The organism is Limnohabitans sp., assembly GCF_040400975.1.
Taxonomy (GTDB): domain Bacteria; phylum Pseudomonadota; class Gammaproteobacteria; order Burkholderiales; family Burkholderiaceae_C; genus Limnohabitans_A.
The window spans coordinates 1-54253 of sequence record NZ_JBBAPF010000016.1 but is presented as its reverse complement, the minus strand read 5'-3'; the positions used below and the strand labels follow the sequence as shown (position 1 = coordinate 54253).

Here is a 54253-nt window from a genome sequence, read left to right as displayed (position 1 = left end):
AAACCCGTTGGACACCAAGACCTTGTTCAACACCTGGGCCAGTGCCGCGGTGGCCATGGCACTGGGCATGACCTTGATCTTGCAGGCGCTGCATACCGGGCAGGCCAATTTGGTGGGGATTTTTTCGTCCCTCACCCCGATCCTGCTGTTGCCGCTGCTGTGGGTGGTGTACCGCCGCCGTCCAGCTTGGGGGGCTTGGGGCGGGGCGGTTCTGGCCGTGGCCGGGGCTGCGCTGATCTTGCAGGCCTGAGCGCCTTCACAGCCCGTCCACCAGGCCCTAAAGCGCATCAGCCCGCCAGCGCTGCCTTGACCGCTGCCGACACCTGACCCATGTCGGCCTTGCCAGCCAACTGGGCTTTGACCGCACCCATCACTTTGCCCATGTCTCCCGGCCCCTTGGCACCCAACTCGGCCACGATGGCCTGCACGGCCGCAGTGACTTCTTCGGCCGACATGCGTGCAGGCAGGTAAGCCAGCAAAACAGCCATCTCGGCTTTTTCCTTGTCGGCCAAATCTTGACGGGCGGCTTGTTCAAAGGCGGCGATCGAGTCTTTGCGTTGCTTGATCAGCTTGTCCACGATGGCGACCACGGCCACGTCGTCGAGCTCGATGCGCTCGTCCACTTCTTTTTGTTTCATGGCCGACAGCAGCAAGCGGATGGTGCCCAGACGTTCCGCATCTTTGGCCCGCATGGCGGTTTTCATGTCTTCGGTGATTTGTTCTTTCAGGCTCATGAGCGGCTCCAAGAATGGGGAATTTAAACAAGGAAATCAGAAACAACAAAGCCCGCCTGAGCGTCCTCCAGCGGGCTTGTTTGCAGACCTTGGCAGGTCATACAAAATGGAAGATCAATACATCTTCTTGGGCAACTGCATGCTGCGCACACGCTTGTAGTGGCGCTTGACGGCAGCCGACTTCTTGCGCTTGCGCTCAGTGGTGGGCTTTTCGTAGAACTCGCGGGCACGCAGATCGGTCAGCAGGCCGAGTTTTTCGATGGTGCGCTTGAAGCGACGCAGGGCAACGTCAAACGGCTCGTTTTCTTTCACGCGGATGGTGGTCATTGAATCAAAGTTTCCAAAAATGTGCCGGCTGAGCAAGCAAGGGAGATCGGGCCCTTGAAAGCCAGTTACGGCGGATCCCCGTCACGAACTAGTATTTGGCAGACGGGGGTTTGCCAGCAAAGCCTGAGATTATAGCCAGGAAATCAAAAAATTCAGGTGGCACTGGCCTGTGAATGGGGTGCTTGTCGGGCAGCCAAGGCCTCGGCGCAGGCATGGCCGCTGGCCCAGGCCCACTGAAAGTTGTAACCGCCTAGCCAACCGGTCACATCCATCACCTCGCCAATGAAGTACAGGCCGGGTTGTTTGGACTCCATGGTTTGGGAGGACACATCGCGCGTGTCCACCCCGCCCAGCGTGACCTCGGCCTTTTTGTAGCCTTCGCTGCCGGTGGGGGTGAGCTGCCAGTTTGACAGGGCTTCGGCCAGTTTGTTCAAAGCCTTGTCGGGTACATCGGCAACGGTGCGTTGCAAGGCCGGTTCTTGGCTCACCCAGGCTTCGGCCAATCGGCTGGGCACCAGGGTGGCCAGCTCGTTGCCCAGCAGTTTTTTGGAGCGCAATTTGGCCTCTTGCAGGCGCTCGGGCAGGTTCATGTCTGGCGCGAGGTTCAGGCGAATCGGCGTACCTTCTTGCCAGTAGCTTGAGATTTGCAAGACGCCCGGCCCGGACAGGCCCCGGTGTGTGAACAGTAGGTCTTCGTCAAAGTGCATGCGGGCTTTTTTTTCACCCGTCTCGATGCCCACGGGCAGCGCGAGACCGGCCAACTGGGCATAAGCTGCCCAGGCCTCGCCGTCAAAAGTCAAGGGCACCAAGCCGGGGCGTTGCGCCACCAGGCGCAGGCCAAACTGGCTGGCGATGCGGTAGCCCCAGTCGGTGGCGCCGATTTTGGGGATGGACAAGCCACCCGTGGCCACCACCAATGACGTGGTCTGCAGGGGGCCATCGCTGGTGACCAGCGTGTAACGGGTGCTTTCGCCCGAGGGTGCAGGTTCACCAGATACCGCTTGTACCGATTTCACGCTGCAGCCTGAGCGGATGTCTACGCCACCAGCGGCACACTCGGCCAGCAACATGCGGATGATGTCTTCCGCAGAGTGATCGCAAAACAGCTGGCCTTTGTGTTTTTCATGGAAAGCGATGCCGTGTTTTTGCACCAGGTCGATGAAGTCTTGCGGCGTGTAGCGCGACAGGGCCGAGCGGCAAAAATGCGGGTTCTGGCTGATGAAGTGCTTTTGCGGGGACGACGCGTCGAGCAAACGGTTGGTGAAGTTGCAGCGCCCCCCGCCCGAGATGCGGATTTTCTCGGCGATTTTGTCGCTGTGGTCGATCAACAGCACCTTCAGGCCGCGCTGGCCCGCCACGCCCGCGCAAAAAAGGCCGGCAGCCCCGGCCCCCACAATCACCACATCCCATGTACTCATGGCGATGGAGTGTAAGGGGGCAAGCGCCTACACCCCAAGAGGTTGGCAGTATCAGGCGGCCCGCTGCACCGACGGCTTGGGATCAGCCCGTTGCCAGGCCCTTGCACCCTGCACCACATCCCCCACCACGATGATGCTGGGGCTTTCCAGTTGTTCGCGTTGTACGGTGTGCACCAGTTCACCCAGCGTGGTCAAGACTTCGCGCTGACTGGGCAAGCTGGCGTTTTGCACCACGGCCACGGGCGTTTGGGCAGGCAAGCCGCTGAGCAAGCCTTGGCCGATATGCTCCAGGCTGCTCACGCCCATGTAAATGACCAGCGTGAGTTTGGCCTGGTGGGCGGTGTGGGCCAGTTGCACCCAGTCGGTACCGCTGTCGCCAGGTTTGGCATGGCCGGTGACGAACACCACGCCGTGTGCGTGCTCACGGTGCGTCAGCGGTGCGCCCAGGCTGCTCAGGCCCGCCAGGCCCGAGGTGATGCCGTTGACCACTTCCACATCGATGCCGGCGGCACGCAGGTGCTCCACCTCTTCGCCGCCTCGGCCAAAAATGAAAGGGTCGCCACCTTTGAGGCGCACCACCTGTTCACCCGCTTGCACGGCCGTGATCATCAGTTTGTCGATGAAGGCCTGCGGCGTGCTTTGGCAACCGCCGCGTTTGCCCACATGGACAATGCGTGCGGTGGGTGAGGCATGGGCCAGCACGGCGTCGTTGACCAAGTCGTCCACCAGCAACAAGCTGGCGCTGGCAATCGCTTTGACGGCTTTGAGGGTCAGCAGTTCCGGGTCGCCGGGACCGGCTCCGACCAAAGTGCAGCGGTAGGCAAAGTGAGGGCTCATGGGCGTTCAAAAATCAGATCAGAAAATCAATCGATCCAATTTTCTGATCTAACAATGCAGAATCCAAATACTTTATCGGCATAAAGCAAATGACGCACGTCCGGTGCGTGCCCAGCGGTGTCGAGCTTCAGGCGGCTTGCATGCCGTGTTCCTCCTTCAAGGTCTGGCACGCTGGCGATGCCCAAAACGCCAACAAAGCCCGCATGGCTTCGGTCTGGGTGCTGCTGGTCGCCACGGAACCCGAAAACGTGGTGGTGATTTGTACCGCCTCGGGTAGGGGCCCCAGCACGGTGATGCCCGCCACGCCCCGCATCTCGCTGAGTTGTTGAAAGCCCAGTGCCACTTCGCCTTGTGCCAACAGGGCGCCCACGGGCACGCCCGGTTTGGCTTGAACGATGCGGTCTTTGATCTGTTCGGTAATGCCCCAAGCCTCAAATTGCTTGGCCAATTGAACGCCACTGGGGCCCGTCGAATACCCCAAAGATGGCGCAGCCAAAATGGCCGCCTTGAGCGCCGCTTCGGTCGAAATGTCAGGCAGCGCTTGGCCTGCTGGCACGGCGACGGCCACACCCGACAGCACCAGATCAACCCGGCTGCCAGTCAGCACGTGGCCGCTGGCTAGTAGACGGTCGATGGCGTCGATGGCCAGCACCACGCCGTCAAAAGCCTCACCCGCCTGAACGCGTTTGGCGGCATCGACCCCACCCACCGATTCAAGCAGAACGTGAACATCCGGATTGTGCTTTTGGTACAGCGCCACCAAGTCGGCCAGCAGTGGTTTGGTGGCCATGGAGGATATCAGTCGGAGTGTGGTCATGGGGGTATGAGAGGAGAGGAGTGGCGTGTTCAAAGAAGGGAGGAGGATGCGCTGAGCCATGGATTATGGCCAAGCGGCAAGCCATCTGGGGTGCCCCGCTTAAACTACCCTGCATGCAAATTTTGGGTATCGAATCTTCCTGCGACGAAACCGGTGTGGCCTTGGTCAAGACCACAGGCGATGCTTTGCCGCGCCTCTTGTCTCACGCGCTGTACAGCCAGATCGAGATGCACCAGGCCTATGGCGGCGTGGTGCCCGAGCTGGCCAGCCGCGACCACATTCGCCGGGTGCTGCCGCTCACCCGTCAGGTCTTGGCCGAGGCAGGCACCAGCTTGGCCGACATCGATGTGGTGGCCTACACCCGCGGGCCGGGCCTTGCCGGGGCGCTCTTGGTGGGCTCGGGTGTGGCCTGTGCGCTGGCCGCGTCTTTGAGCAAACCTGTGTTGGGCGTGCACCATTTGGAGGGGCATTTGCTCTCGCCGTTTTTGAGCGCCGATCCACCCGAATTCCCCTTCATCGCCTTGCTCGTCTCGGGTGGTCACACGCAGCTCATGCGCGTAGACGGCGTGGGCCGCTATGCATTGCTGGGCGAGACGATCGATGACGCCGCGGGGGAGGCTTTTGACAAGTCGGCCAAGCTCATGGGCTTGCCTTATCCCGGCGGCCCTGGCTTGTCGCGCCTGGCCGAGCAGGGCAACCCGGCAGCTTACAAACTCCCCAGGCCTTTGCTGCACAGCGGCGACTTGGACTTTTCTTTTGCGGGCCTGAAAACCGCGGTGCTCACCCAAAGCCAAAAAATCGGTCCCGCAGCCCACACCGAAGGCGCGCCCGAGCGGGCCGATTTGGCAGCTTCCACGCAGGCGGCGATTGTCGAAGTGCTGGTCAAAAAATCGATGAGCGCGCTCAAAACCAGCGGCATGAAGCGCTTGGTGGTGGCCGGCGGCGTGGGCGCCAACCGCGAACTGCGTGCACAGCTCAACGCCGCTTGCGCCAAAGCCAAGGTGCGGGTGCACTACCCCGAGCTGCACTTGTGCACCGACAACGGCGCCATGATCGCCATGGCCGCCGCCATGCGCCTGCAAGCCGGAGCGCAGACTGCCGAGGCGCGTTACAGCTTCGATGTGAAGCCGCGCTGGCCTTTGCACGAGTTGGTCGGCCCTTGAGGCCTCAGAACGCGCACTGATCAAGACCCGTCTGAATGCGGGTTAACCCTAGTTTGCGCAACGCCACTGGTTACACTCCCATTCTTTTTTTGTGTGGGCCGGTTCAAGGTCCTTTTTGTTATGCAGTCGTTGAGCTTTTTTTCGCGTCGCACTTGGATGGCCTGTTTGGCGGCCTTGTGTTTTGTTTCCGTTCACGTCTGTGCCCAAGCCCAGTCCCCCGCGCCCATCAAACTGGCCCTGATCGAGGGCATGAGCGGTCCCTTTGCCAACACCGGTGAAGCCGTGGTGCGCAACATGGCATGGGCGGTCGAGCGGGTGAATGCGCGCGGCGGCGTCAAAACGGCTCAGGGGATGCGCACGATGGTGCTCGAGCGCTACGACAGCAAAGGGCAAAGTGAAGAGGCTTTGTCGGCCCTCAAGTCGGCGATTGACGATGGTGCCCAAGTCGTGTTGCAGGGCAACTCATCGGCCAACGCGGCGGCCTTGATCGACGCGATCAACAAACACAATGAGCGCGAACCTGCCAAGCGCGTCTTGTTCTTGAACTACTCGGCGGTGGACCCGATTTTGACCAACGAAAAGTGCAGCTTTTGGCATTTTCGATTTGACGCCCATGCCGACATGCGCATGTTGGCCTTGATGGAGGTGCTCAAAGGCGACGCCACGGTCAAGTCGGCCTACTTGATCGGGCAGGACTACAGCTTTGGCCAAGCGGTGCTGCGAGAAGCACGCAGGCAACTGGGGCTGCAGCGGCCGGACGTGAAAATTGTGGGCGACGAACTTCACCCCTTGGGCCGTGTCAAAGACTTCTTGCCGTATGCGGCCAAGATCAAAGCCAGTGGGGCCCAAGCGGTCATCACCGGCAACTGGGGCAATGACCTGACGCTCTTGGTCAAGGCCGCGCGTGAAGCTGGATACGACGGCAAGTTCTACACCTTTTATGGTAATGCTTTGGGTGCGCCGGCCGCCATTGGCGAGTCCGGTATCGACCGGGTGATCGCGGTGGCCGATTGGCTGCCCAATGTGCCGGGTGCCGCCAGCGAGCAGTTTTATCAGTCGTTTCGCCAGCGCTTTCCCAAGCCGTCTGAGGACTACGTGCATCTGCGCATGCAGCTCATGATCGAAGCCTTGGCCCAAGCGGTTGAGCGGGCAGGGGGTACCGATCCTGTGGCCATGGCCGTGCAACTCGAAAAAGCCCGCGTCTCCATCGCCGGGCAAACCGGCACGATGCGCGCCGAAGACCACCAATTCCAGCAGCCCTTGGTCGTGGGGGTCATGGCCCGGCAGGGCACGCCCGGGGTGCCCTTTGATGTCGAAGGTTCGGGTTATGGCTTCAAGGTCGTGCGCCAGATCAAGGCCGAGCAGGCCCGCATGCCCAGCACCTGCAAGATGGTGCGCCCCAGCGGCGCTTGATTCTGGCCCAGCCGACATGACCTAGAATTCACCGTCCCTGTCATAGGGACATCGCATCATTTTTATCAACCCGTCGCCAGGGGAGTTCCGAAAGGAGCTGAGATTGCGTCTGACTCGACGCTGACCCTGGAACCTGATCCGGCTCATACCGGCGGAGGAAGCGCGACATGCTGTACGCCACCGCGGCCGCTATTTTTGCGGCACTTGTTTTTTTCATCTGGGTCGCCCTGCGCGAGCGCACACCCGTGGCCAGTCTTGACTACTACCTCACCGCCAGGGGCTCACAAAATTCAACCGCCTTGGGTTTGTCATTTTTGGCATCCGGCATGGGCGCGTGGATTTTGTTTGTACCGCCTGAGATCGGTGCGTTTGTGGGGCCTGTCGCTTTGGTGGGTTACGCCTTGTCGGCGGCGCTGCCATTTTTGCTCTTGGCTTGGTTGGGTCCTGCCATACGCCAGCAGATGCCCCAAGGCCGCACCATTGCCGAATTTGCCCAAGAACGTTTTGGCCAAGGCCTGCGTTTGTGGGTCAGCGCTTTGTCGGTCTTGTACATGCTGTGTTTCATCACGGCCGAGTTGACCGCCATTGGGGCCATCACCGGCTTGTTGTCCGAGTTGCCAGGCAGCGTGGTCATTGTGGCTGTGGCGGTCACCACCTTGGTGTACACCACCTGGGGTGGCTTGCGGGCGAGCATGGTCACCGACCGTTGGCAGGCTTGGTTGCTGTTGGCCTTGTTGGCCATCGTGATTGGCGTGACACTGATCAGTTTGCCCCAAAACGCCGTCACCCAAGCCTGGCCTGCGGCACCGATCGAGGTGTCCCTGAATGTGGCGCTGACGCTCTTGATTGCGGTGACCGCCGCCAATATTTTTCACCAAGGTTATTGGCAGCGGGTGTGGTCGGCACGCAGCGACACCGAGTTGCGCAAAGGCGCTTTGCTGGGCGGGGCGCTCACGGTGCCGGTGATGTTGGCCATGGGCGCTTTGGGCATGCTGTGCATGGCCATGGGTAAGAACCCAGGGTCGCCCCCCATTCCCTTCTTTGCCTTGTTGTCCGATGCGCCAGCTTGGCTGGCTGTGCCCGTGTTGGTGCTGGCGGTGGCTTTGGTGGCTTCGTCGGTGGACACGCTGCAAAGCGGCATTGCTTCCTTGGTGGTCACGGCCCGGCCGCAAGTGTCGCTGGGCGCTGCCCGCTGGATTACGGTGCTGCTGATGCTGCCGGTGGTGTGGGTGTCGCTGCAAGGCTTGTCGGTGCTGCGCCTGTTCTTGATTGCCGATTTGTTGTGCGCCACGGCGGTGGTGCCGGTCTTGTTGGGCCTTTGGCAACGCATGACACCCACTGCGGCGGTCGCAGGCGCAGTGGCGGGTTTGTTGGGCGCGGTGTTGCCCGGCTGGGTCAGCGGGGGCAGTTTGTCCGCAGGCCTGTTGGCGGCCAGTTTCCCCACCAGCGTGCCCACGCTTGCCCCGTTTGCCGGGGCCTTGTTGGCCTCCACCGGTGTGAGTCTGCTGTTGGTTGGGCTTAAACCACAGTCGCACAAGCGCTTGGCTTGAAACCGGCCCACTTGATCAGGGTTTAACCCTAGTCAAGCTGTCTCGCGGGTCGCTGGTGTTTGCCCGGTAATTTGATTAGCATGCTAACCATTGCCGGAGCCGCTGGGGTGCCGGATGATCAAAACCGACCCGCATGGCCACACGTTCAGGGGGTGCCGGTCTCCACATGGAAAGCCTTGCGCCATGCAAACTGCTGAAAACTACATAGCTGGCCAATGGGTCAAGGGCTACGACGCCCACAGGCGGGGTGACTCGATCGATCCGGCCACCGGTGAGGTGGCCGCGCATTTTGTGGACGCCACCTTGACCGAAGTGGATGCGGCGATGGCCAGCGCCCGTGCTGCTTTTGAGCGCACCACCTGGGCCCAGCAAGCCAAACTGCACTCGGATGTGCTGCGTTTGTTCGCCGACCGTTTGGAGCAGAACAAGGCGCAAGTGGTGCAGACCTTGGTGCAACTCAATGGCAAGCTGCAGCGCGAGGCCGAGGGCGAAGTCATGGCCGGCATTTCGGAGTTGCGCTACTACGCAGGGCTGGCGCGCAATCTGTTTGGGCGTGTCATCGAGATGGAGCCGAATGTGTATTCGCACATCGAGCGTGAAGCCATTGGTGTGGCGGCGATCATCGTGCCTTGGAACGCGCCTGTGACTTTGCTGGTGCGCTCTTTGGCGCCAGCACTCGCTGCTGGGTGTACGGTGGTCATCAAGGCGGCACACCAAACGGCGCTGGTCCATGCCCAGGTGATGGCTTGTTTGGTGGTCGACGAGCGCATTCCGGCGGGCGTGATCAACTCCTTTGTGGAGCAGGGCAGCGAGGCCACGCAGCACCTGTGTGCGCACCCCGAGGTGGACGTCATCAGCTTCACCGGTTCGACCCATGTGGGCAAACAAATTGCTTTGTCCACCGCCAAGAACCTGACCCGCCTCTCGCTGGAGTTGGGCGGCAAGGCACCGGCCATTGTGCGCTCGGATGCCCACCTTGAAGCGGCTGTGCGCGGCATTGTGGGCGGCGCATGCGTCATGGCGGGGCAAATGTGCACGGCGATCAGCCGGGTGCTGGTGCACGAATCGGTGGCCGCTGACTTTTCTCAGCAGCTGACCCAGGCTTTGGCCCAGGTCAAAGTGGGGCCAGGCAAGCTGCCCACGTCGGCCATGGGTCCGCTGATCGATCAGCGCAACCAGGCCCGCTTGCTGGAAGAGGTGCGCGCGGCTGCGACGGATTGCCGTGTGCTGTTGGCCGGGCATGTGCCCGATGACACGCCTCGCGGCGGTGCATTCATCACGCCATCACTCGTGGCCACGCAAGACCTGAGCAGCCATTTTGTTCAGGACGAAATTTTTGGCCCGATGATCACACTGGAGACCTTCACTTCAGACGAGGAAGCGGTGCAGCGCGCCAACGCGACACGTTACGGCCTGGCCGCCTCAGTCTGGACCGCCGACTACCGCGCTGCCCGCCAAATCACCCGGCGCGTCAAATTTGGCAATGTGTGGGTGAACGCCCACAACCGCTTGTTTGCCGAAATCGAAACCGGTGGTTATCGCCAAAGCGGGTTTGGGCGTTTGCATGGCGTCGAAGGCCTGAACGACTTCATGGAAACCAAGCATGTGTTCATGCCTTGCAACGATGCATGACCCGCTGGCAGCCCCGACCCAAGCTTCGCTCACGGGGTCATGGGTTGCCGAGGGTGCGGTGATCACTCCAGCTTGATGTTGGCCTTCTTGATCAGGTCACCAAAACGATCGAATTCCTGACGGTTCATTTGAGCAAACTGCTCGGGCGTCATGGTGCTGGGTTCGCCGCCCAGGCCTTTGAGTTTGGTTTGGATGTCGGGCATCCTCACAATTTTGGCCAACTCGCTTTGCAGTCGGGCCACCACATCGGGCGGCGTGCCGGTGGTCACGAACATGCCGTACCAAGTGCTCATTTCAAAACCGCGCACACCGGCTTCGGCCAACGTGGGCACTTGCGGCAACTCGCTGCTGCGGGTGGCCGTGGTCAAGGCCAAGGGTTTGAACTTGCCCGCCTTGATCTGGCCCATGGCCGAGGAGGTGGTGTCGAACATGATCTGCACATTGCCGCCGATGATGTCCAGATGCGCTTGGCTGCTGCCCCGGTAGGGCACATGGATGCTCTTGACGCCCGCAGCCAGGTTGAACCCTTCGCCCGCGATGTGCTGGGTGCTGCCCACACCAGAAGATGCGTACTTGAATTCGTTGGGCTTGGCTTTCATCAAGGTCACCAGTTCGGCCACGTTGTTGGCGGGCACGTTGGCCCCCACCACCAGCACGTTGGGCACCGTGACGATCAGGCCCACCGGGGTCAGGTCTTTGATCGGGTCGTAGCTGAGCTTGATCAGGTGCGGTGCGATCGCTTGTCCGGTGTTGGTGGCCACCAGCAAGGTGTGGCCGTCAGCAGGGGCTTTGGCGGTCAGATCGGCAGCGATCGTGTTGGAGGCGCCAGGCTTGTTGTCCACCACAAAGGAGCCTTTGAAGGCCTCGCCCATTTTCTCGGCCAGCATGCGGGCAATGATGTCGGTGCCACCGCCTGCGTTGGCCCCCACCATGATGCGCACCGGCTTGGTGGGGTAGTTTTGCGCCAGACCCAGCAAAGGGGTGGCCAGCAGGGCAGCGAGCAGGATTTTTTTCAGCTTCATGACAAGGTCTCCTTCAGGTTTTGGCGTCGTTATGCGGTGGCGTGTTGACGGTGGGCGTTGGCCATGCGGGTGGCCAGTTCAAAAGCATTGGTCATGGCTTGAGGGTTGGCCACGCCCTGACCTGCGATGTCGTAAGCGGTGCCGTGGGCCGGCGTGGTGATGGGGCAGGGCAGACCACCATGAACCGTCACGCCTTGCTCAAAGCCCATCAGCTTCATGGCGATTTGCCCTTGGTCGTGGTACATGGTCACCACGCCGTCGTAGCCGCCCGGCGAGCGGATGGCACGCACAAAGGCGGTGTCCGCTGGAAAAGGGCCGTCGGCGGCAAAGCCCATGGCGGCGGCTTGCTGCACACCTGGCGTGATGATGCGGCCCTCTTCGTCGCCGTAGTTGCCATTGTCGCCGTTGTGCGGATTGAGTCCACAGACCGCGATGCGCGGGCTGGTGACGCCAGAGGCCTGCAGGGCCTGCGAGATCATGCGAATCGCATCGGCCACTTTGTCCGGGCTCAGCAAGCTGGAGACTTCGTTCAAGGGGACGTGCGAGGTCACACGCGCTGTCCAGAGGTTTTTCAGCACATTGAGTTCGCCGCACACGCCGCGGTATTGCATGTGCTCGGCAAACCAGCGCAATTCGTCTTCTTGGCTCATGCCGCCTTGGCGCAGGGCGGACTTGTTCAAAGGGGCAAAGCAAAAAGCATCGGCCTGGCCTGCCATCACCAAGTCCACCCCGGCGGCCAAAGCTTCCATCATGTAGCGGCCGTTGTGGGCGTTGGCCACGCTGCGCTCAAAAGTGGGGGCTCGGTAGCCGCTCCACTCGTGCCAGAGCACCTCTTGGGGGACTTTGATGGCATCCTTTTGCCCGATCAAGATGACCCGCGCTTGCTGTTGCCAAGTCGGGTTTTGCAGCATTTTTTCGACCAACTCGGGGCCGATGCCCGCCGGATCGCCAGTGAAAAGAGCCAGGGTGGGCAAAGACATCTTGGAAACTTCTTTCAAAAAACAGGTGGGCAATACGGCTTAAGCAGGGTGTAATCCGTAATTACGGATAATCCTAGCGGGTGCACAGAGCGGGTCAAGCTCTGGTTTTCCCCGATACTTGGCAACCATGTCCTCACCAGATCCCTCCAGTTTGATTGAGCGCGTCACGCTCCACGAAGAAGTCACCAACCGTTTGCGCGACATGATCGTGTCCTTGCGCTTGCGTCCGGGTGAGCGCATCCAAGAGATGGAGGTGGCCCAGTTGCTGGGTGTTTCCCGCACACCTGTGCGCGAAGCCATCAAAGTGCTGACGGCCGAGGGCCTGGTCGAACTCTTGCCTTTGCGCGGCGCCATCGTGAAGGTTTTTTCGGCCAAAGACGCCCGCGACATGCTCGAGGTGATTGCGCTGGTGGAGTCCTATGCCGGAGAGCTGGCCTGTCAAGCCAGCCAAGAAAAAATCGACGAGATCTTGGAGATGCACCGGCAAATGCAGGTCTTTTATGAAGCGCGGGAAAGACCGGCCTATTTCGCGCTGAACCAGCGCATCCACGATGCGCTGATTGCGCTGGCCGACAACGACACCTTGAGCATGACCCACGCCACTTTGAGCAAGCGCATGCGAAGTTTGCGTTACAGCGGCAACGCCACGCCGGAAAACTGGAGCGCCGCCATGGCCGAACATGCGCAAATGATGGAGGCATTGGCCGCGCGCGACGGCCGCGCCCTGTCCCGCATCATGGGCGAGCACATCCGCAACACTTGGCCGCGCATCAAAGACGTGGTGAACTGAGGCGACAAGCCTGCCGTTGGTGGCCTGCTAAGCTGAAAGCATGCGCACCGCCACCGCCGCCTCTGAACACCTGATCGACTCGGCCTATGCCGCGAGACGCTTGTTGGTCACGCTGGCCCTGATGACGCTGGGCGGCTCCAGCATGTATGTGGTGGCCGTGGTGCTGCCTGCCGTGCAGGCCGAGTTCGGTATCAGCCGCGCCGATGCCTCTTTGCCCTACACCTTGATGATGATCGGCTTTGGTGTGGGTGGCTTGTTCATGGGCCGATGGGCCGACCGCGCGGGGGTGCATGTGCCCTTGCTGCTGGGCGGGATCTGCACCGGCTTAGGGTTCATCGCCGCCAGTTTGTCGAACAACATTTGGTGGTTCGCCTTGGCGCACGGCTTGCTGATGGGTTTGCTGGGCAGCTCCACCACCTTTGCGCCTTTGCTGGCCGACACCTCGCTGTGGTGGAACAAGCGCCGGGGCATTGCTGTGGCGGTGTGCGCCAGCGGCAACTATGTGGCCGGGGCCATTTGGCCACCTTTGGCGCAGCACGGCATTGAAACCATGGGCTGGCGCAGCACCTATATGGCGCTGGGTTTGTTTTGCGGCATCGGCATGGTGCTGCTCAGCTTGCTCATGCGCCAAAGGCCACCGCTCTTGCAAAGCCCGATGGTGGGCAGTGTGCAGGCTCTGCAGGCCTCGCAGTCGCAACGTCCTTTTGGTTTGAGCCTGAACAAAGCGCAGTTCTTGTTGTGCGTGGCGGGCGTGGCCTGTTGTGTGGCCATGGCCATGCCCCAGGTGCACATCGTGGCCTACTGCACCGATCTGGGTTTTGGCGCGGCCCGTGGCGCAGAAATGCTCTCGCTCATGTTGGCCTGCGGCATCGCCAGCCGCTTGATTTCCGGGGCCATTTGCGACCGCATTGGCGGTTTGCGCACGCTGGTGCTGGGCTCGGTCTTGCAAGGTGTGGCGCTTCTCTTGTTTTTGCCCTTCGATGGCCTGGTGTCGCTCTATGTCATCTCAGCCTTGTTCGGTCTGTTTCAGGGTGGCATCGTGCCCGCCTACGCCATCATCGTGCGCGAATACTTTCCGGCCAAAGAAGCCGGTTCACGCGTGGGCGCAGTCATCATGGCCACGCTCTTGGGCATGGCTTTGGGTGGCTGGATGTCGGGCAAGGTGTTTGACCTCACCGGCTCTTACCACGCGGCTTTCATCAACGGCGTGCTGTGGAACGCGCTCAACCTGAGCATTGCCTTGTGGTTGCTCTGGCGCGTCAAGCGGGCGGCGGTGGTCAGCGCCTGAGTCAAGCAGGGGCTGACCAGCCCACCCCCGCATCCAGCGGATAAATCGGTCGGCGCAGTTTTTTGAACTGCAGCTCGCTGTAGTCTGAAGTGCAGGCCCCGGCTCCGGCGCATTCCACCGTGGCGCGGGCCAGGTGGCCCAGGCCCGCGCGCCAGTGCACCCGGCTTTTGAGCACCACAAAATCTTTTTGTGTCGGGTCGATGCCCAGACACAACAGGGCGTTCACGTCAAAGGGCTCGACATGGCGCGAGATCAGCGCCACCTCCACATCGCCCGTGTCGATCACCACCGCCTGGCCCATGTTTTGCCGGGCGCCTTGGCTCATTGGGCCTTTGTTGCGGTACTTGCCATTCGAGATCAGCTTGACCACGTCGCTCAACTCCATCGGTGCGCTGTGGTGCGGCATCAGCGGCATGGCCATTTTTCCGCCCACTTGTAGGCGGACTTGAGCACCAATGCCCGCTGCGATGGCCTCTTGCACCGCCTGCGGGTCAAAAATCGCAAACACCGCCACGTTGCGCAAACCCTGGCGCAGCACCTCGGCCAGCACGGCGGTGGTGTCCATGGTGCCGCCCGAAGCCGCGTTGTCGTAATGGTCGAGCAACATGACCGGAAAATCGGTGAGGGTCTTGGCTCGCGCCACCGAAGCGGCCAGGGGCTCCAGCCCGTACACCCATTGTGAGCGGCTGTCCCAGGCCATTTGCATCAACTCGTCGCGCAGGCGCTGGGCCAGCGCGGGGTCGTTGTCGGTCACCACCACCACCGACAGGCCTGCGTTTTCGATGTCGGCATGCGGAAAGCCGGTGAACACGCTGGCACACAAAGCGCCTTCGGCCTCCATTTGCCGGGCGCGGGCCTGGATGGAGCGGTTGGGCTCGTCCAGCGAACTTTGCCGCATGATGTGCGGAATCATGGGCAAGCGCCCCCAAGCCGTGGTGGGCCTGGCTTGGCCCTGGAGCAGCTGGAGCAAGGCCGAGCCTGCCCTGATGCCTGTGTCATACATGTCCACATGCGGGTAGGTTTGGTAGCCCGCCACGGTTTGCGCCAACTCCACCATGTCGGCGTATACATTGGCGTGCATGTCATAGGCCACACCGATCGGCGTTTTGGGGTCGATGGCGCGGATGCGGCGCAGCAATTCCCCTTCACCGTCTTCATGGCTTTGGCTCACCATGGCACCGTGCAGGTCCAACAAGATGCCGTCAAAACCGCCTCGTCCCACGGCCTGCAAAATCGCTTGGCTCATGGCTTCGTAGGCTTCGTCAAAAACCAGCCCGCTGGGCGCGGCGTGCGCAGCCAGTGCCAGTTCATAGTCGGCACCCGCCTTCTCTGCCAGGTCGATGAAAGCACCGGTGGCCGTGCCCGTGTCGCGAAACGCAGCAATGGCGGCATCGCCTCGAGGGGGTACCTCACCTGGGCCGAGCGCAAAGCGCTGCAAGTCGGTGGGCACCGGCGAGAAGGTGTTGGTCTCGTGCATCATCATCGCGATCAGCAAACGCATAGGGCCTCCAGTTCATGGAAGGGTCATGATGGCCCTGAGAGCTTGGCGCGCACAGTCACCGACGTGCCAGCACAGGTAAGAGTGTGCGTTTGTCCGGATTGACAGCCAGCCGCGCGGGATCAAGACTGACCCCCTTCCGGGAGATGGCGCATGTTCCCTTGCATTGACACCTTGAACGCGGATTCGGCCCAGCTACGCGGTCAAATTTATGGCCAACAGGCCAAGGGTCGCATCCAGCACAGCGTGGTCACTTACGCCCGTTTGTTTGCCGCCTGCGGCATCGACTGGGCCAGCGCCTGCGAGCGCGCCATGCGCTTTGAGTCGGTGATCGAGCAGGTCGATTCGGATCTGATGGCCGAGCTGCGCGGCATGGCCCAAGGCAGTGGCCAGACTTTGGGCAGCCTGATGGCGCTGAATTGCCGCACCGAAATTTTGCCGTCCACGTTTTTTTCAGAAGAGCCGCAACTGGCCCATGCCGCCCTGGCCGTCAACCGCGCAGCGGGCTTGCCCGATTGGCTGGCCGATGCGCCCTGGGACGGCGCTTTGAAAGACGGCGAATGCACCGCCATGGGCGTGACCGCCGCCGCCAGCCGCACAGGCCAAGCCTGGCTCGCGCAAAACTGGGATTGGATGGGGCGCCAACGCGAAGCCCTGGTGCTGCTGCACACCCAAGGACCGAGCGGCCAGAGCCTCACCACCCTGACCGAGGCCGGCATGCTGGCCAAGATCGGCATCAACCAATCGGGCTTTGCGCTGGGCCTGAACATCTTGCGCTCCAACCGCGACGGCAGCCGCTTGGGCGTACCGGTGCATGTGCTGCTGCGCCACTTGCTGGACTGCCATTCGGTGGCGCACGCCCGCGATCGTTTGCATACCTTGCAAACCGATCTTGGGCTGGGTTTTGGGGCAGCCTCCAATGTCCCATGCGCCGACGCCGAGGGCCAGGCCGCGTGCTTTGAAGTCTCGCCTGCAGGCTGGGCCGAGGTCAGGCCCACCCACGGCGTGGTGGTGCACACCAACCATTTTGTGTGCGAATCCTTGTTGGCTGAACAAGCCCCCGTGGGTCCGGGCTTGTCGAGCCACCAGCGCTTGAGCACCGCCAGCCAATATGCGCTGCAAACGCCCATCGGACAAGCCGAGTTGGAGCACTTTTTGCGCGACGAATCGGATGGCTTTTTGTCCATCTGCCGCAGTCCAGACCCCAGCGTTCCACCCGAAAGCCGTGTTGAAAGCGTGGCGGGCATCGTGATGCACACCCAGCCGCCTGCCATGTGGGTGGCTTGCGACGTGCCCACGCGCGTGGCGTTTGAGTTGGTGCCACTGGCCCGGGCGGCACTGCCCGTCTGAGCCTATTGCGCTTCAGGCCCCCAGGTGCTGCACCACGTCTGTGATGCGCCAGCCCAGCTGCAGGCCGTGCGTCAGAGCCAGTGCGTTCAGGCCGTTGACCACGCCGTTGTCCAGCCCGTCTTGCGCTTCGCCAATGCGGGCCGAGGTGTGGGCGTACAAAATGGCCAGCACGCCCACTGCCTGCAGTTCGCGCAGCGCCACGCGGCCTGCATCGTCCTTGCCGCCCCCTGCATCGTTGAAGGCCACCGCAAAAGGCTTGTGGCTTTGTGCGGTCACAAAATGCGAAGCCGACAAGCCCCCGTGCGAGCCCGACACGATCACGGCACCTGCATGGCCGGCGTTGACCAGGGCAATCGAATCCAGCAAAACCAGTGCGCGCTGCTTCACCGCGTTTCCTTCGCCACATCCTGCTCGAAGCTGGCTTCCTTCAAGGGGGCCTTTTCGGCCATCCAGCCGCTGTAGACGGTTTGGAAGTCGGCCACAATTTGCGCCAGCGGCATGTCGTCAAAGGTGCCGCGTTGGTTCACGTACTCCATGTGCCGGTTGCCCGATTTGTCGAACGGGTGGTAGATCGAATCGTTGCGGCCATCAAATTCCAGCGGCAGCAGGCCGAACTTGTCGCACAGCTCGATGTTGAAGGCGGGCGTGGCCTTGACCCACTGGCCGTCCAGCCAAATGTCGGCATAGCCATGCCAGATGAACACATCGGTCTGCATGGTCTGGCGCAAGCGCTCGGTGCTCAGGTGGTTGCGCACATCGGCATAACCCAGCCGGGCGTGCAGACCTGCGGCACGGCAGGCCGCAGCCATCAGCGCCGCCTTGGGCACGCACCAGCCCGAGCCCTGGGCAATCACCGAGCTGGCGCGCATGCCCTCGGTGGACAGCTCGATGCGGTAGGGGTCGTAACGAAACTGGTCCCGCACCGCCAGGTAGAGCGACACAGCGCGTTCACGGTCGTTGGTGCCTTGCGCGTGCTGGCGCGCCAAGGCGATCACGTCCGGGTGGTCGCTGTCGATCAAGGCCGTGGCGGCCAGCGTGGCGGGGGAGGGCAGGTCGATCATGTGCTTCACTGTAGCGCGCGCGGCAGCACATGGCTGTCACGCTGGCTATAGTGCCTTGCAGGGCAACACAAGGAGACACGGGCATGGCCTCGGTTTTGAATTTCGGTGCGGTGCGGGTGCACTTGGGCGAGAAGTCCGGCAAATACCCCGACGGCAACCAACTCATCGTGCAGGGGGCAGACACGCGGGTGGCCTTTGACACGCCCGAGGTGGCCAACCGCATCGGCCCCGAGCTGGACACGGTGGACCTGGTCATCCTGGGCCATGTGCACGAAGACCACATGGCCGGGCTGCACCGCTTGATGCACGCCCCGGTGCAGGTGCACGAGGCCGACTTGGCCGCTGCCCAATCGTGGGACGGCATGTGCCAGCACTATGGCTATCCCGCCGATGTGCTGGACGCGATGCTGGCCATCGTGCAAAAAGATTTTCATTACCAGCCCCGCCCGGACGCCACCGGCTACAGCGACGGTGCGCTGTGGGACTTGGGCGGTGGCGTGCGCGTGCGGGCACACCACCTGCCGGGCCACACCGCAGGCCACTGCGCCCTGGTGGTGGAAAGCGAAGGCTTGGCCTTCATTGGCGACATCGACCTGAGCGGCTTTGGGCCCTATTACGGCGACGCGACCTCCAAGCTGAGCGACTTCCGCCAGACTTTGAAGAAAGTGGCTGAACTGGACGCCCGCATCTGGGCCACCTCGCACCACAAGGCGGTCATCACCGACCGGGCGCAGTTTTTGGTCGATTTGGCACGCTTTGCCAGCAAGATCGACGAGCGCAGCGCGCAACTGCTGGCTTATTTGCACACCCCGCACAGCCTGGACGAGCTGGTTGACCGCCGCCTGTTGTACCCGCAAGGCTACGATGTGCCCTTTGTACCCTGCGCCGAGCGCCACACCATCGCCATGCACCTGGACGAGCTGCTGGCGCAAGGGCAAATTCAGACGCTGGACGATGGCCGTTTTTTGGCGGTTTGATTTTTGAGCAATGCCTTCACCCCGCACCCTAACAGGAGACCCCACATGACCCCCGAACAGCTCTTGCACCACCACGACCAAGCCTGTTTGTGGGGCCAGGCCCCCGGCGTGGTGGGCGGCCCCGACACGGCGGTGGCCTACCAAAAAGCCCTGGCCGTGCGCCAGTTGCGCCGGCAGCGCGGCGAAGTGGCCAAGGGCTACAAGATCGGCTTCACCAACCGCACGCTGTGGCAGCGCTACGAGGTGTTTGGCCCCATGTGGGGCACGGTCTGGGACACCGGCCTCAGCTTTGCCGAGCCTGCCGCATCGGGGTCTGTCGAGGGCAGCATCGACCTGAGCTCTACTTGCCAGCCCCGGCTGGAGCCCGAAATCGTCTTCGGCATGAAGGCCACGCCCCCAGCCAACGCCAGCTTGCAGCAATTGTTTGAAGCCATCGACTGGATCGCACCGAGTTTTGAAGTCGTGCAGTCGCACTGCCTGGACTGGAAGTTCACCGCCACCGACACCATGGCCGACAGCGGCTTGCACGCCCGCCTGCTGGTGGGCCAGCGTCTGCCTGTTCAGCAACTGGCCGCCGATGCACAGGCCCTGCACAGCCTGCTGGCGCAGGCCCAGGTCACGCTCTTCAAAAACGGCCAGGTGGTGGAGCAGGGCACCGGCACCAACGTGCTCGACAGCCCGCTGAACGCCTTGCACCACTTTTTGAAAGAACTGCGCCAATGTCCCGGGGCCGTGGACTTGCAAGCGGGCGACGTGATCACCACCGGCACCTGGACCGACGCCTGGTCCCTGCAGGTGGGCGAAAGCTGGCGCGCCGAGTTTTCTGCGCCTCTGGGCAGCCTCAGTGCCCAGATGCGCTGAGCCATCGACATCCATAATCAATTGGGGTCAGATCCCATTTTTAGATACTATTTTTCGGTGGTCTTGAGCAGATGCAGGACTTAAAAAAACGCCCCGAGCCGCAAAGCCCGGGGCGTAAATCAACAAAAATGTCAGGCAACTGCAGGAAGCATGACAAGCTCAGTATACTGTAAATATAAACAGTGTTTTGACCTGTCCATGGCCCCACTTACCGCCACAGCTTTCCTCATGCATGCCCTAGACACCCCCCAAGCCCTGCCCCCTGGAAACTGGTGGCTGCAGGCCTTGCCCGCCAGCATTGCCGCAGGCTTTCCCTCTCCCGCCGAGGACCACCAAGTCGAGCGCATTGACCTGATGCAGCAGCTGGTCAAGCACCCACAGGCCACGTTTTACATCCGGGTGCGGGGCGAAAGCATGCGCGATGCGGGCATCCTGGACGGCTCGGTGGTGCTGGTCGACCGCGCCATCACCCCAGCCGATGGTCAGATCGTGCTGGCCGTGGTGGATGGTGACTTCACCTGCAAAACCCTGCGCCTGAACGCCCAGGGCCTGCGCCTGCAAGCGGCCCATCCCGACTATCCCGACATCGTGCCCAAAGATGGCCAATGCGTGGACATCTGGGGCGTGGTGGTGGCGACCATCCACCAGCACACCACTTGATCTGAGCGAACCTGACATGGCCAGCATTTCCCCACGCCGCCGCCGCGACGACTTCGAGGCGGAGCGCGTCTACGAATACCCCCAGCACCTGCGGGGCGCCATCCAAGACGCACCCACCGGGGCGGGCGTCTACACCTTCCATGGCCGAGAGGGCGACTTGCCGCTGTACATCGGCAAAAGCATCAACATCCGTGCGCGATTGCTGTCGCACCTGCGCACGCCTGACGAGGCCCGCATGCTGCGCCAAACCCAGCGCATCAGCCACATCCGCACGGCGGGCGAGATTGGCGCGCTGCTGCTGGAAGCGCAAATGATCAAGGCCCAGCACCCCCTGTTCAACCAGAAACTGCGCCGCAACCAACAGCTGTGTAGCCTGCAACTGACGGGCGAAGTGCCGCAAGTGGTCTACGCCCGCGACATTGACTTTGCCAAGCAGCCCGAGCTGTATGGTCTGTATGCCAGCCGCCACGCCGCGCTGGATGCGCTGCGTGCTGTGGCCGACCAACACAAACTTTGTTACGGCCCTTTGGGCCTGGAAAAACTGCCCGCCGGCAAAGCCTGCTTCAGGGCTGCGATTCGCCAATGTGCGGGTGTTTGCCGGGGTGATGAAACTCCCGAGGCGCACCGAGAGCGCTTGTTCAGCAGCTTGCTGGCGCTGCGTGTCGAATGCTGGCCCTACCGGGGTGCGGTGGGTTTGGTCGAGCGCGATGGCGAATTCACGCAAATCCACGTCGTCCAGCACTGGTGTTATCTGGGCAGCGCCCCCACGCCAGAGGCGGCCCGCCAGCTCAGCCAAACAGCCAGCCAAGTGGTCGCCCATTTTGATGCCGACGGCTACAAAATTTTGTGCCGCCCGGTGCTCACGCAAAGTGTGGAAATTTTGGCGTTGTGAGTCCACCCCACACGTCAGACCATTCGGTTGAGGCCCCCACCCAACGCACCCCAAGCCCATCATCATGAAAATCCACCTGCAAACGCCCGAGGACATACGCTCGCAAATCTGGAAGGAGCTGGGCCGTGCCAGCTTGGATCGGCACCATGAGTGGCGCATGCCGGTGCTGGCTTCAGCCGACGCAGACGGCTTGCCCGATGCCCGCACCGTGGTGCTGCGACAGGTGGACGCGCCGGCCGGGCAGCTGACTTTTTACACCGACGGACGCAGCCCCAAAGTGGCCCAGCTGCAGGCCCAAGCCCAAGCGATGCTGGTGTTTTGGAGTGCGCGTTTGAGTTGGCAATTGCGGGTGCGGGTGACTTGCTCGGTCATCACTTCTGGCCCCGAAGTCGAGGCGCTTTGGCAAAAGGTCCAGCAGTCGGCGGCCGCGGGTGATTATTTGTCGCCACTGCCGCCGGGTGCGGTGTTGCCACCAAGCAGTGGCCCGGCAGATGCAGCCGAGGCCAATGCCCCCGCGCCCACACACAGCTTTGCCGTGCTGCGTGCGCAAGTGCTGCAGATGGACTGGCTGGAGTTATCGCGCGACGGGCATCGCCGGGCGCAGCTGAGCGCCAACACTTGGGCGTGGCTGACGCCCTGAAGACTTTCAGCGCCGGTTTTGGAGCCGTTGGCTCTTGCGGCTTTTTTCAAAAAACGCGTCGGGTTTGGTTTGCACCCAGCGAATGAAGCGGGCCATTTCTTCGGGCTGTTTCAAGGCTTCAGCGACGTGCTGTGTCCACTGTGCAACCGCCCCATTCCGCCCAGCCCGGTGCGCGCACCGCCGTGCGCAGGTCGCACCGGGCGATTGAGCCCTGCGCCTTTCAGGACATCAGGGCAGCAGATCGATCAAGATTTCGTTGCGCCGGTTCCACGGCAAGGTGAACGGATCGTCGTAGCGGGCCACTTGGGCCGTGGGGCTGAGCTTGAGGTTTTTGGTTTTGGCCCAGGCCTTGAGGCGTTCGGTTTGCTCTTGAATGCTGGCCTGCGTGGTGAAGCCGCCAAAGCGCACCGCCGCCACCTCATGCTCGGCCACAGGGCGCAGCTGAATCTGTGGGTTCAGTGGTTTGGGCAGGGTCTGCATGCTTTCGGCAGACGGCATCACAAAGTGCACGCGCCAGCCTTCTGACTCGGGGGCAACGGTGACCGGCGCGGTCATCGAGATCTTGCGTTGAGCGCCCACCTCGGGCTGGACGTTGTCACCAAAAATATAAGACGCGATGCGCCGAAAGCCATTGCGGCTGGCGGCGTCAAAGTCGCCACTGATCTGGGTTTGCGCCACGGTGAAGGCAGCGTAGCGGCGCACCTCAAAAGGTGGCTCAGAAACCAGCACGGTGTAACGCGGTTCTTCAACGGCCATGGCGGCTCCACAAAAAAGAAACAAAACAGAAAAAAACCAACGCATAAAAGCTCGCTTGCAAAAGGGTGTGATGGACACATTAAAGCAAACAGGGGCCGGGTCGTCGGTCCGCTGACGCACGCCTGCTTGAAGTGACGACTTGGCTTGAGTTGCCGGCGTGCTTGATGTGAGTCGCTTAATCAGCCCCTGACCATGCGCATCACCTCGCCAGCGTCCAGGGTGGCCGCCCGGGCCTGGATGTCGCCCAAGTGCTGTTGTTGCAGGGTTTTGCCGCTGCTCAAAAGGCCTTGGTAGGTTTGGCGCAGCAAGTCGGTGGACATGACGCGACCGCCCGCGTAATAGCGTTTGGCCAACTGGCCGAGGGCGTAAGTGCTGGCAAATGAAAACGCCATGCCCGTGGCCTGGCTGCCAAGGCCTCCCAGCAACTTGCCCCCTGCCTTGCCCAGCAAACCGCCCAGCAGCTTGCGACCAAACTCTTCGATGTATTGCGAGGTCAGGCCCACACCCGCAGCGGCAATGAACTCTTTGATGTGGCCTTGGTCGAGCGACACGCCATGGGCCTGGCCCACGCGGTAGACCATTTTGATTTGCAGCGGAATGATGGCCATCGACGCCCAAGACTGGGGCAGCAACTCCAGTGCGCCATTCAAGATGGCGTAGTTGAGCACCGAGCGGTCGATGGCGGCGTTGTCCACGGCGAGGGCTGTAGGTGCGGTGGGTGCCTGAGGTGCATTGGGCCGGGCGGCGACGGTGGCTGGTGCGTGCAGCGGCGCGGCGGCTTCTTCGGCATAAGCGGCTTGGGCCAAAGCGTGGGTGTGGGCGGTGGCCTCGGGTTCGGCGCTGCCCAGCTGCAGCTCGGTTTTGAGGCGCTGCAAAAACGCGGCCTCGGCCGGGCTGCACAGGCCGTCGGCGTGGCACACGGCGGTGGCCCACTCATAGGCCAGTTGGCGGTGCATCGGGTCTTGCAGTTGCGCGGCCGCTTGCTGCGCCGACAAACGTCCCAAGAGCGCGGCCTGCACGGCCTGGGCCAGTTGCTTGACACCGCCTTGCTCGTCGAGTTGCAAGGACAGGTCGCGCACAAAGTCGCGCTCGGCTTGAGACTTCTCACCATCGGCCATGGCGGCGTGAACCATGATGGCCAAAAGCGCTTGCTGGGTGGGGGCGTTGATCATGTGACTTGGAAGAGGTTGAAAACAAAAAACCAATTCAAGCACATGAGGCCAAAAGCGTGCCCTTTGATGCGGGGCAATGACCTGTGGCTGGTGGGGATTGGGGGGCTTCGGCTGGAGTGCTCGCAAAAGACGCTGGCATTGGCCGTGATCAAGTCTCGCCGCACAGCGGACAGTGCCTCTATACTGTTTATTTAAACAGTATTTGGCCATGCCCCTCCCCATGCTCGCCCTCATCGACGGCAACAACTTCTATGTGTCCTGTGAACGCGTCTTCCAGCCTTGGCTGCAAGGCCGGCCGGTGGTCGTGCTGTCCAACAACGACGGTTGCGCCATTGCCCGCAGTGACGAAGCCAAAGCCCTGGGCATCAAGATGGGCGCGCCGTACTTTCAGCTGCGCGAGCTCGAGCGCGACGTCGGCCTGATCGCGCTGTCGGCCAACTTTGCCCTCTATGGCGACATGAGCGACCGCATGATGAGCCTGGCCGCAGGCCTGGGCCACACACAAGAGGTCTATTCCATCGACGAAAGCTTTGTCGACCTGAGTGGCATCCCCGGCGACCTGGTGCGCCGCGCCCGCACCATCCGCAGGCGCATTTTGAAGTGGATTGGCATCCCGACTTGCATCGGCATCGGTCCCACCAAAACTCTGGCCAAGCTGGCCAACGCCATCGCCAAAAGTGCCGAACGCAAACCCGGCAGCTACCCGGCGCACCACGCGCAAATCTGTCACCTGGGCGCGTGCAGCCCGCAAGAGTTGGCTGAGCTGTTGCAAGCCACCGAAGTGGGCGAGGTGTGGGGCGTGGGCCCGCGCATCGCAGCGCAACTGCGGGCGCAAGGCATCACCACAGCGCAAGACTTGGCCGTGATGAGCCCGGCAGCTGCGCGGGCCATGCGTTCGGTGGTGCTGGAAAAAACCGTGCGCGAACTGAACGGCACGCCCTGCATCGAATTCGAAGACGAGCCCCCGGCCAAGCAACAGATTGCCTGCACGCGCAGCTTTGGCCGCCCGGTGACCGAGCTGGCCGATTTGCAGCAGGCCGTGACCGAGTTCGCCTGTCGCGCGGCAGAAAAACTGCGCAAGCAAAAGGGCCATGCGGCGCAGGTGATGGTCTACATCCGCACCAGCCCGTTCAGACAGCAAGACGCGCAGTACAGCCGCAGCGCCTGCCTGCCGCTGCCCATGCCCAGCAGCGACAGCGCGCACATCACGCAGGCGGCTGTGGTTTTACTGGACAGCATTTACCAGCCGGGTTTTTTGTATGCCAAAGCGGGCGTGATGCTGATGGGTTTGCAACCGGCTACGCGCCAACAGATGACGCTCGATTTGTCGCGCCACGCAGGCGATGCCCAGCCCGCCAACCGCACCCGCTTGATGCAGGCCATGGACCAGATCAACCAGCGCCACGGGCGGGGCAGCTTGAAGCTGGGCAGCGCAGGCACAGGGCAGGCGGCGCAAATTTGGCACATGAAGCAAGACTTCAAAACCCCGGCCTACACGACCGACTGGCGGGGCTTGTTGACGGTGCAAAACGATGCGGTCCGGGCGGTCGATCGGTGGCCCTCAGGCTGCGGCGGGTATTGAAAAGCCGATGGGCCCCACTGGTAGACTCAGAGTTCAAAAAATTTCCGCCCCCTTTTGTTTTGCTTTTGATTCCCAAGACCGCTACAAAGCCGCCAGCCGACAGTGCTGATGTGCCTATCGACGTGGTGTACCTGTGGGTGGATGGCAACGACGCGATTTGGCGGGCCAAGCGCGAAGCGGCTTTGGCGCAATTGCCGCACGACACCGGCGCGGCGATGGCGCGTTACAGCAACGTTGAGGGGCGTTTTCGCGACAACCATGAGCTGCGTTACAGCCTGCGCGCCTTGGAGAAGTTTTTTCCCCAGCACGGTCAGGTCTACATCGTCACCGATGGCCAGGCCCCCGATTGGCTGCGGTCCTCAGACCGTTTGACGCTGGTGGACCACCGCGATCTGATGCCCGAGGTTTCGTTGCCCACCTTCGATTCGGGCCACATCGAGTCCTGGATTCACCACATCCCGGGCTTGTCGGAGCGTTACTTTTATTTCAATGACGATGTGTTTTGGGGTGCGCCCTTGAACCCCAAGGATTGGTTCACCTCAGATGGGTTTTATGTGACCTGGTCAGACGAGCCGGAAGTGACGGACGAGGCCATGCGCACGGACGCCACCTCACTTGAAAACGCCTGCCGTTTGTCGATCGAATGGCTCACGGCGCAGGCCCGGCTGGCTTTGGCCGGACAGGCTGCAGCCCCCCTCAACCGCACGCAAGACCCGCTGTACCAAAGCACTTTCCGCACCTTTGCCCATTCGCCCCGGCCCATGCGCCGTTCGATCTTGCTGGAGCTGGAAACCACCGCGTCTGAACTGTTTGCGGGTGTGCGCTCCACCGTGTTCCGCAGTTGGGACAAGCCCACCATCGTGTCAGACTTCGTGCTGCGTTGGGCCTTGGCGCACGGCTTGGCCCAGTTGCGCACTTACCGGCATGGCCATGTGTCCACGGGCGATGCCGACCAAGAGGCGCAGTTGCAGGCCTTGGCGGCTGAGTTTGGTGCTTTGGATTTCTTTTGCATCAACGACACCACCGACGATGCGCAACACGACGATCCGCGCTTGCTCAAGGTGCAATCGGTGTTGCAGGGCATGCTCCCACAGGCATCGGCTTTTGAGCAGCTTGTGCCAGACGCGGATGGCATGAGCGGGGTTGTTACAGAGGCTTCAGCCGCCGAGATCCACCAAGGTGCGCAAGCGCCTGCGGCACACCAAAGTCCGGTGTCAGGCGCTCGCCGAAGGGCTTGAGCGGAAAGATGCGGCCAGCGCCACGGCTTCTTTCACATCGATACAAATGCCATCCGCGCCCAAGCTGCGGGCGTCGTGCTGTTGCAATGTGAAGATGGGGCCCCCCAGCAAAATACCCGGTTCGGGGTTGCCCGATGCGGCTTTGAGCGCGCGGATCAGACCGGGCAGGGTTTTGAGCTGCGCCTCAGTGGCACAAGAGATGCCGATCACGTCAAACCATTCGTTGTTGACCGCGTGCACCAGTTCTTTTTCGCTCAGCGAGATCTCGATGACCACGTCCCAGCCCGCTTTGCGGAAAAAATCGGACACGATGGTCATGCCCAAAAAGTGCTGCGATCCTGGGGCCGAGGCCAGCATGATGCGCTGCACATCGCCGCCCAGTTGTGGGCCGTTTTGGTATTCAAAGCCCAATCGGTGTGTGATCTCGTGCATGCGCACCAAGCCGCAGGTGACCTCGGTGAAGTCGCACAGGTCTTGCTCCCACATCAAGCCCAGTTGCCGGGCGGCCGGTGCAATCAATTCCAGAAAAATCCGGTCGGTGGTCACACCCTGGTGCAGCAGTTCGTCGATGAATTGGGTGGTTTCGCTGGTGGAGCTGGATTTGCTCAGCGCCACAAAGGTGGCCAGTTGTTTGGGCGATATGCCGGGGCCTGCAAGGGGCGCGTTGGCGTCGGGCAGCTCCACCCGGTGCGCCTGCACCAAGCGGGGGATGATCTGGGTCTCAATGACTTCGGTCAAAGACCGTTTGCATTCGTCTTGACCGTTGGATGAGTCTGCGTTGTGCGGTTGCATGGCGCGAGGAGTCAAACTTTGCCCGAGGGACGACATGAGGGTCAACAAGGCGCTTGCATGTGCCTTCAACGGGTTGAAAGAAAGGCCCGGTAGATTGAAGTACATCAAGGAGTCCAAAAGTAAGTTTTGACCTTAACGCTTTCAACCCCCCTGTGCAAGTCACGATGGTCTGACATTTCTAGGGGTTATCACCTGTAAAGCGAGGTGTACAGCAAGCTCGGTTTCATTCAAAACTGAGCCGCGTTGCAGGGCTCTCGCGCAGCGGAAATTCATCGGTGTTGTCCGCCAAAGCCGGCGGTGGTGCTGTCTGGATGCGTGCGGTCTGCCTTGCTTGTTTGACAGCGTGTTTGCTGCTTCTGCCGCGCACCCGTTGGCGCCACACTTGGAACGAACGCGCTTTCAGGTTTTTCCGCATCAGAGCGATCACTTGGGCTTCGTCCAAACCGTAGTTCAGCGCAATCGCCTCAAACGAGGTGTTGTCGTCCCAAGCCATGGCAATGATCTGAGAGGTGTCGGCAGCGTCGAGCACCTTGGGCGGGGCCGCTTCAAATGCCACTGGGACGCCTGAAGGACCGGTTGCGGTCACCGGTGACGAGCTCAATTTGCCGAACCTGGCCCTGACGGCGGATGCTGAGTGTCAGGGGGCTGCCCGCAGGCCCCAAGGCCGACAAGCGCCGGTAAAAGTCGGCCAAGCTGACCAAGGCTTGCCCTTGCAAGGCCAGCACGGTGTCGCCCACCATGATGCCGCTTTGGGCCGCAGGACTGTCGGGCGAGACCCGCAGTACACCCAAACCGCCGCCTGGCAGGGCTTGGCTGTTGATGCCCAGCCACGAGGGGGCAGGGCCTGGCCGCTTGCCGGTGCGCAGCAATTCGGGCAGGGGGTCTTTGAGCAAGTTCACCGGCACATACAGGTTGCCCGGCAAGGGCTGTTGGTTGCCGAACACATCGGGCACCAGCAAAGAACCGATGCCCACCAGTTGTCCACGCTGGTCGAACAGACCAGCACCACTCCAGTTGTTCACGGCGGGCAAGGTCATCAAGGGCGCTTCCAGCAGGTATTCCCAACCTGCCGCAAAGGGTTGGCGCGACACCAGCTCCAGTGCCGTCAACTCAGATTCTCTTTGGCCCAGTGTCCAGAGTTTTCCGGGAGTGGGCAGGGTGTCGGAGTCGCCCAAAGGCACGGCCTCTAGGCGCAGCGGCACCAAGGCACGCACCAGCCCCAAGCCGCTGGCGTTATCCACAGCCCGAACCTGCCCGGGAATCCGCCGGCCTTGGTGGTCGATCAGGTCCACCGTTTCGGCCTCCAACAGCAGGTAGCCAATGGTCAGCACCGTGTCCGGCGCAATGACCACACCTGAGCCTTGCCGCTGCTGACCCAAGGTGCGGGCGGTGTTGGCTTGCTCGTCGCTGCGGGTTTGCACCCCCACCACCGATTGCATGATGCGCTGGACCGTCGGCGCCGTCAGGGCCTGCTCGGGTTGCGCCCAAGCCAAAGGCCAAGCCAATATGCCTGCGCACAGCACCATCAGAATTGGGTGGTTCATGGTCATTCCCCGTTAAACGGCCAACAACAATGGCCAAAAGCATTTTTCCGTGGCGGCACGCCGCAGTCAACGCCATGGCATTGTGTGCCGGAGCGGTTTAACCCCATGCCCGGGGAGCCTACTGCTTACTTGGGTAAATCGCGCGCGCCGCTGGCGGGGCGGTACATCTTGAACAGCTGTTCGGGCCCGATGCTGAAGTAATCGGCCGGACCGCCGCCGCGCAGGATGTGCCCCGCATTGGCCGTGTCGTAGACGCCGTCTTTGAGCAAACGCTGGTCGATGTGCACGCCCACGACTTCGCCAAACACCATCCAAGTCTCGATGTTTTGGCCTTGCAGATCTTTCAGTTGCAAGATTTGTGTGCACCGGCATTCAAAGCTGACCGGGCTTTGCGCCACCCGTGGCACGCCCACGATGCGCGAGGGCTCGGGCGTCAAACCCGCCAGATCGAACTCGCTCACCTCGGGGGGCACGGCCTCGCAGGTCTGGTTCATCACCTCGGCCAACTCGCGGGTGACCAAATTCCAGACAAATTCGCCCGTGGCTTCGATGTTGTTCAAAGAGTCTTTGCGCCCGATGCTGGAAAAACCAATCACCGGCGGGACGTAATTGAACGCATTGAAGAAACTGTAGGGCGCCAGGTTCAACACACCACTGGTGCTGCGGCTGGACACCCAGCCAATGGGCCTTGGGCCCACGATGGCATTGAAAGGATCGTGTTTCAGGCCGTGGCCCAAACGGGGTTCGTAAAAGTGTTGCATGCTTTAACTTTAAGCGGCGATGGGCGACCAGGGCAGTCATGCACCGGACAGCTCTGGCAGTCTATGATGGCTGTCACTTGAGGAACCTCATGACACGACCCCTTCTCGCCGAATCGGCCATTCACCCGGCCATCCGTCAACGCATTGCCGAACACCATCTGCCCGTGATCCAGCGGGTGCAAGCTGCCATCGTCCAACACGCGGTGGTGGTCGTCGGTTTGTCGGGCAACCCTTTTGTGGGCAAAGCCCGCAAGGCGCTGGCCGCAGCGGGCGTGGCACACGAGTACATCGAGTTCGGCAGCTATTTCTCGCAGTGGCGTTTGCGCAATGCGCTGAAGATGTGGACCGGCTGGCCCACGTTTCCGATGGTTTTTGTGCGTGGCATGCTGGTCGGTGGGGCCGATGACCTGAGCCGCTTGATCGACAGCGGCGAACTTCAGACCTTGCTCAAAGCCTGAGCGATATGGCCGCACTGGCGAAACCCGAGTTGTGGCGCACCGAGGTGGGTGATGCGGTGGCCGTGCTCCACATTCCCGGCGCACTCCAGCGCGCACGCACTTTTGACATCGATGTGAGTTTGCTCGTGCGCGTGCCCGAAGAAAATGTTGAGGCTTGGCATGAGTTGACGCTGGAGATGGACGGCAAGCGGCAATGGCACAGGCGCATTGCCAGCAGCTGCCCGGGTCAGACCGATGGGCTCGATTACCACTGCCGCGCAGTGCTGGAGGCCGGCACCGCCCTGCGCATCCGCGCGGTGGCGGGCACCCGGGGCGCAGTGTTGCAACGCCTGCTGATCGAAGCGCGAGAAGAGCTTTAAGCTCAGCCGATCACCGCCAACTCGCGCAGTGGGCGGTTTTGCAGCAGGCGCTCAAAGCCCAGCTCCTCCACCGCAATGGTGCGCGATTGCCCCTGCAGCATCCACTCGGCCAGCGCCAATCCGGCTCCAGCCGCGTGCTGCATGCCATGGCCCGAAAAGCCGTTGATGAAATACAGGTTGCCAAGCTCAGGGTGCGGACCGATCACCGCGTTGTGATCGAAGGTGTTCATTTCGTAATAACCCGCCCAAGCCCGCTCCACCCGCAGTGCCGCCAGCGCCGGGATGCGGTGCGCGAGCGACGCCCATTGCTCGTCGTTCCACTCCGACCAGTCAGGCTCCAGCGGCAGGTCTGGCTCGGTGTGCAAAGGCTCTGCGCCAGTGATCAAAAACCGGCCTTCAGGGCGCAGCCACCAACCCGTGGGGTCGATCAGCAAAGGGCAGTGGGCCAATGGCTCGGGGCACGACAACACAAACACCGAGCGCCGCGCCGCCTCAATGGGCAGTTGCACCCCGGCCATGGCGGCCACCCCACGTGCCCAAGGTCCGGCTGCATTGACCACTTGGCCGCAGGGCAAGCTGCCGCCACTGGCCAGCTGCACCGCGCTCACTTGCGTGTCGCTGTAGTCCATGCCCACCACCCGGTCGTGCAGGCGCTGCACCCCTTGCGCCATGGCTTTTTTCAAAAACGCTTGGTGCAGGGCAGGGCCGTCAAACCAGCCCTCACTACTCAAGCCCAGGCTACCCAGTGCCACATCCTCCACGTTCAGCCACGGAAAGCGCTGGCGCAGGGCTTCGGGTTCAAGCAAAGCCACATCGGCCCCGGCTTGCTTTTGAATTTGGTGTGCGGTGCGCAGGGCCACCGCTTGTTCGGGCTGGGCCAAGTACAAATAGCCGGGTTCTTGCAAGCTTAGCGCCACCGGGTGATCGGGCAGGCCCAGGTGCTGTTCGGCCTTGCGCAAAAACGCGATGCCATATTGGCTCAAGCGGATGTTCACGGGGCAGGTGAACTGCTGGCGGATCGAACTGGCCGACAAGGACGACGAGGCTTTTTCGTAGCGCGTGTCGGACTCGACCATTGTGACGCGCAAGCCCGGCTGCAAGCGGGTCAACCAATAGGCTGTGGCCGCGCCCATCACGCCACTGCCAACCACCACCACATCGGCATGGCTCATGGCCGAAAGCCTTCGGCCAAAGCCGCGCGGTACACCAAGCGTGCGGCCACGGTGTCTTCGACCGCTTGGCCCAGTGATTTGAATACGATGGTGGTGCCCGCAGGCGGAGGCGCCACGCGGCCGCACAACACCTCGCCGATTTCGGCCGCGACCTTGGCGCCTGACAGGATCACATCGCCCGATTCTTTCTCGGCGGCTTCGCGCTGGTCGGCCACCACCCAGTGGGCCATGGCGGCGTCGTCCAGCTCCCGCCAAGTGGGGCGGGGTGCACCCACGGCCGCGACAAAGGCACCGGGCTTGAGCCAAGCGCCTTGCAGCACCGGTTCGCTGGCGTTGGTCACGGTGCAGACAATGTCAGCCCCGCGCACCGCTTCTTCCGCGCTGGCGCAAGCCACGCCACCGATGTCGCGTGCGCACTGCTTCGCATTGCTTGCGTTGGGGCTCCACACCCGAATTTCAGGGACTTCGCGCACCGCGCGCAGCATGTGCGCATGGCTGCGCGCCAGCACACCACTGCCCAGCATGGCCACCACCTGGGGGGTGCGCGGCACCAAGGCATCGGCCGCGACGGCAGAAGCCGCCGCGGTGCGCATGGCCGTGATGGTGTTGCCCTCCATCACCGCCAGCGTTTGGCCCGTGGTCGGGTCCATCAGCACGATGGTGCTGAGCAAGGTCGGCAAGCCCTTTTGCGCATTGCCGGGTACCAAGGTGATGAGCTTGGTGCTCAGGGCGTCGCCCAGTTGCGCGGGTTTGAGGAACAGCAGGCCATCGGCCGAGGCATCACCCATGGGCATAACCATGCGCAGCGGTTGCACCACTTGGCCCAGCGTCAGCGCCACCAAGGCTTCGCGCACGCCTTGGAGCAAATCTGGAACACTCAGCAGTTCTTGAACGCGGGTTTCGTCAAAGTAATGGACCATGGCGTTTCTCCAAGAAAGTGCTTCAACCCGATGCCTTGGCGTTTGCAGCGCTGCCCGCAGCATAAGCGGCGGTGGCCGCGACCACGTCAGCCACCTCAATGTCGGCGGCCGTGAGGCCTGTGGGCAGCACGATCACACCATCGGCATCGGCCACCAGGTGGTCACCCGGGGTGAAGGTCACACCGCCAAAATGCAGGGGCACATCGCGCTCACCTGCACCGGTGCGGCTGCCGCGCTTGGGCACCGTGCCCAAGGCTTTCACGCCGATGTCGATGGCGTTCAGCTCGTTGGCATCGCGCACCACACCGTGGATGACCAAGCCCGCCCAGCCGTTGCGTGAAGCGAGTTCGGCCATCACATCGCCAAACAAGGCGCGCGCGATGGAGCCCCCTCCATCGATCACCAACACATGACCGTGCCCAGGCTGGCTGACGGTGTCGCGCATCAGGCCAATGTCCTCAAAGCAACGCAGTGTGCGCATGGGCCCGGTAAAAAAGCGTCGCAAACCATAACTTTGAAACAGCAGCGCACAGGCCTGCACGTCCTCGCGTGCATCGCACAGGTCGGTGGTTTTGGGGGTGTCAGTCAATTTGTGCGCCCGATTCTTTCACCACCACGGCCCATTTGGCCAAGTCGCGTTTGAGCATGTTGGCGAACTCGGCCGGTTGGGTGATCAGCACATCGGCTCCTTGCGCGTTGAAGCGCTCAATCACATCTTTGTTTTTGAGGATGTCTTGCACATCCTGGTTGATGCGCCGAACCACTGCGGCAGGTGTCTTGGCGGGTGCAAACAGTCCGAACCAAGGCGATACATCGAACTCTTTGAAGCCTGATTCAGCAATGCTGGGGATTTGGGGGAAGTTGCCCGAGCGCACCGCGCTGGTCACCGCCACTGGGCGCAGTGTGCCGGCCTTGATGGCGCCCGAGACCGAGGGCAGGCTGGTGAAGACCATGTTGATCTGTCCGCCCATCAGGTCTTGCATGGCGGGGGCTGCGCCCCGGTAGGGAATGTGCTCGAGTTTGGTTTTGGCTGCGGCATTGAACATGACGCCCAGTAAGTGGTTGACAGAACCATTGCCCGCCGAGCCAAAGGTCAAAGGCGCACGGGTGCCTTGCTCGACCAGGTCCTTGATGGTTTTGACAGGCGAGTCGGGCCGCACCACCAAGACAAAAGGCAAAGTGGCCAACGTGGCCACGGGCTCGAAATCTTTTTCTGGGTCAAAGGGCAGTTTTTTGTACAAGGCGGCGTTGATGGCGTGCGAACCCGCGTAACTCATCAGCAAGGTGTGACCGTCTGCAGCGGACAGGGCCACATGCTCCATGCCCACGTTGCCACCTGCACCCGCGCGGTTTTCGACCACCACAGACTGCCCCCATTTTTCGCTGAGTCTTTGCGCCATGATGCGCGCCAGCGTGTCGGATGCGCCGCCCGGCGTTTGCGGCACCACGATGCGCACAGGACGTGACAAGAATTCTTGGGCCAGCACCGCGCCCTGCGTCAGACAAAGACCCAAAGAAAGGGCCCAAATTTTTAATCCGCGTGTGATCATTTCCGCTCCAATGAGAAAGTGCCTCAGAATGACACAAGGCAAGGACCCCGCTTGTCTCACGCTAGACAACGCAAGGGGCAGCACAGCCTAGGGCCTGTGACACAATGAAAAGCATGATGATTCGTCGAATTGCAGGTGCCTTGGGCGCCGAGCTGCACGGGGTCGATTTGACCCAAACTTTGAGTGGTGAGCAGCAACGCGAGATCCGCGATGCCTTGTTGCAAAACCAAGTCATTTTCTTCCGCGACCAAGACCTCTCTCCCCAGCAATTCATGGCTTTTGCGCAAATGCTGGGCCAACCGATTGAGTACCCCTTTGTCAAAGGTTTGGAGGGTTTTCCGTGTGTCATCGAGGTCAAAAAACTCGAACACGAAAAAGTTAACTTTGGCGGTATCTGGCACTCCGATACCACCTATCTGCCACAGCCCCCCATGGGCTCGATGCTCTTGGCCAAAGAGATTCCACCGTACGGCGGGGACACGCTGTTTGCCAACCAGTATTTGGCCTGGGAGACCCTCTCTGGCACCATGCAACGCTTGCTCGATGGGCTGGTGGGCATCAGCAGCTCGGCCAAAGCCGATGTCTCCAAAACCCGAGAAGATCGCATCAAATCGGATGGTAAGGACAGTGCCCCCCAAACGCATTTGGCTCACCACCCGCTGGTGCGCACGCACCCAGAAACCGGCCGCAAGGCGCTTTATGTCAATGTGGCGCACACCGCTGGCATTGTGGGCATGACGGACGCTGAAAGCGCGCCTTTGCTCAATTTTTTGTTTCAGCACCAGGTCAAGCCCGAGTTCACCTGCCGCTTCGTTTGGCAGCCCCATTCGCTGGCGGTATGGGACAACCGCTGCACACAGCACAACCCGGTCAATGATTACCATGGTTTCAGGCGGGTCATGCACCGCATCACACTGGCGGGCGATACGCCCCGCTGAGCGAAAATAGTGCCTGCTTTTTTCAGGTTCAGGAGTCGGTGTGAAATTCAAGATGTCGGAGAAATCCCTGTTTGCGGTGTTGCTGCGTTCACCGTGGTGGATCAGCTTTGTGTTGGTGGCGGTGATTGCTCTGGCTGCAGGTGCTTTGTTGCCCAAAGAATATGCGGGCGTGGGCATGCTGGGTGGCTTTCCCTTCTTTGTGATTGGCTGCATGGCCATGTGGCGCCAGCGCAATTTACCCAGTGCCGCAGAGATTGAAAAAGGCATGGGCATGCTCTCGAGCATGGGATGGCGCGACTTTTCAGCCTTGCTCGAGACCGCGTTCACCCGCCAAGGTTACACGGTCAAGCACCTCCAAGGTGTCGCCGACATGCAGCTGGAAAAAAAGGGCGTGCTCACGGTGGTCAGCGCCAAGCGCTGGAAGGCCGCAGCCCTGGGTGTGGAGTCTTTGCGCGAATTGGTGGCGGCTCGCGATGCCCTCGAGGCCCGCAACTGTGTGTGCATCACCTTGGGTCAAGTCAGTGCCAAAGCCAACGAATACGCCGAACAAAACCGCATCACGCTCATTTCGGATGCCGACTTGGTCGCGTTGACGGCCGAAACCATCAAAATTCTGTGAGGCCTTGGCACCATGACCTTTGAAAGCCCGGTGCTGAATGCCCAAGCCTTGCGTGCCTTGGCAGAGCGCCACACCCCCAAAAATTGCCAGTGTTTGCTGGGGCCCTGTGTGGGCTGGGAAAGTCTGGGCGCTGGGCGCTGGCCTGAGGGTGACATGCACAAGCTGGGCACTTTGCGCGCCACATTGGACGCCGATGGCGCCCCCTTGGCTGAACCCAGCTATGCAGAATTTCACCCGGAAGGCACGCGTTACGAGTCGCCTGATGCGCCCATCGCGCCCTTGTTTTTTCCGTACAACCGCTGTGACGTTTTTGCCTGTGGCCAATGTGACCGGGTGCTGCTCAGGTACACCGAATTTGGCGGGTATTACGTCGACCAACGCGTTCGGGTGCTCAGCCCTGAACGGCTGGTCGATGCGCCACTGCCGGACGACTGATGGGGATCAGTCCGGCTTGATGCCGTTTTCACGCACCACTTTGGCCCAGGTGTCGATTTGGCCATCGATGAAGGTTTTGGCGCGCTCCACGCTGCCCCCTGCAATGCTGATCCCTTGAGCTTCTAGGCGCTTGGAAACCTCGGGGTTGCTCAGTGTCTTGTTCAGCTCTTCGTTCATGCGCTTGATGATGTCAGGCGGTGTTTTGGCCGATGCCAACAAGGCCCACCAGGCTGGTGCTTCAAAACCGGGAAAGCCCGCTTCGGCAATGGTGGGCACATCCGGGAATTCGGCCACCCGCTTGGATGAGGTCACCGCCAGAGGGCGCAGGCGTTTGCTGTCGATGTGCGGTTTGTTCAAGAACACCGTGCCAATGGTCAGCGGAATGTGGCCAGCAATGGCGTCGTTCATCAATGGACCGCCCCCCTTGAAGGGTACATGGTTGAACTCCAGCCCACCATTCTTGGCCATCAAGGTCATGGCCAAATGGCCCAAGCTTCCGTTGCCAATCGAGCCGTAAGCCACGTTCTTTTTGGCCTTGGCTGCGGCCACCACATCGCCAAAGTTTTTGTATTCGCTGGCTGCGTGGGTGGTCAGCATCATGGCCGACGTGCCCACCAGCACCAAGGGTACCAAGTCGCGCTTGCTGTCGTAGGGCATGTTGGGCATCAAACTCTGGTTGACGCCATGGGTGTCAAACACCACCGCAAAGGTGTAGCCATCAGCGGGTGCGCTGAGCACGCCTGCGGTGCCAATCACGCCGGAAGCGCCGCCCCTGTTTTCGACCACCACACTTTGTCCCAGTTGCTGCGACAAGGGGCCAGACAAAATGCGCGCCACTTGGTCGACCGAGCCGCCGGGTGGGAAAACCGCGACCAATTTGATCGGCTGCTTGGTCGGCCAAGCTTGCGCCCAAGACACAAGCGGCATGCACGCCACCAAAGCGGCGCAGGCTGCGCGGGTCATCCAAGATTTCATGGTCAAAGCCTTAAAAGTCAAAAATCAGGAGTATGGCGGCTTGTGGCTTGTCTGGGCTCTAGCGCAAACCCTGAAGGAAGCCCTTGCCAGCCCCTGCGGGTCCGCTCAAACCGTGGCAATCGGTGTGGCCGGTGAACCGATCGCACCGGGCAGGCGCAGCGGCGGAGCGGTCAGCAAAAACCGGGAGCGTTGGTGGCTTCGCAACCACTCCGCCAAGGGGGTCAGGTGCCAGATCTCGCCCAGGTGCACCCCCAGCTTGAACAGGCAGTGCTCGTGCAAGGGCAGGGCGGCGCAACTACCGGGGCGGGGTGTGGCGGGCAAACCTTCCACCGCATAGTTGTCGGCGATCAGGGCCACGAGGCCCGAGTCGGTGATCCACTGCAGCAAGCGTTCATCGCGTCCCTCCAGCACGGCGCATGAATTTTCCACCGCATGCGGGTCGGGCTGCTTGTTCATCTCCAGCAGCATTTGGGCAAAACCCGTGTGCAGGCACACCATGTCGCCGGGCTCGACCACCACCTTGTCTTTTTGCATGATGTCCATCAGCAGGTCATAACCCACCCGTACCCGTTCGCGACCCAAGTGCGCGTGCAGGTCGATCATCACGGCGCGGCCTTGCACGCAGCGCTCGGACATTTTCTCGATGCCCAAGGCTTTGGCGCTGGAGGTGGATTCGCGCGCTATGTCAGGAAAGCCAAAAATCCCCGCGCCCGCGCCGCTGTTGGGGCCCAGCACGTCGATACCTGCGCGAAAACCGTTGTAGTAGACCGCTTCGGCCACACCATCGCCGTTGGCATCGAACATCGAGCCCACGTGCGCCAGGCTGTCCCATTGGGTGCTGTATTGCAAGTGCATGATCACCAGATCGTCGCAAATCACGTCGGTGCAGCTGGGGTCATCGCACCACAGTTGGTAGTTCATGTTGGCTTTGCCCTCGCGCAGGGTGGGCCGCAGCACGGGCGGTTGACGTCTGGGGTTGAGCACATTGCCACCCGGAAAATCCAGCGGAAGGCTCAGGTTGAAGGTCTGCCCTGTGCGCACTTCGCGCATGCCTTGCAGCACTTTTTCGGGCGTCAACAGGTTCATGCGACCGCATTGGTCGTCGGGGCCGAAGTCGCCCCAATTCGAGCCCGGAGGGCGTTGTTTCCAGCGGGGGGATGAAGGCATACTGGGCTCCTGGTGTGGGGCGTGGCCCCGTGTTGAATCAGTTGGGGAGGGTGTCGGTTTGGGCGACTGGGGGTGGCTTTTGAAACTCGCGCCACAGCAAATACAAGCCGCTGGCCACCACCACCAAAGTGCCCAACACCACGGCCAAGTCGGGCACCTGGCCAAAAACCAGCCAACCCAGCACGCTCATGTAAATGATCTGCTGGTACAAAAACGGGCCCAGCACCGCCGCCGAGGCATAGCGGTGGGCCACTGCCACAAAGTAGTGACCAATGCCGCCACACAAACCGGCCAAGCCCATGATCAGCCATTCCAGTAAGGTGGCCGGGTTTTGCCACTGCCACAGTGCCACAGGCGCCAGAACCAAGGTGGCCACGACGGCCGAGGTCAGCTGTGTGGTCGCCGGGTTTTCGCTGCTGGCCAAGAAGCGCGTCATCATGTTGAACAGGGCGTAAAGCACCGCATTGAGCGCCGACAGCAAAATGGCTGGATGAAAGCCTTGGCTGCCTGGTCGGATGATGACCAGCACGCCCACAAAACCCATCGCAATCGCCAGCCAGCGCTTGGCATCAAGCCGCTCACCCAGCCACCAAGCCGAGAGCAGGGCAATCAAAATCGGCACTGAAAACTGCATGGCTCCGGTTTCTGCCAGCTGCAAATACTGCAAGGCCCAGAAATTGAGTGCGGTCATGGACGCCAGCATCAAGCCCCGCAGCAACTGCAAACGGGGGTGGCGCCAGCGCCACAACTCGCCTCTGAGCGAGGGCGCAAAGAGCGCAATCGAAAACAGCGAGTGCGTCAAAAACCGCATCCACACCACCTGCATCACGGGCAGCGTCATCACCAGCCACTTGGCCGATGCATCGAGCACGGCAAACATCACCGTGGTCACGGTGACCAGTGCAATACCTATGCGGCGGTGGCGGGCGCTGTCCTGAAACAACTGGCTCATGGGGCTCGCAGCATGAGGACCGATGTCATGAGTGCCATGGCCATGGGAGCCGAGGTCATGGCTTAACGGGCGTTTCCAGGCCGCCCGTGTAAAAGCGGTTGAAGGTGGGCGAGATGATCAACTCGTTGATGCAGGTGCGCGCGGGCATCTGGGCCAAAAACAAGATGGCTTGGCCCATGTCTTCGGCTTGCACCATGCGCTCGCGCTGCTGTGCCGATGGTGGCACGGGCCGTTTGTCCAAAATCGGTGTGGCCACCTCGCCCGGCAAAAGTGAGGTGGCGCGGATGCCGTGCAGGCACTCTTCCATGTTGATGGACTCGGTCAGCGCCAACACGGCGCGTTTGGTGGCGTTGTAGGCCGGGCCGGTGAGCTTGGACGCGTAGAGCCCCGCCCACGAGGACACGTTGATGATCAAGCCACCTTGCTGCTGCCGCATGGTGGGTAAGACCGCGTGCACGCAATAAAAAAGACCCGACAGGTTGATGGCCACGACGTCGTCCCAGGCCTCGGGTGTGACCACATCGAAATTGCGATGTGTGGCGTTGGTGCCCGCGCTGGTGATCAGCATGTCGATGCGCCCGTGCTTTGCCACGATGCCTTGGGCGGTGGCTTTCACGGCGTGTTTATCGGCCACATCCAGCAGCACCGCCTCGGCGCTGCCTAGGCTTTGCAGTTGGGCCAGTGCGGTGGCGTTGGTGGCCGCGTTGCGTCCCGAAATCACCACATGGGCGCCTGCCTTGACCAGCACCATCGCGCCCGCCAGCCCTATGCCGCTGCCGCCGCCCGTGATCCAGGCCACTTGGCCTTTGAGTGAGGTACTCATTTGCAGTCCTTTTCGGTCCATCTGTCCGGCTCTGGATATGTCCGCTGGCCGTGGCCACATTGAAGCAGCCTCAGGACCGATTGACCTGCTGCAGAGGTGACACCCAGAGGATGAGGCTTGTTCAATCCCGAAACCTTGGCCCTGCTGAACAGTCGTTTTGCCGAAAAAAAGGGCTGTGTTTGCACACAGCCCTTTCACATCGTTTGATTTGTGGCTCCTCAACCTGGGCTCGAACCAGGGACCTACGGATTAACAGTCCGGCGCTCTACCGACTGAGCTATTGAGGAACAGCTTTCAATTATAGGGTTGTTTTTAGGCTGTTTTAGAGCGGGGTGCTGTTTTTTGTAAATTTTCGATCAGGTGTTTCAAGCCCTTGGCTGTCTGCTCGGGATGGTTGGCGCCGGTGATGGCGCGCACCACAGCGATCGAGCCCACACCGCTTTGCATCACGGCGGGCATGCGTTCTTCGTCGATGCCGCCAATGGCAACCAATGGGTGGTAGCGCATCAGCGCGGCGTAGGCTTTCAGGCGCGACAGGCCTTGGGGCGCTGTGGCCATGCGTTTGAGGGTGGTCGGAAAAATCGCACCCAGTGCCAAATAGCTGGGGCTGGCCGCGTCGGCGCGCAGCATTTCGGCATAGCCGTGGGTGCTCAGGCCCAGCCGCAAACCAGCCAGTCGCAACTGTTCCAAGGAGGCATCTTGCATGTCCTCTTGGCCCAAATGCACGCCGTAGGCACCTTCCTCGATGGCGATTTGCCAGTGGTCGTTGATGAACAACAAGCTGTCGGTGCCCCGCACGGCTTGAACGGCCAGCCTGACTTGTTGGCGAATGGCATCTGGGTCTTCGGATTTGAAGCGCAACTGCAGCGTCTGGACCCCGGCTTGTGCCATTCGGCCCACCCATTGCGCATCGGGCAAAACTGCGTACAAGCCCAAGTTGCGAGGGCAGGGCGCAAAGGCTTTGTCTCTGGTGCGGGTGCTGATGCCAAAATCTTGAGGTTCTATGGGCCAATCGGCCATAGAAAAATGTCCCGTTCGCAGGGTTTGCTGGCGCCATGCGCCCGCCACGCATTGGGCGTCATGCTCCAAAAAGCCGAGTTGGCGGCATGCGTGCAAGACGCCTGCGTGTTCCAAATCCCAGCCAGCAGCTTGGTCTTGGGTACTCAGGTCATCTGTGCGGGGTTCGCCGGCCAGCATGCCCGCGTGGGTTTGGGCCAAGGCCCGTGCAATGTCGTGGGTGGTGGCCGTTGATGTGTTCATGCCTGGTGCCAAAAAGGGGTGCCCAGAACCGGTGTGCTGGGCTGGGCATTGTCTTGGGCTTGCATGGTGCCTGCCAAAAAGGCGGCGCGGCCTGCCACAACGGCGTTTGCAAAGGCTTGTGCCATGCGCACCGGGTCTTGTGCCAAGGCCACGGCGGTGTTGAGCAGCACGCCGTCGTAGCCCCATTCCATGACCTGGCAGGCGTGCGAGGGCAAGCCCAAGCCCGCGTCCACCATCATCGGCACATCCAAGCGCTCTCTCAGGGTGCGCAGGGCATGGGGGTTAATGGGGCCTTTGCCGGTGCCGATGGGGGCAGCCCAAGGCATCACAGCCTGGCAGCCCACGTCCACCAAACGTTGGCACAGGACCAGGTCGTCGGTGGTGTAGGGCAAAACCTTGAATCCCGAGCGGATGAGCGCGGCAGCAGCCTGTGGCAGGTTGAGGGTGTCGGGCTGCAGGGTGTAGTCGTCACCGATCAACTCGAGTTTGATCCAGTCGGTTTCAAACACTTCGCGCGCCATTTCGGCGGTGGTGATGGCTTCTTGCACGCTGTGGCAGCCTGCTGTGTTGGGCAGAACCGGCACTTGGACTTGGCGCAGCAGGTTCCAAAAATTTTGCGAGGCTTCGTTGCCACTGCCGGTTTGCCTGCGCAAAGAGGCGGTCAGCATGGCGGGGGCCGAGCGTTCAATGGCTTCGATCAAGACGCTGGGAGACGGGTAGCGAGAGGTGCCCAGCATCAGGCGGCTGTCAAAACGTTCGCCATAAAGCAAGAGGGGGTCTGAGGTCGGCGCAGGGTTGTTCATGGGGTGGTCAGGGGCTTTAGCCGCCCGTGATGGGGGAGATCAGTTCAATTTGGTCTTCATTTTGCAGCAGGTAAACAGGGTACTGGGCCCGAGGGACGAACTGTAAATTGACCGCGGCGGCAAAGGGTGGACGAATGTCTGCCTGCGCAATCGCGTCGGCCAAGCTGGCCCCTTGGGGAAGCTCATGGACCGCATGGTTGATGCGCACTTGGATGGTGGGTTCAGGCATGTTGGAACTTGAGGTTGAACTGTGTGGCCAGGTGGGTGGTTTGGTGTTGCACCCACTCCATCACCACGTCCAGCATCGCCGGAGAGATCAAAAAACCATGGCGGTAAAGGCCGTTGATTTGCAAGGTGCGCTCACCCCAGCATCGGATGGCGGGCAGATTGTCGATCAAGGTGGGTCGCGCTTGGGTGCTGGCCTCCAAAATGCGCGCCTCGGCAAAACCGCTGTGCACCGTGTAGGCAGCACTCAGCAACTCAAGGGTCGAGCGCACGCTGACGGCCGACAGGTCTTCGGTCTCGATTTCGGTGGCGCCGATCACAAACACGTGGTTCTCTTTGGGCGCGATGTAGATGGGGTAACGCGGGTGGATCAAACGGGTGGGGCGCTGCAAGCTGACGTCGGGGGCATAGAGCCGCAGCACCTCGCCCCTGACGCCGCGCAGCTGAGACCAGTTGGGGCGGGCGCCCAGACCTCGACAGTCAAAGACCCAGTCAGGTTGTCCGCTCTGGCCAGCTTGGAAGTCCTCGGGCGATGCCGGGCTGTTCCAGTGCACCTGCACACCCAGTTGCGCCATGCCTTGGAGGAGTGAGGCCAGCAATTCGCGGTTGTCGAGTTGGCCTTCACCGGGCAAATACAAAGCTTGGTTGAAGCGTTGTTCCATGCCGGGCTCCACCGCTTGCAGGCCTTGGGTATCCAGCCTTTGGGTGGGTGGCAATTCGGGGCATTGGTCTTGGGTGTGCAGCAAAAGGCCCTCAAAACGTTTGGCTTCGGCCGCGTCTTGTCGGTGCCACAGCACCAAAGTGCCGTTTTGCTGAAAGAACACGGGCTCGGGCAGGGCGGCGATCAACTCAGGCCAACGCGTCAGGCCGTGGTGGCCCATGCGCACCACCGGCATTTCGGTGATGGCCGATTCGGCCAAAGGTGCCAGCATGGCAGCAGCCACGCGCGCTGCCGAGCCCTGTCCATCGGCGCCCAGCGCTTCGTGCACTTGAACGCGGTGTCCTGCTTGGGCCAAGGCGTGGGCCAGCAAGCGGCCCATCAAGCCTGCGCCCAAAACCACGCTGAAAAGGGGGAGGCTCATGTCAAAGTGATCCCTTGGGATCGCCGATAATTTGCCGGATGAACCTCCACCCACAACGCTACGCACGTGTGCTCACCATTGCCGGATCGGACAGCGGCGGCGGTGCCGGTATCCAGTCCGACTTGAAAACCTTTGCCGCTTTGGGCTGTTATGGCATGAGCGCGATCACCGCACTCACAGCGCAAAACACCGTGGGTGTTCAGGGTATCCATGCGGTGCCCGCGTCTTTTTTGAAGGCACAAATCCAGTCGGTGATGGACGATATTGGAGCCGATGCCCTGAAGATTGGCATGCTGCACGAACCCGGCATTGTGGAGGTGGTGGCTTGGGCCATTGACCACTACAACATCCGTCAAGTCGTGCTTGACCCGGTGATGGTGGCCACCAGCGGTGACCGTTTGATTGCCCAAGAAACGGTGCAGGTCTTGGTGCGCGAATTGTTCCCCCGCGTCTCGGTGGTCACCCCTAATTTGGACGAAGCCCAGTTGCTGCTGGGGCAGCCCATTGCCAACGCGCAGGCACTGGATGCCGCGGCGCAGGGCTTGTTGGCGATGGGCGCCAAAGCGGTGTTGCTCAAAGGCGGGCATTTGGTGGGCGATGAGGTGGTGGATGTCTTGGTTCAGGCCCAAGGGCCGTCGCGCCGCTTGGCCTCGGCCCGCATCCCGAGCCGCAATGTGCATGGCACGGGCTGCACGCTGTCCTCGGCCATTGCGGCGCACTTGGCACTGGGCCACGGATTGGAAGATGCGGTCGTGCTGGCCCGCACTTTCATTTTGAGCGCGATTGAACAGGGCGCGCAGGTGCAGACCGGGCAGGGGCATGGGCCTCTCAACCATGGTTTTGCTCCCCAACCACTGCGCCGACTCGCCGCTGCAGACCAAGCGTGAGGCTGAGCCGCCCGATGGGCATGGTGTGCTGGATGGGCAGATGGACAGATGGGGGCTTTCAGCGGTCAAGTCAGTCGTCCGGCGAGAGGGCTTCAAACCAGGCCTAGGCGTTGGTGCAGCAACGTGGAAGTGGTGGTGTACTGCAGCAGTGTCTTTTCTGCAGGCCGCAGCAGGGCCACCGCGCCAAATGCGGCCAATGTGGCTTCGTGAAATCCACACAGGATGAGCTTCTTTTTGCCGGGGTAGGTGTTGACATCACCCACGGCAAAAATGCCCGGCTCAGAGGTGCCAAAGTTTTCGGTGTTGACCACCAGTTGCTTGCGCTCCATGGCCAAGCCCCATTGCGCCAAGGGGCCTAATTTCGGGGACAGGCCCAGGCAGGTTTGCAGCACGTCGAGCGTTAGCCACTCGCTATCGCCTTGGGGGTTGAGCAGTTCGAGGGCTTGCAAACGGCCACCCCCAGTGCGCAGTCCGGTAGGCTGTCCCGCCACAAAACGCATGCGGCCCTCTTGGCAGGCTTGGCGCATGAGGTTGATCAAATCGGGTGAAGCGCTGAACTGGTCGCGGCGGTGCAGCAGGGTGACACTGGCGGCGGCTTGTGGGCCCGTGCTTGCATACAGGCAGGTTTGCAAAGCGCTGTCGCCGTCGCCTGCCACCACCAAATGTTGGCCGGCCCAGTGTTCGGGGAAAGGGGGTTCCGTAAAGACTTGCGTGCCTTCAAAAGTGGCCAGACCTTCGAGGACCATGCGGCGCGGCACAAAAGCGCCCACGCCTGCGGCGATGAACAAGGTGGTGGTGACAAAGCCTTGGCCCGCATCGGTTGTCACAGCCCAGCGTTGGTTGGGCAGGCGTTCGATCTGGGTGAGCTGTTGGCCCAAGTGCAGCGTGGGTTGAAAAGGGGCGACTTGTTGCTGCAAGCGCTCCACCAGTTCTTGGCCCGTGCAAAAAGGGATGCCCGGGATGTCGTAGATGGGTTTACCAGCATAAAGCTCAGCGCATTGGCCGCCCACATGGGGCAAGGCGTCGACCACATGGCAACGAATGCCTTGCAGGCCCAGCTGGAACACCTGGAACAAGCCCACAGGGCCAGCGCCAACTACCAAAGCCTCGGTGTCGATGGGGGTGGTCATGCGGTGAGCGAATCAAAAATGGCCGAACGATTCGGCCATGGGCAAAGGGGTGGATGAGCGACGCGCGTGCTGTGCCCGCATGGGTCAGCGCACCAGGTGCGCCAGTTTGCCGGTTTTGTCTTTCCAGTCATCGGCGTCGGGCATGGGCGTTTTGCGCTTGGTGATGCTTTTCCAGCCGGGCAAGACCGCCAGTTCGGCATTGAGCTTGATCATGTGCTGCTGATCTGCGGGCAGGTCTTCTTCGGCAAAGATCGCGTTGACCGGACACTCGGGGATGCACACAGCGCAGTCGATGCACTCATCGGGGTCAATGGTCAGGAAATTGGGGCCTTCGCGGAAGCAATCGACCGGGCAAACGTCCACACAGTCGGTGTATTTGCACTGGATGCAGGATTCTGAAACAACGTGGGTCATGATGGACTCGGAGTGAAGGAATTTTGCGCCGCCAAACAAGGCAGAGCTCGCATTTTAAGGGGGATTCCGGGGCCACTGGCGGTGTCTATGAGGCCAACAGGGCTATGCGCGGCAGACCGGGGCATTTCAGTTCACCAGCACGGCGCCCGAGGTCTTGTGGCTGGCTGTGTCCACCAGCACCAGCGCACCCAAGATGCGCGACTGGGCAAAGGGCAGGGTGGCCAAAGGCTCTTGCAGGGCCAGGGTGACGTGGCCGATGGCGTTGGGGGGCAGCTCGGTGGCCTCTTCTTCGTCCAAGGTGTTCACGTTCAGGCGGTGCACCAAGCCCTGCACTTTGGCCTTGACCCAGCGGTGGCCGTGCAGGGCCCAATAGACACGGCCCGCCACCAGCGGCTCGTCGTCCATCCAGGCGATGGTGGTGCTGAGCTGGCGCTGGCCTTCAGGGCTGCCGTGCTCTGCCAACAGCCAGTCGCCACGCGACACGTCCACCTCACGGTCCAGCACGATGCCGGCGCTGTGGCTTGCAGCTTTGTTTTGCAGCTGGCGGGTGGCACTCAACACTTGGGAGACCACGGCGGTCTGGCCACCGGGGAAGACCCGGACGGTCTGGCCCGGGGCGATGCTGCCAGTGGCCACGCGGCCCCAGAACACGCGGCGGCCTTGGGTGGTGACGCCGGAATCATGGAATTTTTCGACCCACTGCACCGGGAAGCTGAAGGGCACATCGGTCTCAGCCGGGGTGACGGGCAGGCCTTCGAGGATGCTGAGCAGGCTGGGGCCGATGTAGCCGCACCAGTGTGGTTGCGAATCGACCACGTTCCAGCCCTTGAGGGCCGAGACGGGCACCATGGCGTTGACGGTGATGCCCGCTTCTTTGGCAAACTTTTGCAGAGCGTTCGAGATGTTGTTGTAGGCCACAGTGGCATCGGCCACGGCGTCAAGTTTGTTGATGGCGAACACGATGGATGGCGCGCGCAGCAGCTTGACCAGCAGCGAGTGGCGGCGGGTTTGGGGCAGCAGTTGCAGATTGGGGTTGGCCCAGTCGAGTTTGATGGCGTCGACCAGCACCACGGCGGCGTCGGCACTCGATGCAGCCGTGACCATGTTGCGGGTGTACTGCTCGTGTCCGGGGGCGTCGCCAATGATGAACTTGCGCGATTCGGTGGTGAAGTAGCGGTAAGCCACGTCGATGGTGATGCCTTGCTCGCGCTCGGCGCTCAAGCCGTCAGTCAGCAGGGCCAAATCGGTTTCACCGGAGCGCTGTACCCCCGCCAGGTGGTCTTGCAGCACAGCCTTGGTGTCCACCAGCAGGCGGCCAATCAGCGTGCTCTTGCCGTCGTCGACCGAGCCGCAGGTGATGAATTTCAGTGCGTTCATTAAAAGTAGCCATCTTTCTTGCGTTTTTCCATGGAAGCCTCGGACGTCTTGTCGTCCATGCGGGTCGCGCCGCGTTCGCTCACATCGGTGGCCAGCGTTTCGATCACGATTTGCTCGGGCGTGGCGGCGGTGCTTTCCACCGGGCAGGTGCAGGTGATGTCGCCTACGGTGCGAAAGCGCACGTTGCGCACCACCACCGTTTCGCCGTCTTTGGGCGGTGTCAGCACGGTCACCGGCACCAAGAGGCCCCGGCGGTCGACCACCTCACGTTTGTGCGTGTAATAAATGGAAGGCAAGGCAATCTTTTCGCGGGCGATGTACTGCCACACATCCAGCTCGGTCCAGTTGCTGATGGGGAACACACGGAAGTGCTCGCCCGGCTGCAACTTGTGGTTGAACAGGGTCCACAGCTCGGGTCGCTGGGCCTTGGGCTGCCACTGGCCAAAGCTGTCTCGGTGCGAAAAGATACGCTCTTTGGCGCGGGCTTTTTCCTCGTCTCGGCGGGCACCGCCGATGAGTGCGTCAAAGCGGAACTCTTCAATCGCTTCGAGCAAGGTGACCGACTGGTGCACGTTGCGGCTCTCTCCGGGGTGGGCCAGGCGCACGGTGCCGCGTTTCATGGAGTCTTCCACGCTGCGCACGATCAGCTCGGCACCCAGCTCCTCGGCGCGTGAGTCGCGGAAGTCGGTCACTTCTTTGAAGTTGTGGCCGGTGTCGATCATCAAGAGCGGATAGGGAATGCGGCCTGCGCCAAAAGCTTTCTCGGCGCACTTGAGCATGACCAGAGAGTCTTTGCCTCCCGAAAACAGCAGGGTTGGACGCTCGAATGCGGCAGCCACTTCGCGCAGGATGAAGATGGTTTCTTCTTCCAGCGCGTCCAAGTGAGCATTGCTCAGGGTGTGCAGTTCGGTGGGTGTTGTGGCTGTCATGGTTTTCTCTTTTCTTTTTGTAGGAGCCCACCTCTGTGGGCGATGCTTCTGTTTTGGGGATGGGGAATCGCCCACAGGGTGGGCTCCTACAGGGATGGATTCGACGGTTTTCAGGGTTTGACGTGCAGCCCGCACTCCTTGGCCGCTTCGTCCTCCCACCACCAGCGCCCGGCTCGAAATTCTTCGCCCAGGCTGATGGCGCGGGTGCAGGGGGCGCAGCCGATGCTCGGAAAAAATTGGTCGTGCAGCGGGTTGTAGTCCACCTTGTGCTCGGCGATGTAGTGCCACACATCGCCCCAGGTCCAGCGGGCCAAGGGGTTGAGTTTGCAAACACCTGCGCTGGGGCTGGCTGGCGTGATCTGGGGCGCGGCCTGCACTTCACTGTCGTCGATGAGGGGCACTTCGGCGCGGGCGCTGGATTGTTCTTGGCGCAAGCCCGTGATCCAGGCGCGTTGACCTATCAATGCACGGGCCAGTGGCTCCATCTTGCGCACGCCACAGCAGGCTTTGCGCAGCGCGATGCTTTGGTACATCGCGTCTTGGCCGTTTTGGCGCACGAACTGCATGACCGATTCGTGAGCAGGACGGTACACCACGATGGGCGCACGCGAATGGGCTTGCGTGCGTTCCAGCAGCGACAAGGTTTCGGTGTGCAGCGCGCCGGTCTCTAGAACAAAGACCGGGATGTCCAGTTGCAGCGCATTGATGAGGTGTGTGATGACGACGTCTTCGGCGCCTAGGCTGGAGGCTTGGGTGACGGGGGCAAACTCGTTGGCGGCGCGTTGCAGCAATTCTTGGGTCTCGGCCAGCTTGGCGGCAAAGTTGGGGCTGGCTTTGGCTTGCAAATCCGTGGCTTTGGACTGAGCATGACGGGGTGAAAGAAAGCTGGTGGTCATGACGTTGGTTTTTTGTAGGAGCCCACCCCGTGGGCGAAGCTTCAGGCGGTTGTCGCAAACGGGGGTTGGGTGTGGACAGCCGAGCCTTGGTAAAAGCCAGCAAAGCGTTCGAACTGGCGTTGCGCCGCCGAGGCGTCCACGCCTTTGCGCAGCACGGCCACGTCAAAACCGGTGCGCTGCATTTGCACCAATTGGTCGATCAGCACTTCGCCTGTGGCACGCAATTCGCCCGCAAAGCCCAGGCGGCGTCGCAGCAAGAATGCTTGGCTGTAGGCGCGGCCGTCGGTGAATTTGGGGAACTGCAAATCGATGCGGGTCACGCCGCTCAGGTCGAGCGTGCGGGGATCTGCGTCGTTGGCCAGTGTGATAACCGTGGGCGATTCGACGGTCTGGTGTTCTTGGGCAGAAATGATGTTCATGGTCGGTCTTTTGTTTTGTAGGAGCCCATCCTGTGGGCGATTTTCTGATGTGTGTGGTTTTGCAAGCCATCGCCCACAGGGTGGGCTCCAACAAGGGGGTCAGATGGTGGTTTCCTCGACGGGGTGGCGAGCCGCATTGGCCGCCGCTTTGAATGGGTCCTGCCCCACGCGGCGCAGGGTTTCAATGAAGTACTCGTGGCGGCCTTGGGCGGGCAGGCGCAAGGCTTTGTAGGTGTCCAACACCGCTTCGATCACGTCGGGCACTTCAAACGACGAGAACGAGGGGCCGACCACTTTGCCGGGGGTTGTGGGGCCTGACAGCGCTTTGCCGTCCGAGCCACCCAGCGTGACTTGGTACCACTCCTTGCCATCTTTGTCGACGCCCAAAATGCCGATATGGCCCGAGTGGTGATGCCCACAGGAGTTGATGCAGCCGCTGATGTGAAAGTCGATGTGGCCCAGGTCGTGCAATTCGTCCAGGTCTTGGTAACGCTCAGTGATGGCGGCGGCCAAGGGCAACGAACGGGCATTGGCCAGGGCGCAGTAATCGCCGCCGGGGCAGGCGATCATGTCGGTCAAAAGGCCAATGTTGGGCTGGGCCAGGCCCAGCGCTTTGGCTTCGAGCCACAGGGTGTGCAGTTGGTCCAGACGCACCCAAGGCAGCACCAGGTTTTGGCTGTGCGTGACGCGCGCTTCGCCAGCAGAGTATCTGGCCACCAGAGCGGCAGCAGCGTCCAGTTGATCGGCGGTGGCGTCGCCCGGTGCTTGACCCGGACGCTTGAAGGACAGGGTCACGGCACGCAAAGCGGGGTTTTGGTGCGGTTTGACGTTTTGCGCCAGCCAGCGGGCAAAAGCGGGGGTCTTGGCCGCCTCGATGCCGACATCGGCTTCCGACTTGGCGGTCAACTCGGCGGTGTTGGCTGGCAAGTCCATGGTAGGCGCTGCAAAGCAGGCAGCGACGCGCTCGAACTCGGCTTGCGGGATGGTGTGCAGGCCGCCGTCCTTGAGCAAAATGTCTTGGTACTCGGTCTCGACCTCGTCAAAGTAGCGCTGACCCTCGGCCCTCACCAAAATCTTGATGCGTGCCTTGTAAATGTTGTCCCTGCGGCCCCAACGGTTGTAGACGCGGATCACGGCTTCGAGGTAATTCATGATCTGGTTCCAGGCCAGGAACTCGCGGATCACCGCTCCCACAGCGGGTGTGCGGCCCATGCCGCCGCCCACTTGAACCTTGAAGCCCACTTCGCCAGCCGCGTTTTTGACCATTTTCAGACCCACGTCGTGCCAGCCAATGGCAGCGCGGTCTTCTGCAGCGCCGGTGATGGCGATCTTGAATTTGCGGGGCAAGAATGCAAACTCGGGGTGCAGTGTGCTCCATTGGCGGATCAGCTCGGCATAGGGCCGGGGATCGACCACTTCGTCCACCGCCACCCCGGCCAGTTCGTCGCTGGTGGTGTTGCGGATGCAGTTTCCGCTGGTCTGGATGCCGTGCAGGTTCACGCTGGCCAGGAGGTCCATCACGTCGGCAGATTTGTCCAGCGGAATCCAGTTGAATTGCACGTTTTGACGCGTGGTGAAATGGCCGCAGTTGGTGGTCAGTTTTGGTGCCGGACCTGCGATTTTGTCTTGCGTGGCCTGGGCCTGGGCCAGCAGGGCGGGATTCGGCGAGTCGTATTCGCGGGCAATTTGGCCAAGCACTTTGAGCTGGGGAGCCGAGATCTCGCCATACGGCACAGCCACGCGCAACATGGGGGCATAGCGCTGCACATACCAGCCGTTTTGCAGCCGCAGGGGCTTGAACTCATCGGCGCTCAGCTGGCCGGCCTGAAAGCGCTCCAGCTGGTCGCGGTGTTGGGCAGCGCGGGCGCGCAAGAACTGGTGGTCAAATTCGGTGTACTGGTACATGGGTCTATGTTTTGGAGGAGCAGTTGAAACAAGCTGCAAAAGCGGTGGTTGCGGTTCAAGCCCAAGGTTTCATGTTGTTTTATGAAGATGCATGCTTCGAATGTAGAGCTCACTTATTCCAAAACAAACTACTTTTTAGTTTTGCATATATTATTTTGTTGCATAAGAGGCTTGGCGATCCTTTGCTGAAGCGAGAGCGCGGTGTGTCAGGGTCTGTGTCCTCCTGTAGGAGAGCTGGCAGAGCCCATGCGTCGGTTGTTTCGGGCTATAATTCGACTGTTTTGCGATTTGCAGAACGCACGCCATCCGCTTTTCCGGTAGTTGGCGCAAGTCATTAACCCGCTGAAATTCGTCTGAATCCAGCGAAAAAACAAGGAAAAACCATGATTGCATCTTCAATCAAGGCCGAGGTCGTCAAGGCCAACGCACGTGCTGCCAACGACACTGGGTCCCCAGAAGTCCAAGTGGCTTTGCTGACAGCCCGCATCAACGAGCTGACACCCCACTTCAAAACACACGCCAAAGACCATCACGGTCGCCGCGGTCTGCTGCGCATGGTGAGCCGTCGCCGCAAGCTGTTGGACTACCTCAAGTCCCGTGATGCTGACCGTTATGTTGCGCTGATCGCCAAGCTTGGCCTGCGCAAGTAATCGTCTATCCAGATGAAAAGCGCCTGAGTTAGTTCACTAGCTCAGGCGCTTTATTCTTTTTTTCTTCGGAATTTGTCAGGGCGATCTCGCGCTGTGTCATTCCACAAGGCTTTCAGCTCAAGGTTTTGTGGAATGGCATCGAGTTCAGAGCGTCAACTTCCGGGCCCTCAGTGCAGCCTCATGCGCTTTTGTTTTCAGGAGTTCTGAACATGTCCATTTTCAATAAAGTCACCAAGACATTCCAATGGGGCCAGCACACGGTCAAGATGGAAACCGGCGAAGTTGCTCGCCAAGCTGGCGGCGCTGTGCTGCTCGACATGGAAGGCACTGTGGTGCTGGCCACCGTCGTGGGTTCCAAGATCGCCAAAGCAGGTCAAGACTTTTTCCCGCTCACCGTCGATTACATCGAGAAGACTTACGCTGCAGGCAAGATCCCTGGCAGCTTCTTCAAGCGCGAAGCCAAGCCCAGCGAACACGAAACCCTGACCAGTCGTTTGATCGACCGTCCGATCCGCCCTCTGTTTCCAGAAGGTTTCTACAACGACGTGCATGTGGTCATCCACACCGTGTCTTTGAACCCTGAAGTCGACGCCGACATCGCCGCGATGATCGCTGTGTCTGCCGCTTTGTCCATCTCGGGCATCCCGTTCAACGGCCCCATTGGTGCGGCCCGCGTGGGCTATATCAACGGTGAATACGTGCTGAACCCCGGCCAAACCCAGCGCAAAGACAGCGTGATGGACTTGGTCGTGGCCGGTACCGAAGCCGCTGTGCTGATGGTCGAATCCGAAGCCCTGCAACTGTCCGAAGAAATCATGTTGGGTGGTGTGGTCTATGGCCACGAGCAATCCGCGATTGCCATCAACGCAATCCATGAATTGGTCCGCGACGCTGGCAAGCCCGTGTGGGACTGGCAAGCGCCTGCCCGCGACACGGCTTTTGAAGCCAAGCTGGCTTCTTTGGCAGAAGAGAAGTTGCGCGCCGCTTACCAGATCCGCAACAAGCAAGCCCGTACACACGCTTGCCGCGAAGCCTACGCTTCGGTCAAAGTTGCCTTGGCCGAAGAGGGCGTGGCGTTTGACCCCGTCAAGCTCGACAACCTGCTGTTCGAAATCGAAGCGCGCATCGTGCGCAGCCAAATTTTGGCCGGTGAGCCCCGCATCGACGGCCGCGACACACGCACTGTGCGCCCCATCGAAATCCGCAACAGTGTGCTGCCCCGCACCCACGGCTCGGCTTTGTTCACCCGCGGTGAGACGCAGGCTTTGGTGATCACCACTTTGGGCACCGAGCGCGACGCTCAGCGCATTGACGCTTTGGCTGGCGAGTTCGAAGACCGCTTCATGTTTCACTACAACATGCCTCCCTTTGCCACCGGCGAAGTGGGCCGCATGGGCAGCACCAAGCGCCGCGAAATCGGTCACGGCCGTTTGGCCAAGCGGGCTTTGGCCGCTGTGTTGCCAAACAAAGAAGAGTTCCCCTACACCGTGCGTGTGGTGTCCGAGATCACCGAATCGAATGGTTCTTCGTCCATGGCTTCGGTCTGCGGCGGCTGCTTGTCGATGATGGACGCCGGTGTGCCGATGAAAGCCCACGTGGCCGGTATCGCCATGGGCCTGATCAAGGAAGACAACCGCTTTGCGGTGTTGACCGACATCTTGGGTGACGAAGACCACCTGGGCGACATGGACTTCAAAGTGGCGGGTACCACCAGCGGCATCACCGCGCTGCAGATGGACATCAAGATCCAGGGCATCACCAAGGAGATCATGCAAGTCGCTTTGGCCCAAGCCAAAGAAGCCCGCATGCACATTCTGGGCAAGATGCAAGAAGCGATGAGCGAAGCCAACTCCGAAGTGTCTGATTTCGCGCCCAAGCTCTTCACCATGAAGATCAACCCCGAGAAGATCCGTGACGTGATCGGCAAGGGTGGCGCGACCATCCGAGCCCTGACGGAAGAGACTGGTTGCCAGATCAACATCTCGGAAGATGGCACGATCACCATTGCCGCCACTGACGGAGCCAAAGCCGATGAAGCCAAGCGCCGCATTGAGCAGATCACGGCCGAAGTCGAAATTGGCAAGGTCTACGAAGGCCCGGTCACCAAGATTTTGGACTTCGGTGCCCTGATCAACCTGTTGCCCGGCAAAGAT

At 61.3% G+C, this 54253-nt stretch carries 58 protein-coding genes, 1 tRNA gene and 1 riboswitch (1 of these 60 cut by a window edge); of the genes, 23 read left to right on the top strand and 36 right to left on the bottom strand.

Going from position 1 to position 54253, the window contains the following annotated elements; all coding sequences use genetic code 11:
* Positions 1-250, top strand: partial view of a DMT family transporter gene (locus ABWQ00_RS10630; RefSeq protein ID WP_353238649.1) — the 3' end only. 641 nt of this gene lie to the left of the window's left edge; 250 of the gene's 891 nt are visible here — the last part of the coding sequence; its start codon lies off the left edge, out of view; the stop codon is at positions 248-250.
* A 37-nt stretch (positions 251-287) separates the two neighbouring features.
* On the opposite strand, the gene ABWQ00_RS10625 is transcribed toward ABWQ00_RS10630, so the two are convergent.
* From ABWQ00_RS10625 to ABWQ00_RS10605, 5 genes are all read right to left on the bottom strand, one after another.
* On the bottom strand, positions 288-734 hold the full coding sequence (locus ABWQ00_RS10625) for a GatB/YqeY domain-containing protein (protein WP_353238648.1): 447 nt from the start codon (positions 732-734) through the stop codon (positions 288-290).
* 114 nt (positions 735-848) lie between these two features.
* Positions 849-1061, bottom strand: a complete 213-nt coding sequence (gene rpsU, locus ABWQ00_RS10620) for a 30S ribosomal protein S21 (protein WP_019428257.1) — start codon at positions 1059-1061, stop codon at positions 849-851.
* A 152-nt stretch (positions 1062-1213) separates the two neighbouring features.
* Complete coding sequence (locus ABWQ00_RS10615) at positions 1214-2479, bottom strand: BaiN/RdsA family NAD(P)/FAD-dependent oxidoreductase (protein WP_353238647.1); 1266 nt, start codon at positions 2477-2479, stop codon at positions 1214-1216.
* 51 nt (positions 2480-2530) lie between these two features.
* Entirely contained in the window at positions 2531-3316 is a 786-nt protein-coding gene (cobA, locus tag ABWQ00_RS10610; RefSeq protein ID WP_353238646.1) for a uroporphyrinogen-III C-methyltransferase, read from the bottom strand.
* A 127-nt stretch (positions 3317-3443) separates the two neighbouring features.
* A complete protein-coding gene (locus ABWQ00_RS10605) occupies positions 3444-4133 on the bottom strand; it encodes a substrate-binding domain-containing protein (RefSeq protein ID WP_353238645.1) in 690 nt (229 codons plus the stop codon).
* Between the two features lie 113 nt (positions 4134-4246).
* Here ABWQ00_RS10605 and tsaD point away from each other — a divergent pair, with 113 nt between their 5' ends.
* From tsaD to ABWQ00_RS10585, 4 genes are all read left to right on the top strand, one after another.
* Positions 4247-5296: a tRNA (adenosine(37)-N6)-threonylcarbamoyltransferase complex transferase subunit TsaD gene (tsaD, locus tag ABWQ00_RS10600; RefSeq protein WP_353238644.1), complete on the top strand. Its 1050-nt coding sequence runs from the start codon at positions 4247-4249 to the stop codon at positions 5294-5296.
* Positions 5297-5416: 120 nt separating this feature from the next.
* The gene (locus ABWQ00_RS10595) at positions 5417-6709 is read left to right on the top strand and encodes a branched-chain amino acid ABC transporter substrate-binding protein (protein ID WP_502908121.1); all 1293 of its coding nucleotides are present in this window, start codon (positions 5417-5419) and stop codon (positions 6707-6709) included.
* A gap of 68 nt (positions 6710-6777) precedes the next feature.
* Positions 6778-6887: riboswitch (TPP riboswitch) on the top strand.
* Positions 6877-8259 (top strand): sodium:solute symporter family transporter, encoded by a 1383-nt coding sequence (locus ABWQ00_RS10590; protein ID WP_353238643.1) that lies wholly within the window; start codon positions 6877-6879, stop codon positions 8257-8259. Its footprint overlaps the riboswitch before it by 11 nt.
* Before the next feature lie 183 nt (positions 8260-8442).
* Positions 8443-9891, top strand: a complete 1449-nt coding sequence (locus tag ABWQ00_RS10585) for an aldehyde dehydrogenase family protein (protein WP_353238642.1) — start codon at positions 8443-8445, stop codon at positions 9889-9891.
* A gap of 62 nt (positions 9892-9953) precedes the next feature.
* Here the strand turns inward: ABWQ00_RS10585 and ABWQ00_RS10580 are convergent, their stop codons facing one another.
* Both ABWQ00_RS10580 and ABWQ00_RS10575 read right to left on the bottom strand, forming a co-directional pair.
* A complete protein-coding gene (locus ABWQ00_RS10580; protein ID WP_353238641.1) occupies positions 9954-10913 on the bottom strand; it encodes a Bug family tripartite tricarboxylate transporter substrate binding protein in 960 nt (319 codons plus the stop codon).
* A 29-nt stretch (positions 10914-10942) separates the two neighbouring features.
* Complete coding sequence (locus ABWQ00_RS10575) at positions 10943-11893, bottom strand: 4-hydroxythreonine-4-phosphate dehydrogenase PdxA (protein WP_353238640.1); 951 nt, start codon at positions 11891-11893, stop codon at positions 10943-10945.
* A 127-nt stretch (positions 11894-12020) separates the two neighbouring features.
* On the opposite strand from ABWQ00_RS10575, the gene ABWQ00_RS10570 reads away from it, so the two are divergent.
* Complete coding sequence (locus ABWQ00_RS10570) at positions 12021-12683, top strand: GntR family transcriptional regulator (RefSeq protein ID WP_353238639.1); 663 nt, start codon at positions 12021-12023, stop codon at positions 12681-12683.
* A gap of 40 nt (positions 12684-12723) precedes the next feature.
* Positions 12724-13971 carry an MFS transporter gene (locus ABWQ00_RS10565; protein ID WP_353238638.1) on the top strand — a complete coding sequence of 416 codons (1248 nt, stop codon included), beginning with the start codon at positions 12724-12726 and terminating at the stop codon, positions 13969-13971.
* A gap of 1 nt (position 13972) precedes the next feature.
* On the opposite strand, the gene ABWQ00_RS10560 is transcribed toward ABWQ00_RS10565, so the two are convergent.
* Complete coding sequence (locus tag ABWQ00_RS10560) at positions 13973-15472, bottom strand: M81 family metallopeptidase (RefSeq protein ID WP_353238637.1); 1500 nt, start codon at positions 15470-15472, stop codon at positions 13973-13975.
* Between the two features lie 150 nt (positions 15473-15622).
* On the opposite strand from ABWQ00_RS10560, the gene ABWQ00_RS10555 reads away from it, so the two are divergent.
* Positions 15623-16819 carry a C45 family autoproteolytic acyltransferase/hydrolase gene (locus ABWQ00_RS10555; protein WP_353238636.1) on the top strand — a complete coding sequence of 399 codons (1197 nt, stop codon included), beginning with the start codon at positions 15623-15625 and terminating at the stop codon, positions 16817-16819.
* A 12-nt stretch (positions 16820-16831) separates the two neighbouring features.
* Here the strand turns inward: ABWQ00_RS10555 and ABWQ00_RS10550 are convergent, their stop codons facing one another.
* Both ABWQ00_RS10550 and ABWQ00_RS10545 read right to left on the bottom strand, forming a co-directional pair.
* A complete protein-coding gene (locus ABWQ00_RS10550; RefSeq protein ID WP_353238635.1) occupies positions 16832-17206 on the bottom strand; it encodes a hypothetical protein in 375 nt (124 codons plus the stop codon).
* A complete protein-coding gene (locus ABWQ00_RS10545) occupies positions 17203-17880 on the bottom strand; it encodes a transglutaminase domain-containing protein (protein ID WP_353238634.1) in 678 nt (225 codons plus the stop codon). Before ABWQ00_RS10545 ends, ABWQ00_RS10550 begins: the two co-directional genes overlap by 4 nt.
* 83 nt (positions 17881-17963) lie before the next feature.
* Here ABWQ00_RS10545 and ABWQ00_RS10540 point away from each other — a divergent pair, with 83 nt between their 5' ends.
* From ABWQ00_RS10540 to ABWQ00_RS10520, 5 genes are all read left to right on the top strand, one after another.
* Complete coding sequence (locus ABWQ00_RS10540) at positions 17964-18857, top strand: MBL fold metallo-hydrolase (protein WP_353238633.1); 894 nt, start codon at positions 17964-17966, stop codon at positions 18855-18857.
* Between the two features lie 45 nt (positions 18858-18902).
* Positions 18903-19718: a 2-keto-4-pentenoate hydratase gene (locus ABWQ00_RS10535; protein WP_353238632.1), complete on the top strand. Its 816-nt coding sequence runs from the start codon at positions 18903-18905 to the stop codon at positions 19716-19718.
* A gap of 228 nt (positions 19719-19946) precedes the next feature.
* Positions 19947-20378 carry a LexA family protein gene (locus ABWQ00_RS10530; RefSeq protein WP_502908122.1) on the top strand — a complete coding sequence of 144 codons (432 nt, stop codon included), beginning with the start codon at positions 19947-19949 and terminating at the stop codon, positions 20376-20378.
* Between the two features lie 16 nt (positions 20379-20394).
* Complete coding sequence (cho, locus tag ABWQ00_RS10525) at positions 20395-21270, top strand: excinuclease Cho (protein WP_353238630.1); 876 nt, start codon at positions 20395-20397, stop codon at positions 21268-21270.
* A gap of 64 nt (positions 21271-21334) precedes the next feature.
* Positions 21335-21910 carry a pyridoxamine 5'-phosphate oxidase family protein gene (locus ABWQ00_RS10520; protein WP_353238629.1) on the top strand — a complete coding sequence of 192 codons (576 nt, stop codon included), beginning with the start codon at positions 21335-21337 and terminating at the stop codon, positions 21908-21910.
* 228 nt (positions 21911-22138) lie between these two features.
* Here the strand turns inward: ABWQ00_RS10520 and ABWQ00_RS10515 are convergent, their stop codons facing one another.
* Entirely contained in the window at positions 22139-22666 is a 528-nt protein-coding gene (locus tag ABWQ00_RS10515; RefSeq protein ID WP_353238628.1) for an SOUL family heme-binding protein, read from the bottom strand.
* A gap of 179 nt (positions 22667-22845) precedes the next feature.
* Entirely contained in the window at positions 22846-23838 is a 993-nt protein-coding gene (locus tag ABWQ00_RS10510; protein WP_353238627.1) for a YcjF family protein, read from the bottom strand.
* 220 nt (positions 23839-24058) lie between these two features.
* Here ABWQ00_RS10510 and ABWQ00_RS10505 point away from each other — a divergent pair, with 220 nt between their 5' ends.
* Together ABWQ00_RS10505 and ABWQ00_RS10500 are read left to right on the top strand one after the other, a co-directional pair.
* The gene (locus tag ABWQ00_RS10505) at positions 24059-25420 is read left to right on the top strand and encodes a Y-family DNA polymerase (protein ID WP_353238626.1); all 1362 of its coding nucleotides are present in this window, start codon (positions 24059-24061) and stop codon (positions 25418-25420) included.
* Positions 25421-25479: 59 nt separating this feature from the next.
* On the top strand, positions 25480-26658 hold the full coding sequence (locus ABWQ00_RS10500) for a stealth family protein (RefSeq protein ID WP_353238625.1): 1179 nt from the start codon (positions 25480-25482) through the stop codon (positions 26656-26658).
* Here ABWQ00_RS10500 and ABWQ00_RS10495 read toward each other — a convergent pair.
* The 4 genes from ABWQ00_RS10495 to ABWQ00_RS10480 form a co-directional block, all read right to left on the bottom strand.
* Positions 26635-27450: a cobalamin B12-binding domain-containing protein gene (locus ABWQ00_RS10495; RefSeq protein ID WP_353238624.1), complete on the bottom strand. Its 816-nt coding sequence runs from the start codon at positions 27448-27450 to the stop codon at positions 26635-26637. The two genes, ABWQ00_RS10500 and ABWQ00_RS10495, sit on opposite strands and share 24 nt — an antisense overlap.
* A 223-nt stretch (positions 27451-27673) precedes the next feature.
* Positions 27674-28006: a TIGR03643 family protein gene (locus ABWQ00_RS10490; protein WP_353238623.1), complete on the bottom strand. Its 333-nt coding sequence runs from the start codon at positions 28004-28006 to the stop codon at positions 27674-27676.
* Entirely contained in the window at positions 27996-28994 is a 999-nt protein-coding gene (locus tag ABWQ00_RS10485; protein WP_353238622.1) for a S1C family serine protease, read from the bottom strand. Before ABWQ00_RS10485 ends, ABWQ00_RS10490 begins: the two co-directional genes overlap by 11 nt.
* Positions 28995-29119: 125 nt before the next feature.
* Positions 29120-29755 (bottom strand): flavin reductase family protein, encoded by a 636-nt coding sequence (locus ABWQ00_RS10480; protein WP_353238621.1) that lies wholly within the window; start codon positions 29753-29755, stop codon positions 29120-29122.
* Positions 29756-29844: 89 nt separating this feature from the next.
* Between ABWQ00_RS10480 and ABWQ00_RS10475 the strand changes: the two genes are divergently transcribed.
* Together ABWQ00_RS10475 and ABWQ00_RS10470 are read left to right on the top strand one after the other, a co-directional pair.
* The gene (locus tag ABWQ00_RS10475) at positions 29845-30213 is read left to right on the top strand and encodes a glutaredoxin domain-containing protein (protein ID WP_353238620.1); all 369 of its coding nucleotides are present in this window, start codon (positions 29845-29847) and stop codon (positions 30211-30213) included.
* 5 nt (positions 30214-30218) lie between these two features.
* The gene (locus ABWQ00_RS10470) at positions 30219-30572 is read left to right on the top strand and encodes a hypothetical protein (protein ID WP_353238619.1); all 354 of its coding nucleotides are present in this window, start codon (positions 30219-30221) and stop codon (positions 30570-30572) included.
* Between the two features lie 2 nt (positions 30573-30574).
* Here the strand turns inward: ABWQ00_RS10470 and ABWQ00_RS10465 are convergent, their stop codons facing one another.
* The 4 genes from ABWQ00_RS10465 to ABWQ00_RS10450 are packed head-to-tail and all read right to left on the bottom strand — an operon-like array spanning position 30575 to position 34214.
* Positions 30575-31744, bottom strand: coding sequence for an NAD(P)/FAD-dependent oxidoreductase (locus ABWQ00_RS10465; protein ID WP_353238618.1), 1170 nt, complete (start codon positions 31742-31744; stop codon positions 30575-30577).
* Entirely contained in the window at positions 31741-32664 is a 924-nt protein-coding gene (locus ABWQ00_RS10460; protein WP_353238617.1) for an ornithine cyclodeaminase family protein, read from the bottom strand. The genes ABWQ00_RS10465 and ABWQ00_RS10460 overlap by 4 nt, the downstream gene beginning before the upstream one ends.
* A 22-nt stretch (positions 32665-32686) precedes the next feature.
* Positions 32687-33253 carry a ribonuclease E activity regulator RraA gene (gene rraA, locus ABWQ00_RS10455; protein WP_353238616.1) on the bottom strand — a complete coding sequence of 189 codons (567 nt, stop codon included), beginning with the start codon at positions 33251-33253 and terminating at the stop codon, positions 32687-32689.
* Positions 33246-34214 (bottom strand): Bug family tripartite tricarboxylate transporter substrate binding protein, encoded by a 969-nt coding sequence (locus ABWQ00_RS10450; protein ID WP_353238615.1) that lies wholly within the window; start codon positions 34212-34214, stop codon positions 33246-33248. Before ABWQ00_RS10450 ends, rraA begins: the two co-directional genes overlap by 8 nt.
* 113 nt (positions 34215-34327) lie before the next feature.
* Between ABWQ00_RS10450 and ABWQ00_RS10445 the strand changes: the two genes are divergently transcribed.
* Genes ABWQ00_RS10445 through ABWQ00_RS10435 form a run of 3 tightly spaced genes read left to right on the top strand, consistent with a single transcriptional unit; the run spans position 34328 to position 36206 of the window.
* Complete coding sequence (locus tag ABWQ00_RS10445; RefSeq protein WP_353238614.1) at positions 34328-35152, top strand: TauD/TfdA dioxygenase family protein; 825 nt, start codon at positions 34328-34330, stop codon at positions 35150-35152.
* Positions 35153-35192: 40 nt separating this feature from the next.
* A complete protein-coding gene (locus ABWQ00_RS10440) occupies positions 35193-35771 on the top strand; it encodes a restriction endonuclease (protein WP_353238613.1) in 579 nt (192 codons plus the stop codon).
* Between the two features lie 12 nt (positions 35772-35783).
* Entirely contained in the window at positions 35784-36206 is a 423-nt protein-coding gene (locus tag ABWQ00_RS10435) for a hypothetical protein (protein WP_353238612.1), read from the top strand.
* Between the two features lie 6 nt (positions 36207-36212).
* Here the strand turns inward: ABWQ00_RS10435 and ABWQ00_RS10430 are convergent, their stop codons facing one another.
* From ABWQ00_RS10430 to ABWQ00_RS10390, 9 genes are all read right to left on the bottom strand, one after another.
* Complete coding sequence (locus ABWQ00_RS10430) at positions 36213-37181, bottom strand: Bug family tripartite tricarboxylate transporter substrate binding protein (RefSeq protein WP_353238611.1); 969 nt, start codon at positions 37179-37181, stop codon at positions 36213-36215.
* Between the two features lie 105 nt (positions 37182-37286).
* Positions 37287-38348: a cyclase family protein gene (locus ABWQ00_RS10425; protein WP_353238610.1), complete on the bottom strand. Its 1062-nt coding sequence runs from the start codon at positions 38346-38348 to the stop codon at positions 37287-37289.
* Between the two features lie 37 nt (positions 38349-38385).
* Positions 38386-39300, bottom strand: coding sequence for a DMT family transporter (locus ABWQ00_RS10420; RefSeq protein ID WP_353238609.1), 915 nt, complete (start codon positions 39298-39300; stop codon positions 38386-38388).
* Positions 39301-39355: 55 nt separating this feature from the next.
* Positions 39356-40123: an SDR family oxidoreductase gene (locus tag ABWQ00_RS10415; protein WP_353238608.1), complete on the bottom strand. Its 768-nt coding sequence runs from the start codon at positions 40121-40123 to the stop codon at positions 39356-39358.
* A gap of 211 nt (positions 40124-40334) precedes the next feature.
* Positions 40335-40410 (bottom strand) — tRNA-Asn (locus tag ABWQ00_RS10410).
* Positions 40411-40435: 25 nt separating this feature from the next.
* Positions 40436-41383, bottom strand: a complete 948-nt coding sequence (gene thiE, locus ABWQ00_RS10405) for a thiamine phosphate synthase (RefSeq protein ID WP_353238607.1) — start codon at positions 41381-41383, stop codon at positions 40436-40438.
* Complete coding sequence (locus ABWQ00_RS10400; protein WP_353238606.1) at positions 41380-42186, bottom strand: thiazole synthase; 807 nt, start codon at positions 42184-42186, stop codon at positions 41380-41382. Before ABWQ00_RS10400 ends, thiE begins: the two co-directional genes overlap by 4 nt.
* A gap of 16 nt (positions 42187-42202) precedes the next feature.
* Entirely contained in the window at positions 42203-42415 is a 213-nt protein-coding gene (thiS, locus tag ABWQ00_RS10395; RefSeq protein WP_353238605.1) for a sulfur carrier protein ThiS, read from the bottom strand.
* On the bottom strand, positions 42408-43493 hold the full coding sequence (locus ABWQ00_RS10390) for an FAD-dependent oxidoreductase (RefSeq protein WP_353238604.1): 1086 nt from the start codon (positions 43491-43493) through the stop codon (positions 42408-42410). The genes thiS and ABWQ00_RS10390 overlap by 8 nt, the downstream gene beginning before the upstream one ends.
* 38 nt (positions 43494-43531) lie before the next feature.
* Between ABWQ00_RS10390 and thiD the strand changes: the two genes are divergently transcribed.
* The gene (gene thiD, locus ABWQ00_RS10385) at positions 43532-44380 is read left to right on the top strand and encodes a bifunctional hydroxymethylpyrimidine kinase/phosphomethylpyrimidine kinase (protein WP_353238603.1); all 849 of its coding nucleotides are present in this window, start codon (positions 43532-43534) and stop codon (positions 44378-44380) included.
* A gap of 92 nt (positions 44381-44472) precedes the next feature.
* Here thiD and ABWQ00_RS10380 read toward each other — a convergent pair whose 3' ends face one another.
* The 7 genes from ABWQ00_RS10380 to ABWQ00_RS10350 form a co-directional block, all read right to left on the bottom strand.
* The gene (locus ABWQ00_RS10380; RefSeq protein ID WP_353238602.1) at positions 44473-45510 is read right to left on the bottom strand and encodes an NAD(P)/FAD-dependent oxidoreductase; all 1038 of its coding nucleotides are present in this window, start codon (positions 45508-45510) and stop codon (positions 44473-44475) included.
* Positions 45511-45594: 84 nt separating this feature from the next.
* Positions 45595-45924 carry a ferredoxin FdxA gene (fdxA, locus tag ABWQ00_RS10375; protein WP_353238601.1) on the bottom strand — a complete coding sequence of 110 codons (330 nt, stop codon included), beginning with the start codon at positions 45922-45924 and terminating at the stop codon, positions 45595-45597.
* A gap of 126 nt (positions 45925-46050) precedes the next feature.
* On the bottom strand, positions 46051-47301 hold the full coding sequence (locus tag ABWQ00_RS10370) for a sulfate adenylyltransferase subunit 1 (RefSeq protein WP_353238600.1): 1251 nt from the start codon (positions 47299-47301) through the stop codon (positions 46051-46053).
* Entirely contained in the window at positions 47301-48230 is a 930-nt protein-coding gene (gene cysD, locus ABWQ00_RS10365; RefSeq protein WP_353238599.1) for a sulfate adenylyltransferase subunit CysD, read from the bottom strand. Before cysD ends, ABWQ00_RS10370 begins: the two co-directional genes overlap by 1 nt.
* Positions 48231-48340: 110 nt before the next feature.
* Positions 48341-49126, bottom strand: coding sequence for a phosphoadenylyl-sulfate reductase (locus tag ABWQ00_RS10360; RefSeq protein ID WP_353238598.1), 786 nt, complete (start codon positions 49124-49126; stop codon positions 48341-48343).
* Between the two features lie 41 nt (positions 49127-49167).
* Positions 49168-49545 (bottom strand): DUF934 domain-containing protein, encoded by a 378-nt coding sequence (locus ABWQ00_RS10355; RefSeq protein WP_353238597.1) that lies wholly within the window; start codon positions 49543-49545, stop codon positions 49168-49170.
* A 99-nt stretch (positions 49546-49644) separates the two neighbouring features.
* Positions 49645-51450 (bottom strand): nitrite/sulfite reductase, encoded by a 1806-nt coding sequence (locus ABWQ00_RS10350; protein ID WP_353238596.1) that lies wholly within the window; start codon positions 51448-51450, stop codon positions 49645-49647.
* Between the two features lie 383 nt (positions 51451-51833).
* On the opposite strand from ABWQ00_RS10350, the gene rpsO reads away from it, so the two are divergent.
* Positions 51834-52100: a 30S ribosomal protein S15 gene (gene rpsO / locus ABWQ00_RS10345; protein ID WP_019428565.1), complete on the top strand. Its 267-nt coding sequence runs from the start codon at positions 51834-51836 to the stop codon at positions 52098-52100.
* Positions 52101-52309: 209 nt separating this feature from the next.
* Positions 52310-54253: polyribonucleotide nucleotidyltransferase (gene pnp, locus ABWQ00_RS10340; RefSeq protein ID WP_353238595.1), on the top strand; the 1944-nt coding region annotated here is incomplete at its 3' end.

Bases quoted from the DNA above. Each gene is read 5' to 3' on its own strand.
- ABWQ00_RS10350 (WP_353238596.1), bottom strand. From the start codon at position 51,450: ATGTACCAGTACACCGAATTTGACCACCAGTTCTTGCGCGCCCGCGCT.
- ABWQ00_RS10435 (WP_353238612.1), top strand. From the start codon at position 35,784: ATGACCTTTGAAAGCCCGGTGCTGAATGCCCAAGCCTTGCGTGCCTTG.
- ABWQ00_RS10515 (WP_353238628.1), bottom strand. From the start codon at position 22,666: ATGGCCGTTGAAGAACCGCGTTACACCGTGCTGGTTTCTGAGCCACCT.
- ABWQ00_RS10530 (WP_502908122.1), top strand. From the start codon at position 19,947: ATGCATGCCCTAGACACCCCCCAAGCCCTGCCCCCTGGAAACTGGTGG.
- ABWQ00_RS10450 (WP_353238615.1), bottom strand. From the start codon at position 34,214: ATGATCACACGCGGATTAAAAATTTGGGCCCTTTCTTTGGGTCTTTGT.
- ABWQ00_RS10425 (WP_353238610.1), bottom strand. From the start codon at position 38,348: ATGCCTTCATCCCCCCGCTGGAAACAACGCCCTCCGGGCTCGAATTGG.
- ABWQ00_RS10505 (WP_353238626.1), top strand. From the start codon at position 24,059: ATGCTCGCCCTCATCGACGGCAACAACTTCTATGTGTCCTGTGAACGC.
- thiD (WP_353238603.1), top strand. From the start codon at position 43,532: ATGAACCTCCACCCACAACGCTACGCACGTGTGCTCACCATTGCCGGA.
- ABWQ00_RS10495 (WP_353238624.1), bottom strand. From the start codon at position 27,450: ATGCAACCGCACAACGCAGACTCATCCAACGGTCAAGACGAATGCAAA.
- ABWQ00_RS10570 (WP_353238639.1), top strand. From the start codon at position 12,021: ATGTCCTCACCAGATCCCTCCAGTTTGATTGAGCGCGTCACGCTCCAC.
- ABWQ00_RS10370 (WP_353238600.1), bottom strand. From the start codon at position 47,301: ATGAACGCACTGAAATTCATCACCTGCGGCTCGGTCGACGACGGCAAG.
- ABWQ00_RS10510 (WP_353238627.1), bottom strand. From the start codon at position 23,838: ATGATCAACGCCCCCACCCAGCAAGCGCTTTTGGCCATCATGGTTCAC.
- thiE (WP_353238607.1), bottom strand. From the start codon at position 41,383: ATGAACACATCAACGGCCACCACCCACGACATTGCACGGGCCTTGGCC.
- ABWQ00_RS10560 (WP_353238637.1), bottom strand. From the start codon at position 15,472: ATGCGTTTGCTGATCGCGATGATGATGCACGAGACCAACACCTTCTCG.
- ABWQ00_RS10605 (WP_353238645.1), bottom strand. From the start codon at position 4,133: ATGACCACACTCCGACTGATATCCTCCATGGCCACCAAACCACTGCTG.
- rpsU (WP_019428257.1), bottom strand. From the start codon at position 1,061: ATGACCACCATCCGCGTGAAAGAAAACGAGCCGTTTGACGTTGCCCTG.
- ABWQ00_RS10460 (WP_353238617.1), bottom strand. From the start codon at position 32,664: ATGGTCCATTACTTTGACGAAACCCGCGTTCAAGAACTGCTGAGTGTT.
- ABWQ00_RS10540 (WP_353238633.1), top strand. From the start codon at position 17,964: ATGGCCTCGGTTTTGAATTTCGGTGCGGTGCGGGTGCACTTGGGCGAG.
- ABWQ00_RS10520 (WP_353238629.1), top strand. From the start codon at position 21,335: ATGAAAATCCACCTGCAAACGCCCGAGGACATACGCTCGCAAATCTGG.
- thiS (WP_353238605.1), bottom strand. From the start codon at position 42,415: ATGCCTGAACCCACCATCCAAGTGCGCATCAACCATGCGGTCCATGAG.
- ABWQ00_RS10475 (WP_353238620.1), top strand. From the start codon at position 29,845: ATGACACGACCCCTTCTCGCCGAATCGGCCATTCACCCGGCCATCCGT.
- ABWQ00_RS10590 (WP_353238643.1), top strand. From the start codon at position 6,877: ATGCTGTACGCCACCGCGGCCGCTATTTTTGCGGCACTTGTTTTTTTC.
- cho (WP_353238630.1), top strand. From the start codon at position 20,395: ATGGCCAGCATTTCCCCACGCCGCCGCCGCGACGACTTCGAGGCGGAG.
- ABWQ00_RS10595 (WP_502908121.1), top strand. From the start codon at position 5,417: ATGCAGTCGTTGAGCTTTTTTTCGCGTCGCACTTGGATGGCCTGTTTG.
- rpsO (WP_019428565.1), top strand. From the start codon at position 51,834: ATGATTGCATCTTCAATCAAGGCCGAGGTCGTCAAGGCCAACGCACGT.
- ABWQ00_RS10580 (WP_353238641.1), bottom strand. From the start codon at position 10,913: ATGAAGCTGAAAAAAATCCTGCTCGCTGCCCTGCTGGCCACCCCTTTG.
- ABWQ00_RS10615 (WP_353238647.1), bottom strand. From the start codon at position 2,479: ATGAGTACATGGGATGTGGTGATTGTGGGGGCCGGGGCTGCCGGCCTT.
- ABWQ00_RS10535 (WP_353238632.1), top strand. From the start codon at position 18,903: ATGACCCCCGAACAGCTCTTGCACCACCACGACCAAGCCTGTTTGTGG.
- ABWQ00_RS10400 (WP_353238606.1), bottom strand. From the start codon at position 42,186: ATGAACAACCCTGCGCCGACCTCAGACCCCCTCTTGCTTTATGGCGAA.
- cysD (WP_353238599.1), bottom strand. From the start codon at position 48,230: ATGACAGCCACAACACCCACCGAACTGCACACCCTGAGCAATGCTCAC.
- fdxA (WP_353238601.1), bottom strand. From the start codon at position 45,924: ATGACCCACGTTGTTTCAGAATCCTGCATCCAGTGCAAATACACCGAC.
- ABWQ00_RS10480 (WP_353238621.1), bottom strand. From the start codon at position 29,755: ATGCAACACTTTTACGAACCCCGTTTGGGCCACGGCCTGAAACACGAT.
- ABWQ00_RS10565 (WP_353238638.1), top strand. From the start codon at position 12,724: ATGCGCACCGCCACCGCCGCCTCTGAACACCTGATCGACTCGGCCTAT.
- ABWQ00_RS10555 (WP_353238636.1), top strand. From the start codon at position 15,623: ATGTTCCCTTGCATTGACACCTTGAACGCGGATTCGGCCCAGCTACGC.
- ABWQ00_RS10465 (WP_353238618.1), bottom strand. From the start codon at position 31,744: ATGAGCCATGCCGATGTGGTGGTGGTTGGCAGTGGCGTGATGGGCGCG.
- ABWQ00_RS10415 (WP_353238608.1), bottom strand. From the start codon at position 40,123: ATGAGTACCTCACTCAAAGGCCAAGTGGCCTGGATCACGGGCGGCGGC.
- tsaD (WP_353238644.1), top strand. From the start codon at position 4,247: ATGCAAATTTTGGGTATCGAATCTTCCTGCGACGAAACCGGTGTGGCC.
- ABWQ00_RS10485 (WP_353238622.1), bottom strand. From the start codon at position 28,994: ATGAACCACCCAATTCTGATGGTGCTGTGCGCAGGCATATTGGCTTGG.
- ABWQ00_RS10420 (WP_353238609.1), bottom strand. From the start codon at position 39,300: ATGAGCCAGTTGTTTCAGGACAGCGCCCGCCACCGCCGCATAGGTATT.
- ABWQ00_RS10545 (WP_353238634.1), bottom strand. From the start codon at position 17,880: ATGATCGACCTGCCCTCCCCCGCCACGCTGGCCGCCACGGCCTTGATC.
- ABWQ00_RS10445 (WP_353238614.1), top strand. From the start codon at position 34,328: ATGATGATTCGTCGAATTGCAGGTGCCTTGGGCGCCGAGCTGCACGGG.
- ABWQ00_RS10355 (WP_353238597.1), bottom strand. From the start codon at position 49,545: ATGAACATCATTTCTGCCCAAGAACACCAGACCGTCGAATCGCCCACG.
- ABWQ00_RS10470 (WP_353238619.1), top strand. From the start codon at position 30,219: ATGGCCGCACTGGCGAAACCCGAGTTGTGGCGCACCGAGGTGGGTGAT.
- ABWQ00_RS10360 (WP_353238598.1), bottom strand. From the start codon at position 49,126: ATGACCACCAGCTTTCTTTCACCCCGTCATGCTCAGTCCAAAGCCACG.
- cobA (WP_353238646.1), bottom strand. From the start codon at position 3,316: ATGAGCCCTCACTTTGCCTACCGCTGCACTTTGGTCGGAGCCGGTCCC.
- ABWQ00_RS10625 (WP_353238648.1), bottom strand. From the start codon at position 734: ATGAGCCTGAAAGAACAAATCACCGAAGACATGAAAACCGCCATGCGG.
- ABWQ00_RS10585 (WP_353238642.1), top strand. From the start codon at position 8,443: ATGCAAACTGCTGAAAACTACATAGCTGGCCAATGGGTCAAGGGCTAC.
- ABWQ00_RS10380 (WP_353238602.1), bottom strand. From the start codon at position 45,510: ATGACCACCCCCATCGACACCGAGGCTTTGGTAGTTGGCGCTGGCCCT.
- ABWQ00_RS10430 (WP_353238611.1), bottom strand. From the start codon at position 37,181: ATGAAATCTTGGATGACCCGCGCAGCCTGCGCCGCTTTGGTGGCGTGC.
- ABWQ00_RS10575 (WP_353238640.1), bottom strand. From the start codon at position 11,893: ATGTCTTTGCCCACCCTGGCTCTTTTCACTGGCGATCCGGCGGGCATC.
- ABWQ00_RS10390 (WP_353238604.1), bottom strand. From the start codon at position 43,493: ATGAGCCTCCCCCTTTTCAGCGTGGTTTTGGGCGCAGGCTTGATGGGC.